Genomic DNA, 55698 nt, shown 5'->3' with positions numbered 1-55698 from the left:
TTCGGCTTTTAATTCATTGATTTGAATTGCAAACAAGGCTTGAATATTCGTTAGTCGCTGTTCTAAACTAGATGAATCTTCGGTAGTTTCATTTTCACCTAAATGAGGGACTTCGACCAAAGAAACCGGGTTTTTTATGGAATCTGCGGGCGGCGACGAAGTATTTTCGTACAAAAACCCGGTTTCTGGGTTCTCAACTAAATTTTCAGTTTTGGCTGATTTCCTCAGCGCTTGAACTTGCTCTAAAAGCAATTCTTCATTTTCGGGTTCAAGAATAAATGCTCCGATTGTCTCGCCTTTTTGAGGGTGAATTTCCCTGGCTTTCGCAGCAGCGTAGTATTCAAAGTCTCCGTCTACTATCTCGTAGGCATCCATACCGTTGCGGCGGACAATTATGGGGTTGATCAATCCTCCTAATTCTAAAATCAGTTGCGCCAGTTTCTCCAAATCCGGCTCTGCAAAATTGGAACGGGGCACTGCGGATGTAATTTTTTTAACTGCAACCAGTGACGGAGATAATTTTTTCATTAGTTTTTACCTATTTTTTCCAAAACTTCGAGTGCTAGCATTTCAAATTCTTGGGATGCGATAGAATCAGGCTTAAAGTCTAGCACTGAAATCGGATCGGCGATTTCCATATTTCCCACGATTTGAAATTGTTCTGCACACTTTGCTAAATCGTCTCTCTCGTAAATTACGCTGTCCATGATTTCAAAGCCGTAGCGTTTGGGAATTGCCTCCCTCCGCTTGGGCAAACTGTACTGTACAAATTTAGCATTAGTTGAAATTTTGCAAGGGAGGACGCCTAAAACTTCTAGTGGTTTCTTGCCAATTTGTTTTTTGAATCCGTTAACTTTTTTGATAAAGTCCTTGACATTAATCAGTCCTTGATTGGCAAAAGGTTTTAAGTCAGAAGGAATAATTAAATAATCCGCCGCAATTAGGGCAACTCTAGCATAAAAATTCAAAGAGGGCGGCGTATCGATCAGTACAAGATCATATTTCTCCTGTACTTCTGCTAGTTTTTGAATTAAAATCATTCGGCTGTAATCTAGTTGATTTAGTTCCGTTTCATATTGCATTAAATCAATATGGGAAGGAATCACATCTATTTCGGGATGGCAAAAATTAGACTTGCGAGCTACTTCTGCGATGGAGAAAAAGTCTTCTGATTGCAAAACTTGAAGAATATTATTATCTTTCAAATCGTCTTGTTCTTCATCCTCAAATTTAACTAAACCTGTCGCAAAGGTTGTATTCGCTTGACTATCTAAGTCAATCACCAAGACTCTCTTACCTTTCTTGCTCAGCGCCGCAGCTAAATTGACTACTGTTGTAGTTTTGCCAACGCCGCCTTTGTTATGGTAAACTGCAATGATTTTCATAATATTTTGAGTTTTTTGGGGAACGGTTACATCGGATTTAACTTGAGGCTTAACTGGATTATTTTCAGGTATTTGTTCCGGTTCAGAGATTTGACTTGGCTGAGCTTTTGCGGTGGCGGGATTGTGGGGCTGTACTGGGACTTCGCTAATTAACTCAGGACTAACCAAATTAATTTTATTATCTTCCAGTTCTAGATGAACGGGAGTTTTTATAGGTTTTAAAGTATTTCTGCCAATTAAAGCGATAATTTCATCAATTCTATTTTCAAGGTCTTGTCCAGCACACTTAAAGACTAGCTGAATATCATCGGCGACTCTTTGGTAAATTCTAATTTCTTTACCGTTAGTTATGAGTCCGTAGCGGATGCTCAAACTTGTTAAATAGCGATTGAGTTTTCGCAGGTGGCGGTCTAAATTTTCCTTGGGATGTTTAGCCTCCATGACTACACTCATCGGTGAGTCTGTCTCGACAACTATGGGGATAACTTGGGTGGCAAATGAGAGGAAGTCTAGACGAATATTCCCAAATGCTATTTCTTGGTGCCAAGTGTCGGGGGTATAGCCTAGTTTTGGTAGCAGATAGCTGACAATGAGTTTGCTTTCTACTTCGCTTTCGTTGCGACAGTTATTGGGATTGAAAGTCATTCGATTTTAGATTTTAGATTTTAGATTTTAGATTGGGAATGACTGATTTAATAATGGTAGGGATTGTGAGATTGACAGTAGGGCGCGCATTCCGCACCTTACAAAGGCTACGGATTGTAATATCGAAAAACCCGGTTGTGTTTGACAAACCGGGTTTTTCAGGCATTTATCGCGTTTCAAACTTACTTTGTTTGAGCGTTAAATTCTTGCAATGTCTGATAGCCACCAGCGGGATCGTATAGGTGACAGTTGTCGGCAATCCGCTTCATTAAAGACCAAGAAAATTCTGTTTCGTAGAGATGATCTTGCCAGTTTTCCTTTAAGCTGCTGTGGGCGAGGCGCAAATTGTACCAGGGAATAGCAGTTGAAAGGTGGTGGGGAACGTGGACGTTAATGTCGTGGCACAGAAACTCTACCCAGCGGGGATAATCGCAGTGAACTGTTCCCGATAGTTGCGCTTGGGCTTCGTTCCATTCTTCGGGTTCTTTAAATGAAATGTCTGGTGCTGTGTGGTGGACGATCGTAAAAGTGCTCATCCAGAAATGGTAAACCAGCCAGGGCATCAACCAAAATTTGACAAATCCCCAAATGCCTGTGGTTGCAATTAAAATCGGAAATCCGATCGCAGCACCGATTAAAACGACAAAAACTGAAAACCGCACTTGTTCTTGTTTCTGTTGACCTTTGAACCGCCACCACATAAAGTGTACTTTTGCCCAGTGGGCGATCGAACCGATCCACCACATCCGACCGAAAATTAAACTATAAGCTATTTGTAAAGCCTTGGGAGCAGCAGCGTAGTCTTCTGCTGTCATCGGCTGCCAAGCATTATCCTCACCAAGTTTATTGGTGTGCTTGTGGTGGTAATTGTGGCCGTGCCGCCATGCGTGAAACGGATAAATTAACGGCAGAAAAGCAATATGTCCGACTAAATCGTTTACCCAGCGGCGGTTAGCAAATGACCGGTGCCCGCAGTCATGGCCGATCACAAAAAAACCGGTTAATCCGGTGCCTGTGAAAATCCACATTAGGGGCAGTAGATACCAAGGCGATACTGCTAAGCCCCAATAACCAACAGCAACGAGTAAAACGTTGACGATTACTTTTGTCCAAGCTTTGCGGGGGTTTTTGACGAATACTTCCCGCGGCAGGGTTTTGAGAATATCTTTGAGGCGCAGGTTGGAGGTGTCACTTGCGGATGTCAAATTTAGTGGTTTTTCGATCGATGCTGTCATAAATTGATTTCGATTCTCCGTATGCCATGAGCATGGCTTAACAAAATTAGCGCATAAAAAAGCGCAGTAAAAGGTCAGCTCGTTGCCAGCAAGCAGCAGACGAGTTGAGCTGTAGGCAAGCGCGTTTTAGCAAATGCTAGCGATCGCTATCCGCAGTTAGGAATTTCTAGCACTTTTGGCAAAAAACACTGCGGGTAGCAAAACATTCGTTTTTATAACACAGGGGCAGGACAATTAGCATTAGGCGCTATTGTCTGCTAATTGCTCTTGCTGCCAGAAATCGGGCCCTGAGCCGGCAAGCCAGCGATCGACCGTTGCTGTTTGAGGCTTTGCACTTCCAGCAGCAAGGATTCGATTTCTGCTTGCAAGTGCAGGAACTTAACTTGCTGATCTGCTTGGTAGGGGCACTTTACCAAATCTACTTTGCGGGCAAAAGTGGTCGATAGGGTAGAAGAACTAGCCATTTCGGGATTGCTCGCGGTGACTTGAGGCCGGGAAAGAGTGGATGAATTATTTGACATTAGTAATTGAGTAGACATATCTACACATTCACACCATTAAGTTACTTTAACCTGAACCGATCGTATTAAACATCAAATTAACCGATCGAGCTAAAATTAGTGTAAATTCCTTAGCCATTGCCTAAAACCATTGACATCGTGACCCTGATTCTACCTGCTACTGACTCTGCTCCTAACTCTGCAGCCCGCGCCGCCGAGCCCAAACGCTACGGCTGGCCCGGCTTGATCGAAGCTTATCGCCCCTACCTGCCGGTGACTGAAACCACGCCGGTAGTCACTCTCCAAGAAGGCAATACTCCTCTGATTCCAGCACCTGCGATCGCCTCTCTCATCGGTAGAGACGTGCGCGTCTTGGTCAAATACGACGGCCTCAACCCCACTGGTAGTTTCAAAGACCGGGGGATGACAATGGCGATTTCCAAGGCAAAGGAAGCTGGTGCCGAAGCTGTAATTTGCGCCAGTACCGGCAATACTTCGGCCGCCGCCGCCGCCTACGCCAGACGCGGGGGAATGCGAGCTTTCGTGTTGATTCCCGAAGGTTACGTGGCTTTGGGCAAGCTGGCGCAAGCTTTGCTTTACGGTGCGGAAGTAATTTCGATTGGCGGAAATTTCGATCGCGCCTTAGAAATTGTCCGCGAAATGGCTGTCAATTATCCGGTGACATTGGTCAACTCCGTCAATCCTTACCGCTTGGAAGGTCAGAAAACCGGCGCTTTTGAAGTGGTGGACGCTTTAGGCGACGCCCCCGACTGGCTGTGCATTCCCGTGGGAAATGCGGGAAACATCACAGCATACTGGATGGGTTTTTGTCAATACCACCAAGCCAAAAAATGTTCGCGCTTGCCGCAGATGATGGGATTTCAAGCCGCCGGGGCTGCACCGTTGGTAACGGGCTCACCGGTATCGCACCCAGAAACCCTGGCGACAGCAATTCGGATCGGCAACCCTGCTAGCTGGAAACAGGCGATCGCAGCTTCCGAAGCCAGCCGCGGCAGTTTTGCTGCAGTCACCGACGCCGAAATTCTCGACGCTTACCGTTTGTTAGCATCGCAGGAAGGAATTTTCTGCGAACCGGCGAGTGCAGCTTCTGTGGCCGGTTTGCTGAAGGTAAAAGACCAAGTTCCGACTGGGGCGACAGTAGTTTGCGTGCTAACTGGTAACGGTTTGAAAGACCCGGATACCGCAATTAATCACAGCAACAATCAATTTAAAAGTGGCATTGCTCCGACTTTGGATGCAGTAGCTGGGGCGATGGGATTTTAAGAAATTAGTTGACAGTTGTCAGTTGTCAGTTGTGTTCTTTGTGTCCTCTGTGGTTCCTTTAAACTAAGATATTGCACCGGCGGTCAACAACCTGTAGGGGCGGGTTCACCAGCAATATCTAACAATTACCAACAATCTGAATAAACCCGCCCCCACCCAACAGTAAATCGCAATCTACCTCTTTTAACATACAAGGGGCGGGTTCACCAACAATATCTAACAAGTACCAACAATCTGAATAAACCCGCCCCCACCCAACAGTAAATCGCAATCTACCTCTTTTAACATACAAGGGACTGCTTACTCAATAGCTTTCAAGGATACCAAAAGACTAAAAAACCCGCCCCCACCCCGCGCGAAAGTCCTCGATTGATATTGTTGTAAGATATCAGTTTAAATTCACATCTTGCACCAATAAAAGAAACAGGCTTTCCGGCCTGTTCCACAAAATATAAATTGTCTTGTGGAACAGGCCGGAAAGCCTGTTCATAAAAGGCTAATTGAGAATGGTGCAACATCTCAGTATCAATAAACTCCTGTGATATCACTTTTTTATCCATAAACTCAGCGAAACAATTTTGTCATTATCTTATGACTAGCCCTACTGCAACCCTGTTAATTGCCTGTCCCGATCGCAAAGGACTTGTCGCCTTACTTGCCAATTTTATCGCATCCCACAACGGCAATATCATCCACGCAGATCACCATACAGATTTTACCGCCGGATTATTTCTGAGCCGGCTAGAATGGCAATTAGATGATTTTGACTTAACCACCGAACAAATAACACCTGCTTTTAGTGAAATTGCCAAGGACTTACAAGCCAATTGGCAATTGCATTTCTCTCATAAAATTCGACGCATCGCAATCTGGGTCAGCCGTCAAGATCACTGTTTATTAGACTTGATTTGGCGACAGCGATCGCAAGAAATTAGGGCTGAAATCCCGCTGATAATCAGCAACCATGAAAATTTAAAGCCCATTGCCGCACAATACGGTATCGACTTTGAGTATATTCCCATTACTAAAGACAATAAAGCTATTCAAGAAGCACAACAGTTAGAAATTCTTAATAAATATAAGATTGATTTAGTAGTTTTAGCTAAATATATGCAAATTTTGAGTCAAGACTTTATCATAAATTTTCCCAATGTGATTAATATTCACCATTCATTTTTACCCGCGTTTGTGGGTGCAAATCCCTACGAAAGGGCTTATGAAAGAGGGGTAAAAATTATCGGTGCAACAGCCCACTATGTTACACCGGATTTAGATGCTGGCCCGATTATCGAACAAGATGTTGTGCGCGTCAGTCACCGCGATGAAGTGTCTGATTTGATTCGCAAAGGTAAAGATTTAGAAAGGGTTGTGTTAGCAAGAGCGGTGCGATATCATTTACAAAATCGTGTTTTAGTTTATGGCAATCGGACTGTGGTTTTTGCTTGAAAGTTAGGTATCATATCAATCCTGGTTTGTTACTCCTTCGATCGCTCGGCGAGTGAGATTAATTCCGGTGTGCGATCGCAGTGCAGCGAATCCCAAAGTTTGCTCAGCTTGATATTTTGCATGAGTTGTGATGCTGTTAAGATTTTCCGTTGTCGTCTTGTTGCGATCGCCTTTCGACCAGTTTTCGCAAAGAGCGGCGCATACGACGAGGTTTCGGAACTTTACCTTCACGCTGCTGGGAGCGATCGCCATCTGTCTCTTCGGTTCGATCGTGGAACAAAATGTTCCGCGTGGGATAAGGCAAATCGAGGTCGTTTTCCACATATAGCTTTTTTTTAATAGCACAAATTACCTTGTCGCGCGATCGCAAATCGTCAATTCGGCGCGGCGGAGCAATCCACCACCGAACGCGGATATTGACGGTACTTTCTGTTAACTCCATCGCCAGCACATCGGGTGCAGGAGCTTTCAAAACCTCCTTCAGGCTGTACACTGCTTCCAGGATTAACTGCTTGGCGTGGTCAATATCGTCGCCGTAACCAATACTAATATCGTATTCCATGCGGCGTTTATCGAAAGCAGTATTCACAGTCACCGTATTCGTAAACAATTCGGCATTAGGAATGACAATCCGCCGACCATCATAGGTTTCGATTGTTGTAGCGCGCGTCTCAATATTTTCTACCGTTCCCTCAAAGTTTTTAAACACAATTTGGTCATCGATTCGGAACGGTTCCGTCAACAGAATTAGGATACCTGCTAAGAAGTTTTGCAATATCTCGCGAAAGGCAAAACCAATCGCCACCCCGCTAATTCCCAGCAGTTGCACCAAATCGCCAGCTTTCAATGTGGGAATTATAATCGAAAGAGAAATAAACAGACCAACTAGAACGATCAGACTCTGGGCTAACCGTCCTAACACCAGCCCCAAATTTCGAGCTTGGTGGTGCTTGCGGGTAACTCGCCTGACCACTCTCTTAATTTGCCTACCCACAAAGTAAAAAATTGCAAAGACAATTAACGCCAGCACAATATTAGGCAGCATGATCAGAAAGCCGTCGATCATGCTCTGAATCTTTTTCCAGACTATGGATATCTCTGCCTTCATGAAGTTTCCTCGCGCATCAGTCGTTGTCGATAGTAGTAGAATTTAGCTGGATTAAGTTCTATCTAAAGACTGTAGGTTGGTACGACGCGAGGAAGATTTTTTGGCAGTCCTCAAAATTTTGAATGCGGATTATAGGTTGGGATATACAGCGGATTCCAGGTTTATAAAGTACACCCCAGAAACCGGGTTTCTTCTGGATTTCTCGCCAGAAACCGGTTTTATTCAAGAAACCCGGTTTCTCTGTACTTCACTTACCTGGAAAGTGCTGTAGTACATTTACATCGATTAGTAGACCATCCGTAAATGCGGAATAATATCAACTCAGCCCTTCATCGGAATGATTCATCTCTCTTCCCTTCCTCTGTATCCTCTGCGTCCTCTGTGGTTTAATCATTCCAATAGAACCGGAATTGAATATCATCAAGAAGCTGAGGAATTAATGCCGGTTAATTGCAGGAAAAGCAAAAACAACACATCGGTAACTAAATCCCATCTGCTAAGGAATGAGAATTAAATAACTTCCACAAGTTTGTGGGATGGGCGTCCCGCCCGTCCACTCATGACGGGCTATAAGAGCCCATCCCACAATAACAATTAAAATTGTAAGTTATTTAATTCGCGATCGTAAGGGGACTCGCCATGACGACAATTCCTGAATTTGTAACTCCTAATTCCCAAAGGGCGGTAAATCAAGTAACTGATTTTTAGAAGGTGGAAGTTGGGCGGGATTTTTGCCTGGGGCGGAAGTTTGGCGGATTTCCAGAGCAGTTTCGCCGGGATTTGCAGTGCGAGTAGGTACTATCTCTAAAGAATATACTGTCTCGGTTTTTGCAGGGGCAGGATTTTGGGCTTTCGTGAGCAAGTCAACGGCATCTCCGAGGGCGCTAGTTAAATTTTTGCTAGTTTCGGCGTGACGGGCTTCTTCTTGTTTGAGGGCTTGAGTGAGTTGTTTAACTTGTTCGATCGCCCGATCGCGCTCTTCGAGAACTTCTGCTAACTTAGCTTTAAGTTCGCCAACTGTTTGCAGTTGTTCGACTTCCTGCTGGCGAGCAACTCCAGCATCGTCGCCTTCGGGCACAATGGGGGAAAAATTTTGTAATTGCTGTATTTGTGCTTCCAGAGAAGCGATGCTTTGCTGAGTTAATTTAGCATCATTCCGCCGCTGCTCGGCTTCAGTATTGTAGAGTTGGCGCCACTGAGCGGCACTTTCACCAGCCTCATCGCGATCGCGCGAAACTTCTGTTAACTGCTGTTGCAGCCGCTTGATTTCATCTAACCACTGTCTGACATCCTGAGCCATAATATTGATTTTAGATTTTAGATTTTAGATTTTAGATTGGGGAATTGGGAATTGGCAATTGCGAGTTGATAATGGCTTATATCGTTTCCGGTTGCATCGGAATGATTTAACCGCAGAGGGCGCAGAGAACGCAGAGGGAGAGAATACAGAGAGGAATAATTCCGATGCAACCGGATTTGATATTAATTAATTAACGACTTGTGTACCTCATCTTTCGCCCCATTGCCTGTGCGCTATGAACATTTTTTACTGGTTGCGCTACCTGATTTTAGCTTTGTTTAAGGCGCTTTTAAGGCTGCTGAGAGCTCTCAAACGGAAATTTGGTGGTTTTTGGCTGTTTTGTCGGTGTTTGACTTGGGGGACACTCAAGGAAGTCGCCGCGAAGGCGGGAGAACAGCGCTTGCCGGGGCTGTCAGCGGAAATGGCCTACAATTCTATGCTGGCGCTGTTTCCGGGGCTGTTGGCTATCTTATCTGCGATCGCCCTCTTTGAACCTTTGCAGTCAACACTGTATCAAATCGCCCGTCTTTTGGGCGAAGTTATACCCGATGACGTGCGGAAGTTGATTGGCGGCTTAATCAAAGAAATTCTGTTAACTCGCAGTAAAGGGCTGTTTTCGGTGAGCTTTCTTGGGGCGATTTGGGCATTTTCTGGAGTAATGAGCGCGGCGATGGCTGCACTCGATCGCATCCATGACATCCCCAGCGATCGAACTCGACCCTTTTGGAAAGCAAAACTTATTTCTCTGGCGCTGAGTATCGGTACAATTGTGCTGTTAATTCTAGCATCGGGAGTAGTATTTGTCAGCGACTTAATTGTACAAGCTATTGCCCGCCAGAGTTGCCTGCTGGAGTCCGTCGCCAATTGCAATTTAAAAAATGTCCAAAATTGCCTGCTACTCGCCGACAATTGCCCTTTGGAGTCGCAACTGTTAGGTGTTTGGCGGTTGTGGCGGTGGCCGATTTCTTTGGGAATTGTATCACTGGCTTTTGCTTTTGTTTACCGCTACGGGCCTAGCCGTCGTCAACCAGATATTCCTATTTTGTCGGGAGCAGTTTTTGCTGCTATTTTGTGGGCGCTATTTTCAGCTTTATTTCGGTTTTATGTTTTGCACTTGGGCAATTACAGTTGGACTTATGGCACGATCGGAACTTTTATTGTGTTGCTGCTGTGGCTCGATCTTTCTTCTTTGGTGATGCTGATCGGCGCTCAGTTAAATGTAACAGTGGGAAAGGCTATCAAACAATCAAAATTAAAATAATTTGTTAAGTTTTAATTGTTAATTCTTATTTGTTATTTGCCGGATGCTGGCTTACCGACGGAGTAAAGTGCTGAGAATACCCGCAACAAAAGACAACAAAATCAGTATCCAAATTACACCACCGGGAATGAATGTCAAGAGGCCAACACCTCTGAGAATCCAAACTAGGAGGGTGAGGCCCAGGATAGTCAAAAAGATACGGGTAGATAGTCGCATTTGAAATCTAGGAGAATTAGTCATGTTGAATGTTAAAGTTTTGTCTGGATCAATGATAGCTGTTTTATTGGCGATCGGCAGTTACCTCACCTTAATTTCAGTTCCGGGTTCCGCTGTTGCGCCTGGGGGTGCAAATAAGCTAGGCGAAACGGCAAAAACTGCTCAAAAAACACCTTCTGCAAGTTTAACAATTTCCGATCGCACAATTGGAGCGGCGAAGGTGGGGATGACTTTCGGACAATTGAAAAAGGCTCTGGGTTCCACGGCGCAGTTTAAGGTAGAGTCTCCTTTTATGGTAGACTTTGATTCTGTGGCTGTCAGTCGATCGGGAAAAGTGCAATATCGGATTATCTACGCTGCGGGTACAAAGCTAAAAGATACCGATGTCATTGAACTTTTGATGACTGAGAATTCTAATTATAAAACAGTTCAGGGCGTCGGGCCAGGAATGACTCTGAAACAAGCTGAGGCAATTTACGGCAAGGCTACTTTATCTTATAACGTGGATAATGAAATGAGAGAAAATGTGGTTTTTGCCAAGCAACCCACTAGAAATATTATGTTTGTTCCCAAGGCTGAAGGGAAACAATTTGGGGGGGTTTACGGGGCTGGTAAAGGGGGATTCTATCAGACTAATAAGTATCACCCGAATGCTGTAATTAAGTCTGTGATGGTGCGGAAGTAGCCTTCACATCATTCCCAGAAACCGGGTTTCTTCTGAGATATCTCGCCACCCTACCTAAATCATCCGAGAAACCCGGTTTCTTAGCCTAAAATTAAGGATTACCTGTAGTTAGTTCCAAATACTCTTCATTGTCAAGATAATCTCTGATATTTTCCAGTATTTGCGTCAAATACTCTACGACTTCTTCCTTCATATCAAATCCGGTAGCATCGGAATTATTCCTCTCTGTATTCTCTCCCTCTGCGTTCTCTGCGCCCTCTGCGGTTAAATCATTCCGATACAACCGGAAACGATATCATTTCTAATAGTTGCTTAATTGTCTTATCTCGTCCAACTTCCTCAAAAGACTTAATGCCGTGCGCTAAGTCATTTCTATTACTTTTAATCACTACAAGATTTTGCCCGTTTTTTGTCTTAGCAAAGTCTGTTTGATATGAAAAACCGTATTTGTCTGCTATTTCTTTAATTAACCTAGCATCCACATTCCCCGAAAACAGTTCTTCACGTTCAAATGTAGCTGTGATGATATCAGTAGAGAGTTGATTAATTGTTAAATAAATTTTCTTAGGAGAACGATTTTTAAGATTTTGGAGGACGATCAGTTTAATTTCAGGTTGGAGTTGGTCAAAGGAGATGGATTTATTTTTAAACTCCTCAAATATGGCTTCAATCGCATTTCGCATAGTGGATTCAACTAAATTATACAGCAACAAAAAAGCATTAGCTTTGAGAGTTTTTGCTAACTCTGGATCGAGGCTTTGAATTTGGTATTTGCCACGAGTATCGAATAAAGCTAACTTCGTTGTCTGTTTTTCCAAGCTTTCCAAAAAAATGAAGTAATCGTTCACCTCTTTGGCGCGTGTATTAAAGTCTAAAAATACAGTATTCATGAGTGTGACATGGCAGTTAATTGCGGAAATATTCAATACGCGCCACTACATTTATTAAACTGGTTGCCTCGGGTTTTGTACAGTAGGTAAAATGAATTTACATTGCCATTAAAAGGATTGTATCCGTTCAAATAAATCTCTTCGGACTTCCTCATTCGCAGCTTCAGTTAATTGGATAGTCCGAACTGTCTTTCGGTTGAAGTTCCTCTGGCGAGGCATGAGTAAATCACTAAACTTAAATCCATTTAACTGCTCTATTTTTTGGAGTCCAATTAAGGTTAATTCGTTGTTAACAAATCTAGTTAGGGTAAGAATGCGTTGTGCACCGTATACGATCTCTAAACGTGGTTCATCATTTTCATCATGGCCGATATCAACAACGAATATAGAAGGTATTGGCAGCCCCCAAATTACCGATTCGATAAACTTTGATTGCCTTGCTTAATCCCAAACAAGTTCGCGTTGGTAGTCGGGAATAAACAACTTATTAGTATCATCGTTAATTCCTTCCATATATTTTTGAACAAGTATTTCGAGGGGATAGTCTCTCGTATCGTAATTAATTTGCTTCTGCTTGTCGCGAATTTCCATTTCAGCAGCATTTCTGTCTTGAAGCGTAATTTCTTCGAGTTTCGATCGCATATTTTTAAGTAACGAGAAAGTGTTGTGGATACGATAATTTTACCACAGCCCAAGGTTGATAAATTCCTGTTCGGAGAATTTTAGTCTTGAGGCCACCCCAGTGTAAATTCTGATTTGGCTGAGAGGGTACGGACGATCGCACTTATCAAAAAAAGTGCGATCGCCAATGTTTAATTAACTGAAACCGCCGCGAAAATTACCATTTATAACGCGCTGGTGACGGAATTGGAAGGGCGGCCCAAGGCCGATAAACGGTGACTGTCCCCACTGGAATCGAACACAACCTCGAACTTAACGTGGGGTATAGTTTGACGCAGAAACTGAAAATGCCCGTCTGCATCTGAACGACTGCGGAAGCGGGCAACAATTATCCATTGCTCAGAGGGTAACAAACGGGCGATCGCCCAACAACACAAGCGTTCTTTGTATGTCATCATAGAATTTGTCTCCATTGAATGTTGGAGCCAGAGCCAGCCCGGAACCTTGGACAGTAAGGGGCTGGCTTTTGACTGTTTACAGGTGGTATTATAACACACAATGACGTACAATAAGTTAAAACAACTTAAAATGAAATATTTTTATCGGTCTTAACTCAAAACAGCGTAAGATGGACTGTATTGAGATTTTTTGTAGTGCAACGAATGGCTTCACGGGGAAGAGTTACCGCATACCTACCAGAGGAAATTCAAAAAGCTCTGGAAGAATGGGCAGAAGAAGAAAGCAGATCCGTTAGCAGTTTGACAACTTACCTGCTGACGAAATCTGTTAGAGAGCGCCAAGAGCAGAAAAAGGACCAATCCCGGAGCGATCGCCCGAGTTGAAGACGGCGCCATACTGAAAGGGTTTGCAGTGTAAAATTTAAGACAATTGAAGTAAAACCGTGCCCACCTATGCCTTCACGAATGCGAGTTACAGTTACACTGCCAGAAGACGTTCATCAAGCCTTGTCCGAATGGGCCGAAGAAGAAGATAGAACCCTCGCAAACCTTCTCTCCCATGTCGCAGCTAAAGCAGTCAGAGATCGCCAAGAGCTCAAAAAAGATAAATCAGAAAACGATCGCCCTTAAGAACGATCGCCCGCAATCCCATCCGCGTCCACCCGCCTACATCTGCGGTCAAAAAAAGAACCACCGCCTCAAAAAAATAAGGTGGGCCGCAGCCCACCCTACTCAAATTATTTCGCAGTCACCAACTGTGCCGGCAGCCGCTTAAACGCCAACCTTTCATTCTCGATATCCACAAAAATGGTATCGCCGTCAGCAAAATCTCCCCGCAAAATACCCTTCGCCATTTGCGTTTCCAACTCGCGTTGAATTCCCCGCTTCAAAGGCCGCGCACCGTAAACCGGATCGTAACCAATTTCTGCTAAGAAGTCGATCGCAGATTCCGACAATTTCAGAGACATTTTGCGATCGGCTAACCGTTTTTCCAAGCGCTTAACTTGCAACAGCACAATCTGCCGCAGTTCCGTCTTACTCAAACCGTGGAAGATAATCATCTCATCAATCCGGTTCAAGAATTCCGGGCGGAAAGTTCCCCGCATCGCTTCCATCACCCGACTCCGCATTTGTTCGTTATCTCCCGCCACATCTAAGATGTATTGAGAGCCGACATTCGATGTCATAATAATCACAGAATTCTTAAAGTCTACCGTGTGACCTTGAGCATCGGTAACGCGGCCGTCATCCAGAATTTGCAGCATGATGTTGAATACATCCGGGTGCGCTTTCTCGATTTCATCGAATAGAATCACTGAGTAAGGACGGCGGCGCACAGCCTCAGTTAATTGTCCGCCTTCATCGTAGCCAACGTATCCCGGAGGCGCACCAATTAACCGCGAAACCGCGTGTTTCTCCATGTATTCCGACATATCAATTCGCACGATCGCCTCTTCAGTATCGAACAGATAAGACGCTAAGGCTTTAGCTAACTCAGTTTTACCAACACCCGTGGGGCCGAGGAAGATAAAACTCGCAACCGGACGATTTGGGTCGGCTAAACCTGCGCGCGATCGCTGAATTGCATCTGCAACCGCAGTCACCGCTTCATCCTGTCCAATTACCCGCTTGTGCAGTTCATCTTCCAAGTGCAGAAGTTTCTGCATTTCCGATTCAACCAACTTGCTGATCGGAATTCCCGTCCACTTGGAAATAATCTCCGCAATGTCACCTTCTGTAACTTCTTCCCGCAGCAAAGTTTTACCTGTGGTTTGAGTTGCTGAAAGTTGAGATTCAGCTTCTTGCAGTTGTTTTTGTAATTCGGTTAACTTGCTATATTTCAACTCAGCAGCACGGTTCAGGTCATATTTTAATTCAGCTTGCTGAATTTCAATATTCACCTTATCAATCTGTTCTTTAATCTTTTGAATGTTGCCGATGACACCTTTTTCCGATTGCCACTGGGCATTCAAAGCGCTTTGCTGTTCCTTGAGGTTTGCTAAGTCTTTTTCCAGTCTTTCCAAACGTTCGATAGACGCAGCATTACTTTCTTTTTGCAGCGACAGTCTTTCCATTTCTAGCTGCAAAATCCTGCGGTCGATTTCGTCTAGTTCTTCCGGTTTGGAGGTAATTTCCATTTTGAGTTTAGCGGCTGCTTCGTCCACTAAGTCAATGGCTTTGTCTGGAAGGAAGCGATCGCTAATATATCGAGTAGACAAAGTAGCCGCCGCCACTAAGGCGCTGTCGGAAATTTTAACGCCGTGGTGAACTTCGTAGCGTTCTTTCAAGCCCCGCAAAATCGAGACAGTATCTTCAACTGTCGGTTGGTCAACATAAACTTGTTGAAAACGGCGTTCTAGTGCTGCATCTTTTTCGAGGTACTTGCGGTATTCGTCGAGAGTTGTAGCGCCGATACAGCGCAATTCTCCCCTCGCTAACATGGGTTTAAGTAAGTTACCGGCATCCATCGAGCCTTGAGTTGCGCCGGCACCGACAACGGTGTGAATTTCATCGATAAATAAGATGACTTTGCCGTTACTATCCATCACTTCTTTGAGTACCGCTTTCAAGCGTTCTTCAAATTCTCCCCGGAATTTTGCCCCGGCAATTAAAGCGCCCATATCTAGGCTAATTAATTGTCGGTCTTTGAGAGATTGGGGGACATCTCCGGTGATAATTCGCTGGGCGAGTCCTTCGGCGATCGCAGTTTTTCCGACTCCCGGTTCCCCAATTAGTACGGGGTTGTTTTTGGTGCGACGGCTCAAAATTTGAATCGTGCGGCGGATTTCGTCATCCCGTCCGATTACCGGATCGAGTTTGCCTTGACGCGCGGCTTCAGTCAAATCTCGGCCGTATTTTTCCAGCGCTTCGTATTTGCCTTCTGGATTTTGATCTGTCACTTTGTTGTTCCCCCGGACTTGGGCAATAATATCTTTGAGCTTGGCTTCATCTAGTTTAAATTCTTGTAGTAAATTTTTGCCAAAGCGATCGTCCTTAACGTAACCTAGTATCAAATGCTCGATCGAAATAAATTCATCGCCGTACTCTTTGCGATAAGTTTCGGCGCGATCGAGTAAAGTGTCGAGAGAACGACCGAGATAAACGTTGCCGCCGCTGCCAGTGATTCGGGGCTGACGACTGATAAACTCATCAGTGCGATCGCGCAATTTTGCTACAGAAACTCCAGCTTTGTTAAATAAGCTGCTAGCAAGTCCCGATTCTTGTTCCAGCAAAGCTTTCATCAAATGTTCGCTTTCTAGCTGCTGCTGCTGACCTGCTTTGACGATTTCGGGGGTGCGGGCGAGGGCTTCCCAGGCTTTTTCGGTAAATTGGTTTGGATTATTTGGTTGCATAAATTTTAATTCCCTGCATTAAAAATGATGATTGCTGTAGAGGCAATTGCTCGATCGCCCGTACAATTGTCATTGTAGGGAGTTGCGGAGGGGGGGCGGATCGGTGTTCCCCTATCTTGAGATAGGTATTTCCGTCCTGTGTAGCAGTCCCTCGCAAGGAAAAGCAAACTTTCGCGCCTAAAAGTTGGACTCTTGGATAAGACTGAGATGTTGCACCATTGTCAATAAGCTTTTTATGAACAGGCTTTTCGGCCTGTTCCACAAGAATAAAATTCACTTTTTGTGGAACAGGCCGAAAAGCCTGTTCTTGAGAATAGTGCAAGATGTGAGATAAGGCCAAATATCACATTAAAAATGCTTTTTAGTGCCACTTGAAAAAACGGCACATTCTTAAACAGTCTCCTGCTGCGGAAAATGCAGAAACACTCATGTAAATAGGAGAGAGGACTTGAGAACCGTCACAGTCCTATAGCGAAACCCGAAGCGTTATTGTTTTACTCATCAATAACAGCCGCTATAACTCTCACACATGGAAAAGATAGCTATGAAAATTTTACCTTTAATTTCGTTAGGAATTATAGCAAGTGCCGCGATCGCACTAGCCCCTGAAGCTTTGGCAAGTACCTGGCGTGCCGCACACCGGATGTCTGGTTTTTCCGCCGACAGCAATTACTACTTGTACCTAGAAAGTTCCAGAGATACAGGAGCGGGAATTCCCAAAGCAGAATTGCAAATTGTCCAAGTTGCTGCAAATTCCTGCATCAGAAATGGGTGTATCGAAACTAAATATGGCGAACCAGACTCCAATAAAAGCACTAAAATGGCAGAAGATGACTTGCTTAAAAAAACTTGGAATAGCAGGCAAACTTTGAAGTTAACTCCTCCTCACGCTGGAACTAAACTCAACATTATTTCTCGTACTCCCGGAGCTAATGGAAGCGAGACAGTCGCCGTCAGAGTCAATACAGCAAAGCCTTTACAAATTCGCCTAGAACAGCGGCAAAAAAATGCTTCTGCTGGCAGAGAAAGCGCCGCCATGCGTCTTGTAATTAATCATAACGGTCGGCAGCGTGTCCTCGGATCGCTAAACAATTTTCAAGATTGGGTGTTCTCTTATTCAATCCGAGAAGTTCGTTTGTCTCCGAACCGGCGCAATGTCGTTGTGCTGGTGGACAAGACAGAACGCACTTTTGAAGGAGTCTTGAAAACTACTGTTGTACAAGGCTTTCTTCTTTAGGCTTGCTATATTCCCAGGTTTTGACCTGGGAATTATCAAAAATTACGCAGAACCCCTATCTGTAAGGTGCACAACGCGCACCTACAGATAGAGCCTGTGCGTAAGTCCGGGTTGTTAATTATTCTTTATTGTGATAATTGATATATCAATACATTTTAAAATTTTCCTCTTCCTTCCTCCCTCTTTCTTTTTCCTGGAATATCTGCCTCCTGACTATTGATATCATGTCCGATGATTGAGCGCGATTAAATGCCGGGGCGGGTTTACAGATTTTCCCGTTTCTATTCAATATCTTGGCGAACCCGCCCCTACAGGAATTATGGTTAATTGACCGGACATGATATGACAAATGCTCAATCATTAATCCGTGTATCCGCGTCCAAATCCATATCTTGCCTGACAATCAAGCATCCAGGATACAAGCCCCCGGATTCATTCGTCCAGAAATAAAAAACCTGTATCCGAGAAACTTGCCCCCCGAATCGATCCGTAGGGTCAATGCTTCAATTCTTTAATCTAAAATCTAAAATCTAAAATCTAAAATCGATTGACTTCATGCCTGCATCACAACCCGTTCCGGGAGACTGACAATAAAAGTAGAACCTTTCCCGTCTTCGCTTTCAACGCTAATTTCGCCGCCGAGAATTTGACACAAACGCTGGCTAATTGTCAATCCCAAACCCGTCCCTCCGTATTTGCGGGTAGTCGAAGCATCAGCTTGGGTAAAAGGTTTAAATATCTGCTCTAATTGCTCGTTTGTCATGCCGATGCCGGTGTCGCTGACTCGAAACATTAAAACTTGAGAAGTGTAGCTTGAACCAGAGTGAATATCATTATTTTTATTTTGTTTGGTCGGTCTTGATTTTTCTATTTTCATTCTTTCGACGCCGATAGTAATGACGCCTTTTTCGGTAAACTTGGCAGCATTGCTGAGCAAATTAAGGAGAATTTGCCGCACTTTCGGTTGGTCGGCGTACATTGTACCGAGTTCGCCTTTGGTTTTCAGTGCTAAAGAATTGCCTTTTTTTTCTACTAGCGGTTGAGCCGTAGTCATCACTTCTTCAATCATGGTCGCCACGTCGAAGTTTTCCAAATAAAGGGTGACGTGACCGGCTTCTATTTTGGAAATGTCGAGGATGTCGCTAATCATATCCAGCAGGTGTTTGCCGGCGGTTTGAATTTTTTCTAAGTCTGGCAGAAAGTCTTCTGAACCCGAATCTTGAGCATCTTCTTGCAGCATTTCGCTGTAGTTAATGATGGCGTTGAGGGGGGTGCGTAGTTCGTGGCTCATGTTGGCGAGAAATGCACTTTTCGAGCGGTTGGCAGCTTCGGCTGCTACTTTTGCTTCGTGCAATTCTTCTGTGTATTCCGCTACTCTTTGGATTAGTTCGTTGAGGGAAATTGCTAGCATTCCCACTTCGTCGGAAGTAGTGACGGGTACTTGCAAGTCAAAGTTAGATTCTTCTGTCACTCGCTGAGCGATGAGGGTTGTGGCTTCTAAGGAGCGAGCGATCGCCCCGCTGGTGTATGCTGCTAGAATTGCTGCGATCGCACCTGATATCAAGAGAGAGCCTACGAGAATGAGAGTTCCGAGTTTTTCGGCATTTTCGTAGGTTCTCAATGCCTCGTCTGCTTTCTCGCGAAAGTTGACGGCCAGTTGGGCTGAATCCTCGGAAAACTGTTTGAGTTTCAAAGCAGTTTCGCCGGCCACAAAATTGTTCAAGTTCCGCCCGAAAGCCTGCTGCTGTTGCGGATTCAAAGCAGATAATTTGGCAGCAGCCAACAATTTTTGTACTTGTTGAAAGTATGATTCTACGGTTTTGCCGTTGGCTTGAGCGAACTGTTGAAGCTGTTGGTAGTCTTTGGCAACATCGGGATTCTTCGTCGGCGGTAGAGTTTGCAGTTGTTCGAGGATGCCGCTCATCTGAGCAACGCGAGTCAGGAATTCCGATCGTTCGCGATCGAAAATTTGCGGTTTGGCCGTCAGACTCGCGAGCTCTTGCTGCTGAATTCTGACTTCCTGCACCGTGTGATTGAGGTTTGTTAAGATTTCCGCTTTGTCTCGGTCGATCGCTAGTTTTTCTCTAACTTGCTGTTTGTGATAGGATTCTACTCCCCGTCCCGCCACAGCACCCAAAACGGCAATACCAATGACCAATGCGTATCCGCAGCCGATTTTCTGCCTGATACCCAAGCGGCCCAACAGACTTTTCAACCCTATTTGAGGACGGTTCTGCAGTTGATTTTTCAAAGCTAAGGTTAAAGACATGGGCAATGTACTCGTCACCTTTGAGAGGCACCATCTATATTCTAATTGATGCCTGTCTGAGGGTAAATAAAGTTCTGGCTTCAAGCCAGCTTTCGGCAGTTATTGGGCCTTTGCAGGGTTCCACAGCTCGATCGGCTTGACAGTTTGGATGAGTTATGCGTAACAAATTATAGCAGAAGGAAGAAGAAAGAAGGAAGAAACAGTCAAAGGGAGGGTTTGAGTGATTAAGAACCTACTCACCGTCGGGCGTGGTTGCGAGATAAGTTGCGAGTTATAAGTTGCAAGTTATGAGTTAGATTTCTGATTAAAAACTCTACTCTCCTGGCAACCTACAACTCTATCCTTGTTCCCCTACTGGCAAAGTCGAAATTGTGCTATCTCAGCAGGAATTCTTGAAGCATTAGGTACGCTAGCACTTGCTGGAACGAAGATTCCCAGGCCGTAACTGCAACCCTCTGCCGTCGTGCATTCCCCAGGCTTAGCACTGATTTGATATTCGCCTTGGGATGGGGGAGTAAAAGAGATTGACGCCAGTTCGCCTGTTTTTTGACTCACAGCGACTTCCTGACCGCTTGCATCCTTGAGAGATAAGTTTAAATCCTGGCAATTTCCATCGCAAGTGGCAACAAAAACATACTCCACATTAGGATGCAGCGTGGCTCTAAAAGGAGATGAAACTTGCTTGCGAACTTGGCCCAGCAACGGCACAAATACTAATTTTTGACCGTTGCCTTTCCGCTGATCAAATTCAGTTTTCAAGCGACAAACAACCGTTTTTTGGTCGTCCGTCAGTCCTTGAGCAATAGCATTTCCTACGATTGTAGTACCGAGGAGCAGGGCCATGCCGGAAATAACCAGATGTTTGATATTCATTGATGTCCGGTAAAGTTAATTTTGGGTGATTGCAATAGACCGCTTTTGTCAGCAGTCTATTAGTTTATCTGGAGCCTATCACATTTGTTGGGGAATTGGGAATTGGGCATAGGGCATAGGGCATGGAGAATTGGGCGTGGGGCATGGGGCATGGAGAACTGGTAACAGTTAACAGTCAACTGTCAACCACCAATAACCAATAACCAATGACTAAATCATTTCTTGCGAAAATCCCACGCGGGAACAAATTTAGAATCTCCCCAAACGCCGCGGCGATTTTTCTTAGCTTCTGCTTCCGCTTGTTCCAGAATACTTGCACTCGGACAATTTTTCAAGTAAGGACGGTAAACCATTGCTAATCCTTCGCGGGTCAAAACTTCTTGGGCAAATGTGCCGTTTGGCAAGCGAACTTCGCTCACTTTGCGGCCGTAGCGGTCAGTATCGGTGACGGTCAAAACAACGCGGCCGCCCCCTTGATTGACAAGCTGCTGCATTCTTTGGTGCGCTAGATTTCCCCACTTAAATTGATTTTTTTTTGCTGCTGCTTTGCTATTTTTTTCAGCATTTGTGTGGGCGACTTCCGGTGCATCTATGCAGGCAAAACGCACTTTTATATCTTTCCCGGCGGCATCGCTGGCGACAAGGGTGTCGCCGTCGCTGACTCGCTTGACAGCATAGTTGTTGGGCGCTAACTTTTGTGGACACCCGAATAGTAGCAATAGCAGAGCAACTGCACTTAAGGTTTTTATTTTTGGGAAAATGGCGATTTTAAGTTGGCTCATATTTCTGTGTTTTATTTAGTTTCCATCCAATTTTGCCCAGCGTGGATGTCAACTATCAGCGGTACCATACCGGGCGCATTTTCCATTGCACTTGTATTTTTCGGCAGAGCATTTTCCATCGCACTTATAATTGTCGGAGCACTTTCCATCGCACTTCTAATTTTTGGTTGCAATTCTTCCCATTCATCGGGAGGGACTTCAAAGATTAATTCATCGTGAACTTGCAGCAGCAGCCGCGCCTGATAGTTTTGCAAAATTTTGTGTACCTCAATCATGGCAAGTTTAATGATATCAGCACTGGAACCTTGAATGGGAGCGTTGGCTGCGGCCCGCAAAGATTGGGCGTCATCTCTGCTGAGAGATTTAAGTCGATCGGAGTGAATGTCTTGGGGATTGCGGCCTATTAAGTCGCGGAGGCTTTCGCTCTCGAAGTTTAAGTAACGGCGGCGGCCTAAAATTGTGGTAACGTATCCGAGGGCGATCGCCTCTTTTTTTACTTTCTCCAAATATTCAAAAACTTTACTATAGCGAGCGTTAAATTTAGCAATAAACTCCTTGCCATCTTTGGAAGTCTTGCCCATCGAACGACCAAACTTAATCGCCCCCATACCGTAAACTACCCCAAAATTAATCGTTTTGCCAAACCTGCGCTCGTCGGGAGTTATTTCTTCCTTTTCAAACAAAAGTTGAGCCGTCACGGTATGCACATCTCGGTTATTTTGATAAGCTTCAATTAACACAGGTTCTTGACTCAAATGAGCCAAAATTCGCAGTTCAATTTGAGAATAGTCAGCCGACACCATCAGCCAACCTGCTTCCGGTAAAAAAGCCTTGCGAATTTGCCGCGAAAACTCGGTGCGGATGGGAATATTTTGTAAATTTGGATTGGAAGAAGAAAGCCTTCCCGTACCAGTTGCAGCTTGGTTGAAATCTGTATGCACTCGCCCGGTATCCGCACGCACTAACTGCGGCAAAGCATCGACATAAGTTGATTTCAACTTGGATAATGTTCGGTGTTCTAATAAATCGTCTACAATCGGGTGGTCTCCTTGCAATTTATCCAAAACAGCGGCGTCTGTAGAGTATCCAGTCTTAGTTTTGCGAGACTTTTTCTGAAACTCATCCGGGATTTTTTCTAACAAGATTTCGCTGAGTTGTTTCGGGGAACCTAAATTAAACTTTCTTCCCGCTGCTTGATAAGTCTTTTCTTCTATTTCTTTTAAGCTCTTTTCTAGCTGTACTGACAGTTCTTGCAGGTAAGCTGAATCAATGCGAATTCCGCAGTATTCCATTTCAGCTAAAACTGGTTCTAGGGGCTGTTCTACTTCCAGCAGCAACTTCTGCAAAGACTTATCTGGAAAGCTAGATTCATCAGCTTCCTTCAATTTGGCTTTAAGTGCCCCAACCAAGTGAAATGTAGTGTAAACATCCATGCCGCAGTAGTCGGCTACTTCTCGAATGCTGATGTCAGCAATTGTTTGGTTTTTCGATACTAATTTATTATAACTTTTGGGATTATTGCGTAAGTATTCCCTTAACGATTCGCTGACACTGTGATTGTCTTCTGACTCGACTAAGTATTTCTTTGACAATTCGCTGAGACTGTGGCTGGTTTCGGGATTGAGTACGTAACTGGCTAGCATGGTGTCGAAGACGACTCCTGCTAGTTTAATTCCTTGACAGCGCAGGATCGATCGATCGAACTTAGCATTTTGCAGCGCCTTGGGATAATTCTCGCTTTCCAAAATCGGACGCAAAGCAGTTAAAACTGTGGCTTTGTCCAAGTTTTTGCCCGTTTTGTGTCCGGTGGGAATGTAAGCTACATCTTGTTCACCGGTTCCCCAACAGCAGCCAATTCCGACTAATTCAGCGTCTCGCGGTTCGATGGCGGTGGTTTCGGTATCCCACGCCACGGGTGTAGTTTTGTCGGTGAAGGTTTGTAGCCGTTGGACTAATTCGTTTAACTGTTCGGTTGTTTGAATTATTCGGGGTTTAATTGGTAATTTTTTTGCTTCCTGAGCGGCTAGGGTATCAGCATAAGTCCAAAACCATAAGGCATTTTCTTCTGAAATTTCAGAAGTTGGAGGTGACTTATCTATTGTGGGGTGGGCATCTTGCCCGCCCTGTTCCAAGGGCTTTTCTACACCCTCCAATGGCTGTTCTAGGGTGTTTTCCGACGAGGCAGAGCCTCTGGATATGTGTTCCCGGGCAGAGCCTGGGAACGAGGATTCTTCGGGTTTTTCCTTCTCTTCAACGCCACCAAAACGCTTTTGAATTTGTTTTACTTTGCTTAAAAATGTTTTAAATTCCAACTTTTCCAGCATGGGAATCAAGGCTGATTCGTCAAAACCTATAAGCTGGCAATCTTCTAAGTTGATTTCTAATGGCACGTCTTGGACAATTGTCGCCATGCGTTGAGAATGATAAGCAGCTTCTTTGCCTTCTTCTAGCTTTTTCTTAGTTGCTCCTTTAATCTCATCAATGGCTGCATAAATTCCATCAAGGGAATTGTAAGCTTCCAGCAATTGCAGGGCGGTTTTGTCGCCGATGCCTTTGACTCCGGGGATGTTGTCGGATTTGTCGCCGCAGAGGGATTTGTAATCTATTACTTGTTCGGGCAAAATACCGAGTTTGGCTTTGACTTCTTCCGGGCCGTATTCTTGGGATTTGCCTTTGCCCGATCGCCTGAGCTCATCCGTACTCAAATACAATACGCTGATTTGTTTTTCGGTTTCTACTAATTGAAACAAATCTCGATCGCCCGTGAGGATTTTGACCTGATAACCCGCCGCGCTGGCTTTGTTTGCCAAAGTTCCCAAAACATCGTCCGCCTCAAAGCCGGGAGCAGTTATTGCTGGTAAATTCAAATAGGTGAGGAGTTCTTGCAGGTTTTTGATATCGGGAATAAAATCTTCGGGAGTTTCCGCACGACCGGCTTTGTAAGTTTCGTCTGCTTCGTGGCGAAATGTGGGTGTGGCGAGGTCAAAGGCGATCGCCATGTACTGGGGGTCGTGGGCCGCCATTACTTCCAGCAGCGACTTGAGAAAGCCAAAACAGACGCTGGTGGGAATGCCTGTCGTAGTTCGCAAGCCTCCGTCTCGACTTTTGGCGAAGGCGAAGTAGGAGCGAAAGGCCAGAGAGTGACCGTCAACTAAGATGAAGATGGGAGCTTGATTTGCCGACACAGACACAAATACCGATCGCACGAAAGGATTTTCTCATTGTACTCAGTTGTCCGCCTGCATTGATCGACCGGAAGGATGACCGACAGACTTGAGAACGCTTGACCAAGAATTTCTTCATGTGGTACCCGCCACGTGATTGCTCCGTGGAATCAATCCAGAATCGAAAATCGAAAATCCTTGCGTCCCCCGCATTTATCTCGCGCAAGTCAATCTAAAATCTAAAATCTAAAATCTAAAATCGATTGACACTCGATCGGATCTCAGCTTACTGTGCAGCTTGGCTGAGAATAGTAGAAGATGTTAAGTATGATTCCCTAGGGGATAGCTTCGCTTCACGCGAATTTACCAACACCTGCCCCAAGCCTATGGCTGACATTAATCGATGCTACGAAATCCTCGAAATTGAGCCGGGAACTTCCCTAGAAGAAATTAAGCGCGCTTACAGGGATTTAGCGTTTGTGTGGCATCCCGATCGATTTGCCCACAACGATCGCCTGCAACAAAAAGCTCACCAAAGATTAACAGAAATTAATGAAGCTTACCAGGAGTTGGTGTTGTTTCTGAGTCAGCCTGAATCGAGGTCGATCGAACAACAGTTTCAGCAGCCACCACCGCCTGCGCCGGAAAAACCCCTGAGAAGGCGTTCTGCAAAATCAGCCGCCAGGCCTGGTCAAGAGCGCCGTCAAACCCGCCCAAAAGCCGCCTCCAAAAAATTTCTCACTCAAAAAAACTCTTCAAGAAAGAAACGATTTACCACTCACAGTCGCCCAGGGTGGCGGGGCACAAAGCAACCAGGGCGAAGCGTTGCGAGGAAAGCAGGGCGATCTCAAAACTATCGAAAGCTTACTTCGAGAAGGAAAACAGAATTTTCAACTCAATACTCAAAACCACGAATCCCGCCGAGGGAAGTGCGCCCATCTCAACAGTATTCAAGCTTCCCTTGGTGGCCGCTGGCAATCGCCGTGGTGAGTTACGCTTTGACCGGTTGGATTTTGACGAAATCAGCCGCCCCGCTGTGGATGTGGGCTTTAATCTGCGGTGCAGATTGGCTGTGGGCCGCGATTTTGCTGGCGGAGGGTTCGGCAACGCCTAGAGTGTGGCTGGCGGCGTTAGTTTTGGCTGGGGCGGTGGGGGGGTCGATCGCTGGTTTTCAGGCGGGAGGAATGGTCACAGGGGCTGCTTGGGCCGCAGTTGGGGCTGGTTTGGGGGCGATCGCCAGTTCCGAGGCCGAGTCGCGGGCTGTGGCTGTTGTCTTGGCTGTAGGGGGAGTGGTGGCAGTGGTGGGATTGATGGCGGGAACGGTTTCTGGGAATTGGGTTAAGGCGTTGGTGACTGCCGCGTGTTGGGCGATTGTCGGCTTGACGTGCGGGCTGGTGGCGGAAGTAGGTGTGCATTCTGGCGGCCCCGTCGGGCTCCGAGGTGCGATCGGGCTGGGGATTGGGGCGTGGGCGGGGGTTTTTGCTGGGGCGGGTTCGGGGGAGATCGTCGAAGCCTTGGCTATCGCCGGATCTAAGACTGTTTATGGGGCTTGGGCTGCGATCGGCATTATTGCTGGAGTTGTGGCGCGGATGGTAGCTGCTGAAAGGTTGATCCACAACGGCAACGGGCTTTATACGGTTATCCTGTTGGTGGCTACTTCCGGTTTTGGGCTGTGGCTGGGAAGCTGGTTGGGCGATCGTATCTTTTAAATCAGTTAACAGTCAACAGTTAACAGTCAACAGTTAACAGTTAACTGTCATGAGGATTGCAACCGGAATTGATGTAAATCCCAGCACTTATCGCTTTTCAGCAGCGCTTCAAACTCAGCGCTTGGCAAAGCTGGGCTGAAAAGATGGCCTTGAATTTCGTCGCATTCGTACTCGCACAAAAAATCAAGTTCTTGCTTATTTTCTACCCCCTCAGCCACCACCGTCATGTTCATGCAGTGTGCCATTTGAATAATCGCTATTGTGATCGCTGCATTTTGGCGATCGTCTGCAATATCGCGAATAAAACTCTTGTCAATTTTGATCGCATCAAATGGAAAGCGTTTTGGATAACTCAAAGAAGAATATCCCATTCCAAAATCATCAATTGCTATCCTAATCCCCTGCTCTTTCCACACCGTAAAAGCTTTAGCTGCTGCAATTTCGTCTTGCAAAACCAGACTTTCCGTCAGTTCTAATTCCAAACACTTGGGATCGAGAGCGGTTTCTGTTAATATCTCCCTGACTCTTTCCGTGAAATTTTTGCGCTCGAATTGACGGGCTGACACGTTAACTGCGACTCGCAGGGGCGGTAAACCTGCTATTTGCCATGTTTTAGTTTGCCTGCAAGCAGTCTCTAATACCCATTCACCCAACGGCGCAATCAAGCCCATCTCTTCAGCCATTGGAATAAATTCCCCCGGAGAAACTCGCCCCCGTTCAGGATGATTCCAGCGCACCAAAGCTTCAGCACCAATGATTTTACCTGTTTTAATTGCTATTTTAGGCTGATAGTAAATTTCAAATTCTGAGCTTTTTAACGCATGGCGCAGGGAAGTTTCTTGAAGAATTGTATTGATGAAATAATTAGCATTTGTGGGATTATAAAAATGATAATTATTGCCGCCTTTCTGCTGAGATTCATACATTGCTATATAAGCATTTTTCAGCATTTCATCTCCGTCGGTGCCGTCTCCGGGATACAAGCAGATCCCGATACTAGCAGTGACATAGACTTCGCAATCTTTGACAATCATAGATTGGGATACAATATCTAAAATGTTTTGAGCAATTTTAGCCACATCCTGTTTTTCGGCCACTGGTTTAAGAATCAGCGCGAATTCTGCCGCTTCCAAACGAGCAACAATATTAATGTTTTCCATGCAGTTAGTTAGCCGCTGGGCGATGGTGCAAAGCACTGAGTCGCCGATATCGTGTCCCCAGGTAGTGTTAATGCGGTTGATTTTATCTAAGCTAAGCGTGATAACTGGAACGACTCCTGACAATTCTTTTTGACCCTCTAATACTCGACTTAACTTTTCTCGCAAAAATGAACGATTCGGCAGGTTTGTCAAGCTGTCATACTGATGTCGGTAGAGTGCCAGTTGAATAGTTGTATGCAAGTTTTTTTCTTCAAATGGCTTGACAATATAGCCAAACGGTTTTGTACTATTGACTCGTCGCAAAGTAGTTTCATCGGCATAGGCTGTCAGATAAACTACCGGGATTTGAAATCGCAAGCGAATTTCTTCCGCTGCTGTAATGCCGTCGATTTCTCCTTGGAGGTTAACATCCATTAAAACTAAATCCGGGCGCAACTTGGCGGCCGATTCAATCGCTTCTTCTCCCGAATATACCATCCCAGTTATTCTATATCCTAGAGATATCAAACTGTCGGAAATGTCTTCCGCAATGATGCTCTCGTCTTCAACTATCAGAATTTTTTTGTTGGACACTAAATTTTCTCCTTAGAGTGCAATTTGGGCTGATAAAAGGTTATTCTAAAAGTCGTGCCAGCAGTTTCCAACAGTTCTATTCCCCCCCGGATTTGCTTGACTAAAGACCCCACAAGTCGCAAACCCAATGTTCGGGCTGTGCGATAATCTAAGTCTTGAGGAAAACCAATTCCGTTGTCACTCACGGTTAGCACGCAAAATCTGTTATTATCTAAAGTGAAATCTATGTTAATTTTACCTTTAAGTTGTCCTTTAAAGGCATATTTGAGGGCGTTTGTCACAAGCTCGTTGATAATTAACCCGCAAGGAACTGCCGTATCAATATTGAGAGAACACGGCGCAATATTTGTTTGCAAGTTGACGCCTTCTGCATGATTTTCATAAGCTTGGAATAAATTGTGGGCGAGATTTTGGATGTATTCAGCAAAGTCAATGTTTGACAAGTCTTTGGATTGATACAATTGTTCGTGAACCAGGGCCATTGATCTGACTCGGTTTTGACTTTCTTTTAACATTTCACTAACGCGGCTGTCTTGAATGTAGCGAGACTGAAGTTTCAGCAGGCTAGAAATAACTTGGAGGTTGTTTTTGACGCGGTGGTGAATTTCTTGGAGAAGGACTTCTTTTTCGGCGAGGGAGGCTTTGATTTGATCCTCATCCCGTTTGCGGTCTGTAATGTCGCGTACTACAGCTTGGAGAAATTTTTGTCCGTTAATTTCCATTGCGTTTAACAGAACTTCGGCAGAAAATTCTGAACCGTCGAGTCGTTGGTGTACCCAGTCAAATCGACAGCTACCTATGAGCATTGCTATGTTCATTTTCTGTGCAGCTAAACTGGCTGAATCTTGTCCGTTAGGCTGAAATGGCGGGGAAAATTCCCTCGGATGCTTGCCGTAAAATTCTTGTTTGTTGCTACAGCCAAATATTTTTAAGGTGGCGGGGTTGCAGTCAAAAAACTCATGTTCGTCAAGCAACATTACTGCGTCGCTGGTGGCTTCATAAAGGCTGCGAAATTTGTGTTCTGATTCTTGCAACGAGCAGATCAATTGGTTTTTGAGAGCTTCCGCACGCTTGCGATCGGTAATGTCTATTCCTACAGAAACTGCTGCGGTTCCCTGATGATATTTCTGAGCTACTATCAAATAGTTGCGGACGAAACCGTTAATTTCTATTTCTATTTCTTGGCAGGTTTGCTGAGATGAACTGTTAAAAAAAATTCGGATCAGTTCTCCGAAAGTCGAGCCTTTGTCGAGAAAGTTGATTTCTTGACCGACAAAGCTTTCAGGAGACAGGTTGAATGAGGTTGCTAAGTGCTGGTTGACTCCGATATACCGCAAATCGGAACTGATCCAAGAAATCAGTCCGGGTACGGCATCCAAAACGGCGCGAAGTTGGTCTGTAGCTTCTTTGAGTGCTTCTTCCGATCGCTTGCGATCGCTAATATCTGTCGCCGTTCCGCACAACCCTAAAATAGCGCCGTTTTCAGCTTGGTTGACGATGCTGTTGACGCGCAGGTGGACGGGAGTACCGTCTTTGCGAAGGTGCACTGTTTCGTAAGGAGAATTAGCGCTTTGTGGCTGAATTTTGGTTCTCGCTAAAAGTTGGGCAAATATTTCTCTTGGTCTATTTTCTTGACCGGGAACTAAAAAATCGGTGAAGCGCCGTCCGATCATTTCTGGCGGTTCGTAACCGTAGATGCGTTTGGCGGCGGAATTGACAAAAGTCAAGAGGCCTTCAATATCGATCGACCAAATCAATTCTTGGGAGGTTTCTACGAGGTTGCGGTACTTTTTTTCGCTTTCGGCAAGTGCTGCATTGAAGACTGCCGTTTGCTGCTGAAGTCTGTCTTCTAATTCTTGATTTGCCGTTTTCAGACTGGCGATGGACTGCTCGCGCTCGGTAATTTCAGTAGAAACACCGACGGCGCCGACAACTTCGCCGTTTCCATCTCGCAGGGCTGCCGATCGAATTTCGTGAATACAATGCCCCTGTCGGGCATTCCAATTGCGATCGTTTCCTGCTAATACCTCGGCAATATTTTCTAAGATATCTGGCTGGCTGCTGTAAACTTCAAAAATCGATCGCCCGACAGTTGCACCTGGTTTGAGTCCCAAATTTTCTAATCCTTTCCCCGCTGCCAGAGTTAACTTGCCTTCTCTGTCTGTTGCCCACAGGAAAATTGGGGCACAACTGACAGCGGCGTGAAGGGTTTCGTTGGCAAGTTTTAGCCGATCGATTTCTGCGTGAAGCCGATCGCGCGTGCTGTTTAATTCTACCGTTAGTCGATCGGCTTTTTGCTGCCAACTGGCAGCCGTATCGCACATTTCTACGAGATTGCGGGAACGACAGATGGATTGGTTGCAGTGTGACATGGTTACTCTAGGGCGCACTGTATATTTAACCCCAGCCTATCTTTTAAGCATAAACTTTTTAAGTCAAATATTACAATTAGCAGGAATACTCATCCAACCAAGATGCGATATATTAAAGCTAGTTTAAAGGATTCAGAAAATGCTCCTTGCTCAGGCTTTCTGGCAACAGTTCACAAATTGATAATAAGCTGAATAATGCCTGTAACTCAGTATTCTTACGGTAACTATTTGTAGTATTGCAAAAATAAATTCCGCAATTCTCGGCTTGCACAATAACTGGGATTGTAAATTTATTATATTTGTTTGCGTAGATTCACGCACCGAGGAATCTGGAATCTGGAATTTAGAAATATAGCCAGCGCGCCCGACCGTTAGGACGCGCTTAGGATCGCGAATTAAATAACTTACAATTTTAATTGTTATTGTGGGATGGGCGGGACGCCCATCCCACAAACTTGTGGAAGTTATTTAATTCTCATTCCTTAATTGCACTTGTCCCATGCGTATCGCCTCTGCCTTCTTCCTTCTTCTTTCTGCCTTCTTCCTTTTTCCCTCTTCCCTCTTTCTTCCATGCGCTACATAATCCGTTGCCGAACTTCCTTCAATTAATTCCCCAAATTTTGACAGTTTTGTCGATACTGCCACTGATAATAGTTTCACCATCGCTGCTAAAAGTAAGACAAGTAACAGAGTTTTGATGTCCGCTGAGAGTATGAATATGTTCGCCGGTACTGGCATTCCAAAATTTGATATTACCATCGGCACTAGCACTGACAACAGTGAGTCCGTCGGGACTAAAGGCGATCGCATTTATCGAGTTAAAATGCCCGGCCAAAGTGATTGAAGTATCTGGATTCGATAGCTGCCGCAGTTGAATGTTTCTGTCCCAGCCGCCAGTAGCCAAAGTCTGCCCGTCTGGGCTGAAAGCCAGACAATTCGCGTAACCTTTAATTGTTTGAAAGCATTCTCTGCTGCGGAGGTTCCACAGTTTAATTGTACCGTCAGAACTGCTGCTAGCGAGAGTTTGTGCGATCGGGCTAAAAGCAAGACTAACAATTCCTGCTTTATGAGCTCCCCAAGTTAAAAGATTGCCAAAAGTACAGATTAACTTTCCCGTCTCTAAATTCCAAATTTTGATTGTAGTATCTGCCGAACCGCTGGCGATAACTTGACTGTCGGGACTGATGACAATTGCGCTAATTTCCGCTTCATGTCCGAGGGAAGTATGCCGCAATTCTCCTCCTTGCCAAATTTCAATCGCACGATGTTTCGGAGTATTTCTGCTTCTCACAAAAACTTCGCTTTCTTGGCAAAGGACAAAAGTTTCTTGAGCGCGGGGATACTTGTCAACAGTATAGAGTATTTCTCCTGTATCTACATCGCAAATTCTAATTATTTTGCCGTGCAAACTCGCCGTGCGATCACCTCCGGGACTAATCGCAACATTTGTCCCAGTTTTGACAGTGCGGATACAGTCAAAAAGCTTGTAAGGCACGAAGTCTTTTAAAGCTTGGCGGACTAGAGGTTCTGTCCTCGATCGCAAAATTAAATAAGCAACTCGCTGCACTTCTGCTGCGGGGTCAAGCAGCGCCTCAATTGCTAAATCTAAACCAGCGCCTCCGTATTTAGGAGCATCTTTAACAGCGGCAATCCGCGACTCAATACTAGGACTGGTGAAGCGCTGCTTGACCCCGGCGATGCCTCCCAAAACAGCGGCGGCGATCGGGATTTGACTTTGGCCGCCGAGGACGGCATCATATTCTCTGGGTTGATTAGAATTGTCGGGCATCATAGGATTTTAGATTTTAGATTTTGGATTTTAGATTTGAAGAATTGGAGGATTGAAGAAAGCGAACTCACGGATCAATCGGGGGAATTGTTGTCGGATATATCGTATTGTTTAGGTTGCTTACAATTATCGGCTATCATACGATTTTAGATTTTAGATTGAAGAATTGGAGGATTGAAAAAAGCGAACTCACGGATAAATCGGGGGAATTGTTATCGGCTACTATGTTTTTAATTTCTGCACAGATGAATCCGGGGGCTTGTAACCGGGCTGCTTTCGCTGACGCTAAAACCCGGTTTAAGCTCGCAACTTATAACTTATTGACTGTTGCAGTTTATAGTATTATAATCAAATTAGCGTTTCACACAAAAATCCGAAAGTGATATGTCACACTTCACAACTATCAAGGTTCAGATCAAGAACGGCGAACTGCTGCATCAAGTGTTGGAAGAGTTGGGTTATCAAGTAGAGTCCAATGTGCAGGTACGGGGTTATCGGGGTGACAAAACTAATGGCGAGTACGTGATTCGGCAATCTAATGGTTACGATTTGGGTTTTCGTCGCAGCGGAGAGGATTACGAATTGGTGGCGGATTTTTGGGGCGCTCGAATTAATCAGCAGGAATTTGTCAATTCAATCAGTCAAAAATACGCGCGGAAAAGTTTGATGGCGGCGGTGCAGTCAGAGGGTTTTCATGTTGAAGAAGAGGAAACTTTGGCAGATGGAACGCTGAGAGTTGTAGTGGGTAGATGGGTTTAATAATTGGGCTTGTTGAACTCGTTTTTATGGACTCAGGACTTACGCAGAATCGGGTTAAAATTAGATTTTTTCGTAAGTCCTAGTACCAATAGGAGAATCACTATGAAATTCGATCGCCCTGAACAACAAATTCAACAAAGTTGGGAGGCTAATGCTGACGCATGGATACAGGCGATCCAATACAACACAATCGAAAGTCGCCGCGCAGCAACCGACGAGGCTATTCTGCAAGCTGTGCTGCGCTATAAGCCTCGGCGAGTTTTGGATGTCGGATGCGGTGAAGGTTGGCTGACGCGCGCCCTAGCAAAGCGCGGTGTTGAGGTTGTCGGAGTTGATGGTTGCGCTGTTTTGGTCGATCGAGCTTGTGAGAAAGGAGGCGGTTGCTTTCGGGCGATCGGCTACGATGAGATTATTGCCGATCCAGCGATACTCGGTCAACCATACGATGGAATTGTCTGTAATTTCTCGCTACTGGGTGAGGAAATTGGAGATTTATTGCGATCGTTACGCAAAGCAATAGTCTCAGACGGACATCTGTTTATCCAGACAGTTCATCCATTCACAGCGTGTCAGGAACAGCCCTATGTTGATGGATGGAAAACCGAGACTTTCGACAACTTCGGCGGAGCTTTTCGAGAGCCGATGCCGTGGTATTTTCGCACAGTTAGTTCGTGGTTTCAACAAGTGTCGGAATCTGGCTGGAGGGTATGTGAATTCAAGGAGCCGACACATCCACAGACGCAGATTCCTCTTTCCATGCTGCTGATTTGTCAGTCACTCGGCGATTGAAATCTTGTCAAACGGACTCCGAGAACAGGGGTAATGAAGAGGGAATTTTGTATAATGCGATCGACGCGATCTAATTATACCAAACTGGTAAACTAATTTTAGGAAAAAAAGATAGTTACCCATGAACATTACAGAACTCAAGACTGCTGTAACGGAACTTTCACAAAATGAGCTCGCAGAGTTTCTCGAAGGGCTTGATGAGTTCCAAGAAGCACTTTGGGATAAGCAAATTGAAGAGGATATGAAAGCAGGCAAATTTGACGCCTTGATTCGACAAGCCGAACAAGCATTTAGTGAAGGAAAGTGTAAGGAAATTTAAAGCATTCTGCATGGAACCTAGTCAGTTACTACCCCCCCAAATCATTACGATTTACAAAGCACCTCAAAAAGGCAAAGGTCAGAAATTACTGAAAGAGGGATTTCAAACCGTCGATTTTCCCTACAATCCTCCTTATGTCGATGGAAATTGCTATTTTGCCGGCCCCCAAGATCGAAGTATTGCAGAAGAGTATAATCAAAGCTATAAAGAAGGGATACTGGAGGTTTCAATTGATAAGTCAAGTTATGAGCAGTATTTCAAGTCGCTGGAATATCGCTATGATGAGAAAGACGGTTACGAGCGAATTGAGGTAATTGTACCTCAACGCTTGTTTGCCATACTCAACCAATTTCCACGAGTCCTCAAACCACATTGAATATTATGGATAGTCAAAGCTGGGAACAAATTAAGTTAAAGTACAGATTGGGGCAATTTTTGCTTGGTAAAGTTGAATATCATGCTCCATTTGGAGTGTTTGTTAATATTGGTGAAGATGCTGTCAAAGGTTTGATTAAAATTCCAGACTTTTTGGATAACGGAGAGATGAGTGAAGAGATGTATCCTGAAATCGGTAGTGCGATCGGTGCAATTGTTGTCGGATATAATGATGCTAATTGTCGTGAAGTGTATCTGAATGCGAAGCCTAGTGTTTTGCATGAAATTCTCGTGCCACTGAGAAGTCGTCCGGTGATGGTGTGAAATAATTAGGTATGCTAAGATCGCAAAATCCCAATTTTCCCGATCGCTGGTTTCAAAGATCGATCGACGCGATATAATTGAAGCAAACGAGTAAATCAATACTATGAGCATTACTCTGACGAAAACCCAAGAACTATTCATCCAAACTAAACTGCAAACTGGTAAATATGGCTCTGCTGAAGAAGTGCTGGAAGTTGCCTTGCGATTGTTAGATGAATACGATCGCGCCGATCGCCAGTGGCTCGATGCTGTACGAGTTAAGATAGATGCTGCTGTTGCCATGTCCGAACATACTCCACCGATTGATGGCGAAACTTTTATTGCAGGGATTTGCGATCGTTTCCGGCAAGTACGCGAGAGTAAACAAGGCTATACTAATTGAAATGCTTGTATGATAGTTGCATTCAATTCCTGCATTTGCTGACTTCCTAACTCGCCCAATCGTCTCAGTATTAATCTCTGTTCAAGACTGACAATCCGAGTCACTCTAACTTTAGAAGATACTTTTAATCCCGTGCTGGGAAATTCGGGATCTGAAGCATTTAAAGCAAATTCATCTAAACTTAGGCTAGTGACATTTTGCGAAGAAATGAAGCAGATCGTAATTTCATCTATGGTTGAACTTGCCCACAGCACTAAAGCCGGACGTAACTTTTTCTGACTCAAATCTGTAAAGGGAAATTCAGCTAAAACAATATCTCCTTTTTTTAGCTTCACTAAATTGGCTCTCCATCTTCAAGGGTGTAAATATCAGGTTCGTCGTGCAGGAATTGAAATGCTCGTCCGCTTTGGGCTAACTGGGCTATTTCCGCAGTAGAAGGATAGGGGATGTTACTAAATAGTTTTGCTTTGATTAGCAATTGCTCTTCTTCTGAGAGTGTCTGGATGATTTGTACCAACGATTCAATGAGTTTTGTGTTCATAGCTGAAAAAATCTGGGGATATTTTATCTTACTTCAACAAGGCAACCTTCGATCGCGACCTAGAGATTTTGCAGCAATTCCTCAAAAGTTTCTCCCTCTGTTGCACAGCCAGGAATAGCAGGAACTTCTGCCCAGTATCCGCCTTATTCTGCTTCGTGAATAATAATTTTGATTTTCAATTGATTCTCCTAATTTCTTTTCAAAACTTACCTTTTCATTACTGTAGGAGACTTTACTCCTCCAAGTCCACCTGTTTAACCTGCTCTAAAGGTATATCTAGCGCTTCTGCAATTTGTTCGTCGCTCAAGCCAAACTGCCGTAATTTATCAATTGTTTCAATCTTAGTTTGATTTTTGGTTTTCTGCTGCGAGTCGGGATTTTTAGGCTGACTTTTATCGGGCGTAGGAGTAGAGGGTTCAGGGCAATTATTTATGCAGCCAATACCAATAAGATTTTTATTAATAGTGTTTTTATTGCCAAAACTTATATTCAGATTTATATGCCTTTCTAACACGGATTCAAGATTACTTTTTTTTACTTGTTCGCCAAACACTTCAGATAACATTTGTAAAAGTTCGTGACTAGCCTTTTTAACGTGCTGGGAGCTATAACCATAAGTTTCTGCAACGTCAGCATATTTTTGACGATTCAGTATTCCCGAAATAATTTTTCGCTGCAAGTTATTTAGACGTTTACCTGTGTTGGTATAGACAGCTTCATCGACAAATTGCAATATCTGAGGACTGTCCATAGGTGGGATGGTGGGATAATTTTAGTTACTATAGCAAACTTTTTCCAACTTTTTCCAACTTTTTTGCTTTGTATACCAGTTGTCGAGCGCCCTTCTAGGAATATCCAACTTTTCCCCACTTTTTTGGCTGTTCAGTTTGATTATTTCGATCTAGCATAGAAAAAAATAAACCTAAGCTTGAATTTGCAAAGCTCAAAAGCTTTGTGAGGTAATTTAAATCCAAAAAAGGTGATTGGTTATCATTATGGCAGCATCCAACAAAAGACAAGCGAGAGAACAAGCACGCTCGGCTATCAATAAATGGGCTTTGGGATTTGCAAGTGTGGCTTGGATTCCAGGTTCTCATTATCTAATGACTGGAGGCGATGTAACAATGGTTATTCAAGTCGGGTCAATTTTTGATGTTGATATGGATAAAACTCAAGCTGGGGCAGTGTTTGCTACAATTGCGGCTCCACTCATTGGCAGTAAACTTGCACACTCAGTCCTTGATTTTGTTCCAGTCTTCGGATGGGCAGCAAAATCAGTGGTAGCTGGTGGAGTTACAAAAGCTGTTGGTGAAGCACTCATTGCGTACTTTAATGATTGCTCAAATCTTTCCGAATAAAACACTACTGAACATCATACCGCCTGCATCGCTACCTTGAGTCGGCAGTATTTTTATGAGACTCCCTTAGAAGTTGCAATTACTACGTTAACCTGCTACCGTTAACATAGACGCATCGTAGGAAAACAACCGATCGCACTAACAGAATTACTCTCTATCATTAGACAACTTTCTGCGATCGAGAAACGAGAGTTAATCCGCATTCTAATGGCCCAAGAGGATATCAGTGATGAACAGGTGTGGAATGCTAAATTTGAAGCTACAACACACGCTCAGTGGGATAGTCTAGCTGAGATAGTACGTCAGGAAATCGCTGCTGGCGATATTACCCCTCTAACTGAAATTTTCCCTCAAAGTCATATCGACCTTCTGATACAATTAAGACAGCGAACGTTGAGGTTGCCATGACATTAGTAGTTGTAGCTGAACCTGCACCCCTGCAAACTAATGCTGACGGCGTAGTGCGAGTCGGTAACACTCGCGTGACTTTAGATACCGTGATTGCAGTGTTTAAGCAGGGAACAACCGCGGAGGAAATCGTTTATCGTTATCCGTCGTTGAGATTAGCTGACGTGTATGCCACCATCGCTTTTTACCTCAATCACCAGCAGGAAGTCGAAACGTATTTGCAGCAAAGACAGCAACAAGCACAAGAGATTCGCAAAATGAATGAGGCAAGGTTTGATCCGCAGGGATTGCGTGACAGATTGCTGGCCCGCAAGGCAGAGAAATCGGCATGAAATTCCTAGCTGATGAAAACTTTGACAATACAATTGTTAGAGGTTTGATGCGTCGCAAATCAGACATTGACATTGTTCGCGTCCAAGACGTTGGCTTATCCGGTGAAGATGACCCAACAGTGCTGGAATGGGCGGCGGAAGAAGATCGGATATTACTAACCCATGATGTTGCTACGATTACCCGCTATGCCTATGAACGTATGGCGGCAGGTAAGTCAATGCCAGGAGTTTTTGAAATTACCTTCGATGCACCCATTGGTCGAGTTATTGAGGATATTCTAATCCTTCTGGAGTGCAGTCTTGAGGGAGAATTGGCAGGACAAATTCAGTATCTTCCTTTATGATGAGTTGCAACCGTTTAATTTAGCTTTGCCGCACTAAAAGCCCGATCGCCCTTTCTCAAAAAACCCTACCTCAAAAACAACTTATAAGCCGGATTTTGACTCTCATCCCCATACTGATAGCCCAGCGTATCCAAAAAAGCCTGCCATTCCTGCATCTCATCGGGCGGCACCTGAATTCCCACCACAATTCGCCCGTAATCTGCGCCGTTATTTCGATAGTGAAAAACACTGATATTCCAGTTAGGACTCATCGAACCGACAAACTTCATCAACGCACCCGGACGTTCGGGAAATTCAAAGCGATAAAACAATTCATGATTGGCCAGCATCGAACGCCCGCCCACCATATGCCGCACGTGCAATTTCGTTAATTCATCATCAGTTAAATCCAAAGTCTTGAAGCCACAATCTTCAAAACTTGCGGCTATCTTCACCGCATCGGCACGGTTTTCAATTTGCACGCCGATAAAAATATGTGCTTCTTTTTCATCCGCAATTCGATAGCTAAATTCAGTTAAATTGCGTTTGCCCAGACATTCGCAAAACCTGCGGAGACTGCCAGCTTGTTCGGGAATTGTGACTGCAAAAATGGCTTCGCGGTGTTCGCCAAACTCGGCTCTTTCTGCTACAAAACGCAGGCGATCGAAATTCATGTTCGCGCCGCAAGCAACAGCAATTAATGTTTCTCCTGCGATTTGTTCGCGTTCGACGTAAGCTTTCGCACCTGCGATCGCCAAAGCGCCTGCAGGTTCTAAGATCGATCGCGTATCTTCAAAAACATCCTTAATCGCCGCGCAAACATCATCCGTATGCACCAAAATAATCTCATCCACATACTCCTGACACAACCGAAAAGTTTCCTCCCCCACTTCCCGCACAGCAACGCCGTCAGCAAATAAACCCACCTGCGACAAACGCACCCGTTTACCCGCTTTCAGCGATTGATTCATTGCATCGGAATCCACTGGTTCGACGCCAATAATCTTAATTTCCGGCCGCAACCGCTTGACATAAGCCCCAATTCCCGAAATCAATCCACCGCCCCCAATTGCCACAAAAATCGCGTGAATTGGTTTTTGATGTTGCCGCAGAATTTCCATGCCGATCGTACCCTGTCCAGCAATTACGTAGGGATCATCAAAAGGGTGAATAAAAGTCATACCTTTTTCGCCCTCTAATTGACGCGCAAAAGCGTAAGCATCATCGTAGGTATCCCCATGCAAGACTACCTCTCCACCACGGGCTATCACCGCATTTACCTTCACCTGCGGCGTCGTTACGGGCATGACTATGATCGCGCGAGTTCCTAGGTGGCGGGCGGCGAGGGCGACTCCTTGGGCGTGGTTGCCGGCGGAAGCTGCAATGACACCTTGTGCTAGCAAATCCGGCGACAGTTGCGCCATTTTGTTGTACGCACCTCGCAGTTTGAAGGAAAACACCGACTGCATATCCTCTCGCTTCAGCAAAAGTTTATTGTTGAGCCGTGCTGATAGATTGGGGGCTACTTCGAGGGGTGTTTCTTGAGCAACATCGTAGACGCGGGCGGTGAGGATTTGTACTAGGTAATCGCAAAGCATGGGGTTAGCAGGTTGGTTGATGCCGGATGGTGGGATAATTGTAGGGCACTTGTGTTAGTATTTTGCGGGGAATTGGCGATCGAATAGCTGCAAGCTTCACTAACGGGCGATTCCCTGCGGGATAGCTTCGCTTCACGGAAGTTATCAATGATAACTTTTCCGTTTGGGAAAATACTGAAAACGCGCGATCGAACTTATTTCGTCGAGTCAGCGGGGAAGTTGAGTCGCACTCAGGTGGAGTACGATTACAATAAAAGCAGCGTTAGATAGCAAAAGCGCGAAAATATATAAAACATACAATCAGGGTATGGAATTTGAATGGGACGAAATCAAAGCAGCTATCAATCTCAACAAACACGGTGTAAATTTTGAAGAAGCAAAGACAGTTTTCTACAATCCGCTTGCCGTAATTTTTGATGATGAAAAACATTCACAAAATGAGCGCCGTGAAATTATCATCGGTCACTCTCAAAACAATCAGTTGCTGCTAGTCAGCTATACTGAACGTGCAAATACAATCCGTATCATTAGTGCCCGTATAGCCACTAGAAAGGAGCGTGAAGACTATGAAGAAAACGCCTTTTAATGAATCTTCAAACTCGGAAGATGACCTTTTGTCAGAGTACCGCTTCGACTACAAAAAAGCCAAACCCAACCGTTTTGCAAATCGTAGTGGAAAGCAACAAATGACAGTCGTTGTTTTGGATGAGGATATTGCCCGGATTTTCTCAACACCAGAGGCAGTCAACAAGGTGCTTCGGGCACTGATTGAAGCGATGCCTCAAGCAAGTAGTGGGGATACAGTTTAAAGTCCTAAAATACGGTAATGTTTGGGAACTGCACCCGCTGGTAGTGAGAACAGAATTTCGGGGACAAGGAATTGGTCGATCGCTCGTAGCTGATTTAGCAACAGAAGCTAAAAACCGGGGAGGGATCGTGCTGTGGGTAGGTACAGACGACGAAGACAATCAAACAACTCTTTCAGGCATCGATCTTTATCCTAACGTTTGGGAACACATCGCCAAAATTAGAAATTTGCGCGGTCATCCCTACGAATTTTATCAAAAAATGGGTTTTGCGATCGTGGGAGTGATGCCCGACGCGAACGGAATTGGCAAGCCAGATATTTTCATGGCAAAGCGGTTGTAAAGTTTAATGTTGGTTCTAAATTTACTGACAGGTGGCTTGCCAATTCAACACTTAGCAAAATTAGTTGTTGAAAGTTTTCCAGAAAATCGGTCTAATCGGGACGTGCGAACCCCGTTCGAGGGTCGCTAATAAACAAACCCAGAACTAACGAATCCATCACCGTATCCCAGACAGGAGTCAAACGTTCAGCATCGTCAACCCAGTAATCAAAAGTAATCAAACACTGAACATTAGAACCCAACCCAATACAGATTCGCGAATAAGCTTCCCGCTGTTCTGGAGGGTCGATAAACTTAAATTCCGTCCAAACAACGCGGGCAGTTTGCCGCTTCAATTGGATAATTTCCCCAAAAGCGATCGGATTTCGCGTCTCATCTTCAACCACCTTCTGTAATAGCGGCACCAGCGGAAAATCTGCCCAGTTACCAGGTGGTAGCAAATTAAACGAAACCTCCAAACGACAATCATCATCCGGCGGCTTTTTATCCGTAAATCGGAACGACTTAGTATCCGGTTCAAAATGCCAATCTTCCGGCACATCAAAGCGGACTGCACCTCTTCCTGCTACAAAAATTCGAGTTCCAGGCTTTGACTTCCAATTGTGGTCTTCTTTGAGTTCTAGGGTTTCCTTGAGCCATTCTTGCTTTTTGCGCTTAGACATAAACAGAACACCAAATTACTGCTAATGTGTAGTTTTAGACCTTGCAAACACATTTTAACTCTATTTTGCTCGCCGTTTGCTCAAATATAACAATCATTACAAAAATTATGAATCCCTCTCTTCTCTATTCCTCTGTGTTCTCTGCGCCTCTGCGGTAAAAAAGAATTCCTTTCACAATTGGCTAACTTTTATTTTTCACTCTTCGGAATCACATACCTAATTCCCCCTTTATTCCCAGCCGCATCGCCCTTGTAACGCGGGATAACATGAATAGCAGCGTGACTGCGACTTTGACCAGCCTGTTTATTAATATTGATTCCCACATTAAAACCGTCTGGCTGAAACTCTTTACTTAACATCTCTTGTACCTTGTTAGCCATAAACCAGCAAGCCGATTGCTCTCGAAACGGCAGTTCAAAATAATTGGCGACATGACGTTTTGGGATGATTAAAACATGACCTTTGCTGGCTGGATAACCGTCAAACATCGCATAAGCTGTTGCTGATTCAGTTAGCAAAATTAGGTTTTTGTAAGGATTGCAAAATATGCAGTTATTAGTAGAATTTCTTTGGTGATTGTAATGCACGTATTTGTAAATTTCGCAATACTCATCTAGGTGAACTGGCTTAAATGGAAGTTTGACAATGCACTGATATGTAGGTTTTTTGTGAACATAATGTTCTCGAAAGCCTTCTTTTTTGATATCCCTTCTCACCGCAAAATACGCATTCCCTCCCGGTTTCAACAGGTGCGACACTTCCATCAGGACATTAGCTTGTTCTTCAGGAAACAAAACATTCAAAACATAAAAGCAAATGATTGTGTCGAATTTATCTTTGGGTAATTCCGGGAAATAATAAGGGTCATAACCCGCAATATCTAAGCCTTTTTGCTGCAACAATCTCACATCGCTGCCGAAGCCGCACCCAAAATCTAAGATTTTCCCTTGCAGCAAGTTTTTATCTAATAAAAATCTGGCTGGAAATGACAGATAAATTCTTTCGATTGCCGTCAGGTGGCTGAATTTATTTTGTTGCTTTTTCATGGCGGCATAAATTTGATTTTAATCGATATTTTTCAGTCCGCGCACCATCCGGACGAGAGTTTGTGTAGTACCGATTTCAAGATCCGAATGTTATCTAAAATTTTATCATTATTGCAGTTTGGCGATCGCCCCTTTTTCCACCAACACCTTACCAGTCACCAAATCCCGCACCGTCGCCAACAAAACCCGCCTCTCATCCACCTCAAAACTCACCGAAACCCTGTCAATTCCCAATACCCCAGGCGGATCCAAATGCGCCACACAAACCTGCTGGTGGTGGCTTTCCAGAGAGCGAAAATCCGTCTGTTTGTTGAGCCAACTGCTCGTCATTTGCCCTTTTTCGTTAAAAATAACCTCCGCTTGCGATACCTCCGCAACTTCGCCAATATCTAACCGAATTTCCCTTTGTCCTTCAATAGCCACTTGCAGCGTCAACTCTTCATAACTTTGACAGGGATACTTCATTTCCTTGCTAAATATCGGCGAATAAGCATAAGCTTTAGCATAAGGTTCCCAGAGGCGAATTGCATAGCTGTGGCGCAAATAATCGTCAACACTCGCTAATTGTGTCAAGGCTAAAGCACCGTGCGCCACAGCTTCAAAAGGCTTGTCTCTTTGGACTTTTTGCCGCCCAAAATACGAAACCACTAAATTAGATACAGCCGGGATTAAAGAAGTTCCTCCTACCAGCAAAACCTGTTCGATATCTGCTTTGCCGATACCTTTTCCCAGTGCAATACTCAGCACTTCATCTAAAGCTTCCCGCAACTGTTCTAACAACTGCCTAGATTCCAGAATTTCCTCAAGCTTGTCTCGGTTTAGCTGCAAGTCGTAAGACATAAAATTTTCATCGTCAAACCAGCTTTCCTTCGCCTCATTAACTTGAGAAACTTGAATTTTTAATTTTTCCGCTATTTCTAATAAATTTTGCCAGCCAACGGGGCCGACTTCTGCCCGCGACGAACCAATTTGCCGCAAATAATCTTCGACAATCCAGATGTCAATATCTTCGCCGCCGACATAAGCATCGGATTTTGCCAATACTTCGGCACGTACCCCCCCCAGCCCCCCCTTGGTAAGGGGGGGAGCAAGATTTGTCCCCGCGTTGCTAAGGGGGGAAGCGAGATTTGTCCCCGCGTTGCTAAGGGGGGAAGCGAGATTTCTCTCCCCCTTAGTAAGGGGGGGTAAGGGGGGGGTTAGAGCAGTGCGAACTAAACTTAAATCTAAAGTTCCGCCGCCAAAATCAACTACTAAAACTAGAGAACCGGGGCGTTGTACTGCATATCCCAGGGCGGCGGCTGTGGATTCATCTATTACCTGAACTTCCGCAACTCCCAAACTTTCTCCTAAGTCGCGAAACCAATCTAGATATCGCTCAAATGCTCCGACTGGTACTGTAAAGATTACTTTTTCTGCCTGTATATTTTGTAAATATAATTGTTTCCAAATACTTGTGATAAACTGTTCGGCTACTGATTCGGATGTGTAGGTTTCGCCGTCGATATTACGGGGTGGGGGCTGAAAGTCAGCGGCTAAATTGCGTTTAAAAGCTTTGAAAAAACGGTCTGGTTGGGATTGCCCCAAACGCTGCGATCGCACTTTTTCTCCCAGCACCAACTCTTCGGCATTTTTCACAAATACTAAAGTCGGCACTACAGAGATTTCTCGAACATCTCCGCCCGAATTATTCGTTTTAAAAATGCGGGACATCTCGCCCAATCTCAAAGTTTCTGGTGTTTGCGTATCCGGGTTAAGAATGCAGACAACCGTGTTGCTGGTACCGAAGTCAATGGCAACTGTAGTCATGGTGATTTTAGATTTTAGATTTTAGATTTTAGATTTTAGATTTTAGATTTTAGATTTTAGATTTTATTTTTCATTGGCAAGTGTAGTCATAGTGATTTTAGATTTTAGATTTAATTTTTCATTCCCGCTGGAAGGGTACGACTAACTTTAGCAGGAGTAAGAATTTGCTCTCCCTCCCGATAGCCGACAAACCGAATATAAACTAATTCTCCTTCGGTTATATCCTCAACATCCGGCTGGTGCAACTGCGGATTGTAAGCAGTTTGTTCCCAAGCAGAACCGATTGTTTGAAAATCCCAGCTTGATAACAGGTTTTCTAAGGGAGTAAACAAAGCTGAGAGATTTTTGGCTGGCATATCCGGCTTGGCTTCAGCCATTTTGCGGGCGGCGGGATAGTTGGTTAACAAAGTTTGCAACTGTTCAAAGGTAGCGCGGCGGAAATCGGCAGTTAGTTGAGCTTTTTGCTGCTGCAATTCTTCTCGCAGCCGGAAACACTGCTGCCTCAATTCTTCAATTTCGCTGGGATTATTTGTGATTGTAGCCGACATTGGCAGCGCGCTCAAAGTGCGATCGAACTCTTGAAAATTCAAATTCAGCACTGTTGCCAACCGTCTCAGTTGGTCTAGCGTGAGTTTTCCTACGTCTCCCTGCCGCACTAAGCGCACCCCAAAGCGACTTAAGCCTGCTTTTTCGCCTAAGTCTTGCCAATCGAGAATGTCTAGCTGATTCATGCGTTCCCGCAGAATTGTATCGTACTTAAACTCGATCGTATCTCCCGCCTCAGATGCAGCATAAACGTAGACTAAAATTAGAAAAATGCCCCCGATAGCTAGCGCGAAGCTGAAGGCAGGCACTGTTGTTACATCAACTGTGGCACCGAGGATCTCAAACATCTTTAACTCTTCTAAACTTGTTTTAAAGTCTGGGTTTGTTCAACGACCAAATTTTCTTCGCCTTCGTAGTATTCTGGCAGCAAGTCTTGAGATTCTACTTTTCCGAGGGCTTTTTCAATTCCGGCGGTGGTTTCGGTGCAACTCGAACCGGTGGCGTTGAGGACGGTTTCGGTAATTTTGCCGTCTTTGCCGATGCGGTATTCTATTTGGCGGTATTCTGCCATAATTCTGCCTCTTGGTTTAATGCTTGAGTGTTGACTGCTTAGTGTTGAGTTATATTATAGATTCTATTTACCAATTATTCTAATGAATTTTTGTAGCGACAATGCAACCGGGGTTTCGCCGGAGATTATGGCTGCGATTGCAGCGGCTAATTGCGGTGCTGTGATGTCTTACGGAGATGATGAATATACACAGCGTTTGCAAGTTAAATTTTCGGATTTGTTCGAGACATCGGTGACTGTTTTTCCTGTAGCAACCGGTTCTGCTGCTAATGCTCTAGCCCTGGCGGTTGTTACTCCTCCTTACGGCGCTGTTTACTGTCACGGGGCATCTCATATTAATGTAGATGAATGCGGCGCGCCGGAGTTTTTTACAGGCGGTGCCAAGTTAGTTACAGTAACAGGAAATCATGGTAAAATAGAGGCAGAGACTTTAGGAAAAATGCTCGATCGCGCTGGTGCAGGTGTCGTCCATCACGTACAGCCCGCAGCCGTCAGCATCACTCAAGCAACGGAGGCCGGCACAGTCTACCATCCAGCAGAAATTTCCCACATTTCGGAAGTAGTTCGCGATCGCAATTTGCACCTGCACATGGATGGATCTCGCTTTGCCAATGCTGTCGCCAGTCTTGGCTGTTCTCCTGCTGATGTCACTTGGCGCGCCGGTGTGGATATTCTCTCGTTTGGAGCGACAAAAAACGGCGCAATGGCTGCGGAAGCTGTGGTTTTTTTTAATCGAGAATTAGCAAAGACTTTCCCTTTTTACCGCAAGCGCAGCGGGCATCTTTTCTCGAAAATGCGGTTTTTGTCTGCACAGTTGGAAGCGTATATAACGGATGATTTGTGGCTGAAGAATGCGGCTCATGCAAATAATATGGCCGCCAAATTAGCCCAAGGTTTGGCGGGAGTTGAGGGAGCGAATTTTTGCCATCGGGTTGAAGCAAACGAGATTTTTATTCAACTTCCCGAATCGGTAATTACAGCGGTTTTAGCTGAGGGTTTTCTGTTTTATCGGTGGGATGAATGTACTGTTAGACTGGTAACGGCTTTTAATACTTTGGAAGCGGATGTTATTGCTTTCGTGGAAGCGGTTAAACGACATCAATGATTAAAATGTAGGGGCGGGTTTTACGAATAATATCGGCCAGCTATGAACAATCTAAGAAACCCGCCCCCACCTAACAAATAATCCACATCAACCTTGATTTATATTAAATGCAAAAATAGGCGCGGGGATTTCTCGTTGGGTGGGGGCGGGTTTGAGAGATTGTTTGTTATTTACAATTATTGTTGGTGAACCCGCCCCTACATTTTTAATGCGAAAAATAGGCGCGGCATTTCTCGTTGGGTGGGGGCGGGTTTGAGAGATTTTTGGTTATTTACAATTATTGTTTGTGAAACCCGCCCTACAATTTAATAGGTTCAGGAATAGGTTCTGCAACTGCGGCTAGTTCTGGTTCAGATTCTTCGAGGTGTGCTTCTAAAAGCGCCAGATTTCTCATGTTTGATTTATAAAAAGCATCGAAGATATCTCCGACTAAAGGTACGGAACCAACTACGGCTTCTAGACCGATATTGTAAACCATTTTCCCTAGAGTTTTTTGGGGAATATTGAATCGAGTTGCTAAATAAATTAGGTAGGCGGAAAACGCGGTATCTACGATATCCCCAGCACCCGGAACTAAACCGATAATGGGGTCTAAACCAATGCGAAATTTAGTGCCGGGGATGCCAATGGCGGTATCCATCAAGCGGCTGAGTTTGCGGATGCGGTTGAGGGTGGCGAGACGCTCTATGTTGTTCATATTATTATTCTTGAACTAGCTGGAAAATTTGAAATCTGTCGGAAGACGGAAAAAACCATCTAGAAACCGCTCATTTTCCATCTTCGCTAATATGCTGAATTCCCCATTCGTGCATGGCATTAATAATCGGTTTGAGACTTTCGCCCAAAGGCGTTAGCGAATATTCAACTTTTGGCGGCACTTGCAGGTAAATTTCCCGGTGCACGATCCCGTCTGATTCCATTTCCCGCAGTTGCTGCGTCAGCATCTTCTGAGTAATGCCGTTGACAGCTCGTTGCAGCTCGTTAAAGCGCTTCACTCCTGGAAACAACTCCCGCAGAATCAAGACTTTCCAGCGCCCGCCTATCACCTCTAGAGTGCGTTCTACAGGGCAATTTGCTCGATCGACTTTTACTTCTTGGACTTGCATAGTATCCTTTTGGTAACTACCCTACTTTTAAGTGCGTACTTCCCATAATAGCTTGACTCGGTTTAAAGTAGAAACATCGCAGAAATCAAACAAACTAAACCAATAAATATATTCCTGCATCTGGCATCAATCAAAAAGGAGAACACGATGAGCCAACCTGTGATTGCTGATAACAAACCCGCCGTTATGGAACTTGAACCCGGTACTTACTACTGGTGCACCTGCGGTCAAGCTAAGAATCAGCCTTTTTGTGACGGTTCCCATAAAGGTAGCGAATTTGTGCCGCTAGCTTTTGAAGTAACTGAGAAAAAAACTGTGGCGATGTGCAACTGCAAGTCTACCGCAAATTCTCCATTTTGCGACGGCGCTCATAGCAAACTTTAAAGGCAGCAATAATCAAGGAGAAACCAATCGTGCATCAACTGCTTTTGGTTTCATTTTACAACTAAATAGGACTTAGGCATCAATACCAAAGAAACCCGGTTTTTCACCGATATTAAAGCTGCGATGCACTACTATCCTAAAAGAAACCGGTTTCTACGTCCAGGGCTGCTAAACAAACACCACAATTTTCATGATTTTTAAATTAGGAGGAGAAGATGATTACCGTTAGAAAAAGTGAAGCAAGAGGACACGCTAATCATGGTTGGCTGGACAGTTACCACACATTTTCTTTTGCCGGCTATTACGATCCAAATTATATGAATTTTCGCTCTTTGCGGGTAATTAATGAGGATGTCGTTAGCCCCGGCAGAGGTTTCGGCACTCACGGACACAGCGACATGGAAATCATTACTTATGTATTAGAAGGAGCCTTAGAACACAAGGATAGTTTGGGTACTGGTGCAGTGATTAAACCCGGTGAAGTGCAGCGGATGAGTGCAGGTACGGGTATCCAGCACAGCGAGTTCAATAACTCGCAAACAGACCCGGTTCATTTGCTGCAAATCTGGCTGTTACCCGATACAAAAGGCTTGCAGCCGAGTTACGAGCAGCGCGAATTTCCCCTAGCAGAAAGGCACGGAAAACTGCGGTTAGTGGCGGCGCGAGATGCCAGAGATGGTGCTGTGAAAGTGCATCAAGATGTGGATTTGTATGCGGCTGTTTTGGATAAAGATTCGCGGGTTTCTCATGCTTTGCAGCCGAATCGCCATGCTTGGGTGCAAGTTGCTCGCGGCTCGGTTTTGCTGAACGGTTTGACTTTGGAAAATGGCGACGCTGCGGCGGTTAGTGGCGAGTCTGAGTTGGCGATTGAAGCGGCGGAAGATGCGGAATTTTTGCTGTTTGATTTAGCATAAAATTGAATGCGAAATCCCCGAATTATCCAAGAATTCGGGGATTTAATTCGCTGGTATCTGACAGCTCAAAAGGATTTCAAGAATTAACAGAAATATTCTTTTTAGGTCGTCCGCCTTTCTTGCCATTTTGCCGTGCTGCTGCTGATTTAGAGCTTGAAGTTGCCTGTCCTCCCTTTCTACCTAATTCAGCCATCCAAGATTTTGTCCCAAAAATACCTGCGATAAGTTCGGGAATACCAAAATCAACATCTAAGCTTTCCCAGTGGACGCTGCTACCGGAAGGAGGTAGCCAAACATCAGCAAGTTGTTCTGGTGAAGCACCTTCTAAGCCTTGTGCCAGCTTTGGCGGAAAAGAAAAAATAGCACCGTTTTTTAGTTTGATCGCAATTAAATCTTCCGACTGATTGTAATGCACGGATTCGGCGCGGGGTTCTGTCGCCTCGGCTTGTTTCCATGCTTCTTTGGCTTTGGCTATTTGCTCTCGGAGATTTTCCTCGGTTAATTCTTTGTCCCAGTTTTTAAATGCCATGTATTTCCTCCCATTTACTTAACAGCATTTCTTGATTGGTCGCTATAAGTTTAAGTGCATTCACGATGTCTTTATTCTTTATTAGATCGTGAGCATAAACTAAAGTAGGAGGTGCTTCCTCACTGCCAATATTAATCTTGAGTTCCATCTGGTTAGCGTCATTTTTTCTACCTTTAAAGACGTGGACATGAGCGGGGATATGGTCGTTAGTATATATGTAAACAAATAAATTGTTCTTGATGTCTTCTATAACTTTGGGCATAATTTTATCGTTAATTTTAAAAAATTTTATATATATTACATATAATAACCCAAGCGTTTGGTTTTGTCAAGTGCAGATGCCTTAGTATTGATATTTTGCACCTGCGGTTACAGTCCGCAAGGGACTTAAGTCCCTTGCTCAAAGCTGAAGTCCTCTCAAGAGGACTGAAGAAGTTTATGTTAAGTTGAAAAAAAAAATGAATTACAGCAGAACAATTCCGGCTATTTTGAGTGCTACGATCGCCCTGAGTTCGATCGCCCTCATCCCACTGACATCACCTCAAATCGCCCTCGCATTAACCGCCGACAAAGTTAAAACCGTTGCCCAACAAATTACTGTTCGCATCCAGGGGCCAAAAGGCGGTTCAGGAGTAATTTTAGAGAAGCAGGGCAGCACATACTATATTCTCACAAACTGGCACGTTGTCGATAAAGCTGGCGATTACGAGGTCGTAACTCCCGACGGCAAAGCTCACTCTGTATCATACAGCCTCGTGCGGCGAATGCCCGGTGCGGATTTGGCGATCGTCCCCTTCAGCAGCACTCAAAGCTACCCCCTGGCTCAATTAGCTAATTCCGCAGCAACTAAGGGAAACAAGGCTTATGTGGCGGGCTGGCCGATATCCGGCGGTTCTCTGAGACAGCCGATTTTCCTCGCCACGGAAGGCCAGCTTACCGGCCGCCAAACTCCCTGGAACGGCTATACTTTGGTCTACAACAACTTAGTGAGAGCGGGCATGAGTGGGGGGCCGGTGCTCGATGACGCGGGGCGAGTTGTCGCAATTAACGGCATTGTTAGGTTAGAGGAAAACTCCGATAAAATCGTGGCGGCGGGGATAGAAATTAATACTTTCATGAAATGGCGATCGACTATTTCCCTGCCAGTAGTTCCCCAATCTCCTACTGCCGGAAACCCGAAAACTCCGGCGAATAATGCGCCCCGCACGCCCGCAAGTGCGATCGCCTTTGCTGCCACAAATACCCTCAAAGGGCCTTCGGAAGTTGTCAGTTCCCTTGCCCTAGCTTCAGCTTATTTTACTACAGGAAATAGCAACGGCACAATCTCTGTTTGGAATTTTCCCAGCGGGCAATTAAAAACTACCCTGCAAGGACACACGGAAGCCGTAAACGCACTGGCTGCGAGTGCGGATGGCAAGGTGTTAGCTAGCGGCAGTGACGACAAAACTGTGAAAATTTGGAATTTAGAAACGGGCGCGGTTGTACGCACTTTAAGCGGACATTCCAATGCTGTTTCGAGCGTTGCCGTTAGTCCTGATGGTCAATTTGTAGCCAGCGGTAGTTGGGACAAAACGATTAAGATTTGGAATGGGAAAACGGGGGAGTTGCTGCGGACTTTGAGTGGGCATTCTGGGTTGGTGAATGCTGTTGCAATCAGTCCTGACAACAAAACTTTAGCTAGTGGCGGTAAAGACGGTTCAATTAGGTTGTGGAATTTAGTTACAGGTCAAGCAATTCGCACGATTAGCGGCAAAAACTTGGCTGTTTTGTCGCTAGCTTTTACTCCCGACGGCAAAAGTTTAGCTGCGGGAAACAGCAATGGCACTGTTGGGTTGTGGAATGCGGTCAACGGGCTGTTAATTCGGCGTTTGAGCGGGCATACTGACGGGGTTTGGTCGGTGGCTTTTAGTCGGGATGGCACTACGCTGGTTACTGGGAGTTGGGATAAGAGTGTGAGACTTTGGGATGTGCGATCGGGGGATTTGAGAGGTAATTTGAGCGGGCATTCTGGCTATGTTAGTGCTGTGGCTATTAGCAGCGATGGGAAGACTATTGTTAGTGCGGGTTGGTTGGGGGAAATTAAGATTTGGAAAAGGAGTTGAGATTTTTTTTATTTAACCGCAGAGGGCGCAGAGGGCGCAGAGAAAGAGTAGAGAGAACAGGGTTTGCATTTGATTGAGTGGTGTTATACGATCGAGATATTTGGGATAAAAAAATGAGTGGACTAAAGACTAAATTGCCAACTGATATCTGGGTGGTAGCGACATGGGAAGAATTCATCGCGATGGCAGATGACCCAGCTTACAGTAAAGCCAAATGCTATTACCGCAACGGACAAATGAGGATTGAAACTATGTCTGTAGGGCCTGATCATTCACGAGATAATGCGATCGCACTTTTCGCAATTAACCTATTTTGTACTATCAAAGGTATTTCTCTTAACGGATTGGATAACTGTAGCTACCGGAAAACAGGAGTGCGAGAGTGTCAACCGGATGTATCATACTATATTGGAGAAAGAGCGCAATTAGCACCGAGGGGAAGTTCGATCGCAAGTCTTGACGTTACCCCACCGCCAGATTTGGTCATAGAAGTTGCTGACTCAACTTTGGCTGATGATATTGGTGAAAAACGGTTGCTTTACGAAGAGTTAAAAGTTGCTGAATATTGGGTAGTAGACGTGCAGAAATCTCAAATTATTGCCTTTGCTATTATTGCTGATAATGGCAGTCGGCGGCTTGTGCGATCGGAAGTTTTGCCGGGATTAACTATTGCTGTGTTGGAAGAGGCTTTGCGGCGGAGTCGCACTGAAGATCAAGCACAGGTAGGGGCTTGGTTGTTGGCTCAATTTCAGCAGCAGTAATCCAAATAGAAAGCGATCGCCCTCTCTGCAAAAAAGCGCGATTGTCCAACCTACTCGATCTTAACTCCCCAAGCTACACTACTAAATCTTCGATCGAGAATTTCAATAAGTCGCACAGGGCTTTCATCTGTGCTGGGTATAGCTTGGGGACGTGTCTGTCGGTTTCCCAGTTGATTACTGTGGATTCCACCACATTACACGCTCTTGCCACTTGTATTCGAGTCAAACCTAGACTTTCACGTCTTTCTCTTAGCTTTTGCCCCAGCGTCATTATCTATCCCGTACTTAGTTCAGTTGATTCTATTTATTCAGTTGACTATATGTAGTTGGTGTCCTAACCTAGAGATAGACACAAAGTCTAACAAAAGTCAAAAGCCAGTCCCCGCCCTAGACAAGCATTGAACTGGCTTTGGCTCCAACACTGAATGGAGACAAACTTAATTATGCCCTACAAACAGCGCCTTAACAGGTGGTTGGTTGTTCGCCTGCTTCCCAATATGCAGCGAATCACTGTGGCCCACTTTTTCAGGCATTCCGATGCTGACGGCTATCTGCGGATCGTCCGGCAGTTAATCCCCAAGGCTCAATTTGTGATTGTTTTTAATGCCGATATCAACCTAGAAACAGCGCCTAACAACATCGAAGGCAGCTAGTTGAGGGTTTGGTTAGGCACAGAACCTACTGGTAGGGTGCGTCGGTTGGTAGGGATTCGATGTACATCGGCTAATCATTTCCCCGCGCCGCACCCTACTACCTAGCATTTTGCTTCAACTAGACAGCAGGAGTCCCGCGCTCTACCGCAGGGCGTGAGCGTCGGAAGGAATGCGCGTGAGTGAAGAGATCCACCCCTGACCAAAACCGACAATCTTTAGATGTTGGAAGGGAAGGGGTGGTCGAAGAACGAACAGATTCCTGATCCTGCCCCGTCGCCAACAAAACCCGCCTATTGGAGCGAGGTAGTCACTCGGTCGGGTATGATAGTGCGCGGTTTTACTGCCTACCAGCTCGATAAAATGCACTACGGCGATTCCCTACGGGATAGGTACGGTAGGACATGGTGGAAAGAAGTGATCGATAAGGGTAACGAGAATTTACGGCCACTAGGTTCCCGTGCAAACACAGTGTGGTGTCGGTAAGGACAAAACTTGAAAATGAATTATTTTACTCAACCCGTTAGCGCTGCTAGAGGTAACGGGTTTTTTGCTTAAATCCAAAATCCAAAATCTAAAATAGCAATTAACATAAAACCCAGTTTTGTTCTGAGGCACGCTTGCTTAATCGCAAATACCGCTAACGGGTCGGTAGAAGATTGATAGAAGAGCTCGCTTGTAAGTGACTACTGGATAAGGGACACTGGGACAGGTGAACAGGCAAAAACAAGGCCCAAAAAGCCTCTAAAATGGCTGTTTTGCTAGAGTGTTGATAGAAATCAGGTACTTAGAGGCTGAAAGTATTGGAAAATGATTGAAGTAGATGAGTTAAGCAAAACTTACGGTTCGACCGCAGCGATCGCGGACGTGTCCTTCTCGGTCGAATCAGGAGAAATTCTCGGTTTTTTGGGGCCAAACGGCGCTGGTAAAACCACAACCATGCGGATTTTGTCGGGATATTTGCCGGCATCCAGCGGTACGGCCCGCATCGCCGGCATGGATGTTCACGAAAACTCGATGGCAGTCAGACAGCGCATCGGTTATCTGCCGGAAAACCCGCCACTGTATCCAGAAATGACTGTGGAAGGGTTTCTGTTTTTTGTCGCCCGGATTAAGCAAGTACCTGCGGGCGATCGCGCGCGACGAGTTACCTCCGCGATCGAACGCTGCGGCCTGGTTGATAAACGCAAAGTTTTAATCCGCAAACTTTCTAAAGGATTTCGCCAGCGCGTCGGTATCGCGCAGGCGATCGTCCACGATCCACCGGTCATTATCTTAGACGAACCAACCGTCGGCCTCGACCCCCGACAAATCATCGAAGTCCGCAATTTAATCAAAAGTCTTGGCGGCCAGCACACAATCATCCTTTCCACGCACATTCTGCCGGAAGTCAGCATGACTTGCAACCGCGTCACCATCATCAATCGCGGTAAAATCGTCGCTGCGGGTAGTCCCGAAAATTTGATGGGAGAGTTGGCTGTCGGAGAGGGTTACGAACTCGAAGTGGAAGGGGAGGCGGATTTGGTAAACAGTCTGCTGTTGCCTTCTTTGGAAAATGTGCCGGGAGTTCGATCGGTGGAATTGATTCCAAGCCAGCAATATTTAGTGAATCGCTACCGCCTGCGGGCATTGTGCGAATCGGAAAGAGAACCCGGACGAGAAATTGCTACAGCTATCGTCGCCTCTGGATTTGGACTGTGCGAAATGCGTCGCTCTCGCGCTACTCTCGAAGATGTCTTTTTAAGGCTGACAGCGGCTGAAAAGAAACCAGAAGAAAATCTGGTTCACAGCGAACCGGAGGTCGATCAAAATCTGCAACAAGCAGCAGAAATTCAAAACTCGATCGCCGATTCTCATCAATCTGAATCGCAACCGACGATCATCCCGGACAATCTGCCCGTTTCAAATAAACCAGAGTCTCTCTATGATTCTCATTCAGCATCGGAACCAGTTGCAGAAGCTGAAGAGTTACTTTCTGATTCTCATTCCGCATCGGAACCGGTTGCAGAAACCGTAGAGCCGATAGAACTTTCTCCACCAGAATTAGAATCAGTTGCAGAAACCGTAGAGCCGATAGAACTTTCTCCACCAGAATTAGAATCAGTTGCAGAAACCGTAGAGCTGATAGAACTTTCTCCACCAGAATTAGAATCAGTTGCAGAAACCGCAGAGTTGATTGAACATCCTCAACCAGAATCTGAACCAGTTGCAGAAACCGTAGATTTGAGTGAAGCGAAGCATCACCGTTTGGGTGTCACAGAAACCCGAGGATCTTACTCGCTACAGATATCTAAACAAGCAAGCAGGATGCTCACTTTTGTAAAAAATGTTTTTTATAAAAGTGAGAAACTCCCGATAGAACCTTCTCCACCAGCACCAGTTGTCGAAAATCTAGAAGTTTCAGAAACCGTAGAGTCGATCGAGCATCATGAACCAGAACCGATAGTCGAAAATCTGCCCGTTGTTTCAGAAACAGTAGAGTCGATCGAGCATCATGAACCAGAATCCGAACCAGTTGTCGAAACCGTAGAGTTGATCGAGCATC

Annotated in this window: 60 protein-coding genes and 1 pseudogene (1 of these 61 only partly in view); 28 read left to right on the top strand and 33 right to left on the bottom strand. The window is 45.0% G+C overall.

Annotated features, from left to right (window positions below):
* From QT984_RS08785 to QT984_RS08770, 4 genes are all read right to left on the bottom strand, one after another.
* Nucleotides 1-528: the 5' portion of a ParB N-terminal domain-containing protein gene (locus QT984_RS08785; protein ID WP_333373804.1), read on the bottom strand. The gene continues 399 nt to the left of window position 1, outside the view; 528 of the gene's 927 nt are visible here — the first part of the coding sequence; its start codon is at nucleotides 526-528; the stop codon falls past the left edge of the window.
* Complete coding sequence (locus QT984_RS08780; RefSeq protein WP_333052798.1) at nucleotides 528-2030, bottom strand: AAA family ATPase; 1503 nt, start codon at nucleotides 2028-2030, stop codon at nucleotides 528-530. Before QT984_RS08780 ends, QT984_RS08785 begins: the two co-directional genes overlap by 1 nt.
* Before the next feature lie 182 nt (nucleotides 2031-2212).
* Nucleotides 2213-3265, bottom strand: a complete 1053-nt coding sequence (locus QT984_RS08775; RefSeq protein ID WP_333233589.1) for a fatty acid desaturase — start codon at nucleotides 3263-3265, stop codon at nucleotides 2213-2215.
* A gap of 257 nt (nucleotides 3266-3522) precedes the next feature.
* The gene (locus QT984_RS08770; protein WP_333212380.1) at nucleotides 3523-3786 is read right to left on the bottom strand and encodes a hypothetical protein; all 264 of its coding nucleotides are present in this window, start codon (nucleotides 3784-3786) and stop codon (nucleotides 3523-3525) included.
* Nucleotides 3787-3924: 138 nt separating this feature from the next.
* Here QT984_RS08770 and thrC point away from each other — a divergent pair, with 138 nt between their 5' ends.
* Complete coding sequence (gene thrC, locus QT984_RS08765) at nucleotides 3925-5049, top strand: threonine synthase (RefSeq protein ID WP_333272999.1); 1125 nt, start codon at nucleotides 3925-3927, stop codon at nucleotides 5047-5049.
* Nucleotides 5050-5363: 314 nt separating this feature from the next.
* Here the strand turns inward: thrC and QT984_RS08760 are convergent, their stop codons facing one another.
* Nucleotides 5364-5609, bottom strand: coding sequence for a hypothetical protein (locus QT984_RS08760; RefSeq protein ID WP_333052793.1), 246 nt, complete (start codon nucleotides 5607-5609; stop codon nucleotides 5364-5366).
* Between the two features lie 31 nt (nucleotides 5610-5640).
* Here QT984_RS08760 and purU point away from each other — a divergent pair, with 31 nt between their 5' ends.
* Nucleotides 5641-6495 (top strand): formyltetrahydrofolate deformylase, encoded by an 855-nt coding sequence (gene purU, locus QT984_RS08755; RefSeq protein ID WP_333052792.1) that lies wholly within the window; start codon nucleotides 5641-5643, stop codon nucleotides 6493-6495.
* Nucleotides 6496-6631: 136 nt separating this feature from the next.
* Here purU and QT984_RS08750 read toward each other — a convergent pair whose 3' ends face one another.
* Nucleotides 6632-7603 (bottom strand): mechanosensitive ion channel family protein, encoded by a 972-nt coding sequence (locus QT984_RS08750; protein ID WP_333052791.1) that lies wholly within the window; start codon nucleotides 7601-7603, stop codon nucleotides 6632-6634.
* A 667-nt stretch (nucleotides 7604-8270) separates the two neighbouring features.
* Nucleotides 8271-8903 carry a hypothetical protein gene (locus tag QT984_RS08745; RefSeq protein ID WP_333052789.1) on the bottom strand — a complete coding sequence of 211 codons (633 nt, stop codon included), beginning with the start codon at nucleotides 8901-8903 and terminating at the stop codon, nucleotides 8271-8273.
* Between the two features lie 235 nt (nucleotides 8904-9138).
* Here QT984_RS08745 and QT984_RS08740 point away from each other — a divergent pair, with 235 nt between their 5' ends.
* Nucleotides 9139-10164 carry a YihY/virulence factor BrkB family protein gene (locus QT984_RS08740; protein ID WP_333272995.1) on the top strand — a complete coding sequence of 342 codons (1026 nt, stop codon included), beginning with the start codon at nucleotides 9139-9141 and terminating at the stop codon, nucleotides 10162-10164.
* Between the two features lie 238 nt (nucleotides 10165-10402).
* Complete coding sequence (locus QT984_RS08735) at nucleotides 10403-11065, top strand: hypothetical protein (RefSeq protein ID WP_333052786.1); 663 nt, start codon at nucleotides 10403-10405, stop codon at nucleotides 11063-11065.
* Between the two features lie 269 nt (nucleotides 11066-11334).
* Here QT984_RS08735 and QT984_RS08730 read toward each other — a convergent pair whose 3' ends face one another.
* The 4 genes from QT984_RS08730 to QT984_RS08715 form a co-directional block, all read right to left on the bottom strand.
* Nucleotides 11335-11955 carry an MAE_28990/MAE_18760 family HEPN-like nuclease gene (locus tag QT984_RS08730; RefSeq protein WP_333052785.1) on the bottom strand — a complete coding sequence of 207 codons (621 nt, stop codon included), beginning with the start codon at nucleotides 11953-11955 and terminating at the stop codon, nucleotides 11335-11337.
* Between the two features lie 108 nt (nucleotides 11956-12063).
* Complete coding sequence (locus QT984_RS08725; RefSeq protein WP_333052925.1) at nucleotides 12064-12378, bottom strand: GmrSD restriction endonuclease domain-containing protein; 315 nt, start codon at nucleotides 12376-12378, stop codon at nucleotides 12064-12066.
* Nucleotides 12379-12396: 18 nt separating this feature from the next.
* Complete coding sequence (locus tag QT984_RS08720) at nucleotides 12397-12597, bottom strand: hypothetical protein (RefSeq protein WP_333052783.1); 201 nt, start codon at nucleotides 12595-12597, stop codon at nucleotides 12397-12399.
* A 203-nt stretch (nucleotides 12598-12800) separates the two neighbouring features.
* Nucleotides 12801-13034 (bottom strand): hypothetical protein, encoded by a 234-nt coding sequence (locus QT984_RS08715; RefSeq protein ID WP_333052782.1) that lies wholly within the window; start codon nucleotides 13032-13034, stop codon nucleotides 12801-12803.
* A gap of 204 nt (nucleotides 13035-13238) precedes the next feature.
* On the opposite strand from QT984_RS08715, the gene QT984_RS08710 reads away from it, so the two are divergent.
* On the top strand, nucleotides 13239-13418 hold the full coding sequence (locus tag QT984_RS08710) for a ribbon-helix-helix domain-containing protein (protein ID WP_332960054.1): 180 nt from the start codon (nucleotides 13239-13241) through the stop codon (nucleotides 13416-13418).
* A 69-nt stretch (nucleotides 13419-13487) separates the two neighbouring features.
* Nucleotides 13488-13664, top strand: coding sequence for a ribbon-helix-helix domain-containing protein (locus QT984_RS08705; RefSeq protein ID WP_333052781.1), 177 nt, complete (start codon nucleotides 13488-13490; stop codon nucleotides 13662-13664).
* A 107-nt stretch (nucleotides 13665-13771) separates the two neighbouring features.
* Here the strand turns inward: QT984_RS08705 and clpB are convergent, their stop codons facing one another.
* Nucleotides 13772-16387 (bottom strand): ATP-dependent chaperone ClpB, encoded by a 2616-nt coding sequence (clpB, locus tag QT984_RS08700; protein ID WP_333052780.1) that lies wholly within the window; start codon nucleotides 16385-16387, stop codon nucleotides 13772-13774.
* Between the two features lie 544 nt (nucleotides 16388-16931).
* Here clpB and QT984_RS08695 point away from each other — a divergent pair.
* On the top strand, nucleotides 16932-17624 hold the full coding sequence (locus QT984_RS08695; RefSeq protein ID WP_333052778.1) for a DUF2259 domain-containing protein: 693 nt from the start codon (nucleotides 16932-16934) through the stop codon (nucleotides 17622-17624).
* 553 nt (nucleotides 17625-18177) lie between these two features.
* Here QT984_RS08695 and QT984_RS08690 read toward each other — a convergent pair.
* The 4 genes from QT984_RS08690 to polA all read right to left on the bottom strand — a co-directional run bounded on the left by QT984_RS08690 (nucleotide 18178) and on the right by polA (nucleotide 24754).
* Nucleotides 18178-19893, bottom strand: coding sequence for an ATP-binding protein (locus QT984_RS08690; RefSeq protein WP_333052777.1), 1716 nt, complete (start codon nucleotides 19891-19893; stop codon nucleotides 18178-18180).
* Nucleotides 19894-20244: 351 nt separating this feature from the next.
* The gene (locus QT984_RS08685; RefSeq protein ID WP_333052775.1) at nucleotides 20245-20766 is read right to left on the bottom strand and encodes a hypothetical protein; all 522 of its coding nucleotides are present in this window, start codon (nucleotides 20764-20766) and stop codon (nucleotides 20245-20247) included.
* Between the two features lie 215 nt (nucleotides 20767-20981).
* Nucleotides 20982-21548 (bottom strand): thermonuclease family protein, encoded by a 567-nt coding sequence (locus QT984_RS08680; protein WP_333052774.1) that lies wholly within the window; start codon nucleotides 21546-21548, stop codon nucleotides 20982-20984.
* Nucleotides 21549-21559: 11 nt separating this feature from the next.
* Nucleotides 21560-24754 (bottom strand): DNA polymerase I, encoded by a 3195-nt coding sequence (polA, locus tag QT984_RS08675; protein WP_333262631.1) that lies wholly within the window; start codon nucleotides 24752-24754, stop codon nucleotides 21560-21562.
* Nucleotides 24755-24975: 221 nt separating this feature from the next.
* On the opposite strand from polA, the gene QT984_RS08670 reads away from it, so the two are divergent.
* Complete coding sequence (locus QT984_RS08670) at nucleotides 24976-26421, top strand: J domain-containing protein (protein WP_333233827.1); 1446 nt, start codon at nucleotides 24976-24978, stop codon at nucleotides 26419-26421.
* A gap of 47 nt (nucleotides 26422-26468) precedes the next feature.
* On the opposite strand, the gene QT984_RS08665 is transcribed toward QT984_RS08670, so the two are convergent.
* The 3 genes from QT984_RS08665 to QT984_RS08655 all read right to left on the bottom strand — a co-directional run bounded on the left by QT984_RS08665 (nucleotide 26469) and on the right by QT984_RS08655 (nucleotide 32318).
* Nucleotides 26469-28154, bottom strand: a complete 1686-nt coding sequence (locus QT984_RS08665) for an EAL domain-containing protein (protein ID WP_333052771.1) — start codon at nucleotides 28152-28154, stop codon at nucleotides 26469-26471.
* Nucleotides 28154-30526 carry a PAS domain S-box protein gene (locus tag QT984_RS08660; RefSeq protein ID WP_333052770.1) on the bottom strand — a complete coding sequence of 791 codons (2373 nt, stop codon included), beginning with the start codon at nucleotides 30524-30526 and terminating at the stop codon, nucleotides 28154-28156. Before QT984_RS08660 ends, QT984_RS08665 begins: the two co-directional genes overlap by 1 nt.
* A 601-nt stretch (nucleotides 30527-31127) precedes the next feature.
* Nucleotides 31128-32318 carry a WD40 repeat domain-containing protein gene (locus QT984_RS08655; protein WP_333052769.1) on the bottom strand — a complete coding sequence of 397 codons (1191 nt, stop codon included), beginning with the start codon at nucleotides 32316-32318 and terminating at the stop codon, nucleotides 31128-31130.
* Between the two features lie 381 nt (nucleotides 32319-32699).
* On the opposite strand from QT984_RS08655, the gene QT984_RS08650 reads away from it, so the two are divergent.
* The 6 genes from QT984_RS08650 (at nucleotide 32700) to QT984_RS08625 (ending at nucleotide 35263) form a co-directional block, all read left to right on the top strand.
* On the top strand, nucleotides 32700-33074 hold the full coding sequence (locus QT984_RS08650; protein WP_333052768.1) for a DUF1257 domain-containing protein: 375 nt from the start codon (nucleotides 32700-32702) through the stop codon (nucleotides 33072-33074).
* Nucleotides 33075-33176: 102 nt separating this feature from the next.
* Nucleotides 33177-33863 (top strand): class I SAM-dependent methyltransferase, encoded by a 687-nt coding sequence (locus QT984_RS08645; protein ID WP_333052767.1) that lies wholly within the window; start codon nucleotides 33177-33179, stop codon nucleotides 33861-33863.
* Between the two features lie 121 nt (nucleotides 33864-33984).
* On the top strand, nucleotides 33985-34182 hold the full coding sequence (locus tag QT984_RS08640) for a hypothetical protein (protein ID WP_333052766.1): 198 nt from the start codon (nucleotides 33985-33987) through the stop codon (nucleotides 34180-34182).
* 10 nt (nucleotides 34183-34192) lie between these two features.
* A complete protein-coding gene (locus QT984_RS08635; protein WP_333052765.1) occupies nucleotides 34193-34558 on the top strand; it encodes a hypothetical protein in 366 nt (121 codons plus the stop codon).
* A 5-nt stretch (nucleotides 34559-34563) separates the two neighbouring features.
* Nucleotides 34564-34881, top strand: a complete 318-nt coding sequence (locus QT984_RS08630) for an RNA-binding protein (RefSeq protein ID WP_333052764.1) — start codon at nucleotides 34564-34566, stop codon at nucleotides 34879-34881.
* A gap of 103 nt (nucleotides 34882-34984) precedes the next feature.
* The gene (locus QT984_RS08625) at nucleotides 34985-35263 is read left to right on the top strand and encodes a type II toxin-antitoxin system ParD family antitoxin (protein ID WP_333052763.1); all 279 of its coding nucleotides are present in this window, start codon (nucleotides 34985-34987) and stop codon (nucleotides 35261-35263) included.
* On the opposite strand, the gene QT984_RS08620 is transcribed toward QT984_RS08625, so the two are convergent.
* The 3 genes from QT984_RS08620 to QT984_RS08605 all read right to left on the bottom strand — a co-directional run bounded on the left by QT984_RS08620 (nucleotide 35251) and on the right by QT984_RS08605 (nucleotide 36555).
* Nucleotides 35251-35598, bottom strand: a complete 348-nt coding sequence (locus QT984_RS08620; protein WP_333052762.1) for a type II toxin-antitoxin system PemK/MazF family toxin — start codon at nucleotides 35596-35598, stop codon at nucleotides 35251-35253. The two genes, QT984_RS08625 and QT984_RS08620, sit on opposite strands and share 13 nt — an antisense overlap.
* Entirely contained in the window at nucleotides 35598-35804 is a 207-nt protein-coding gene (locus QT984_RS08615) for a hypothetical protein (protein WP_333052761.1), read from the bottom strand. The genes QT984_RS08620 and QT984_RS08615 overlap by 1 nt, the downstream gene beginning before the upstream one ends.
* A gap of 232 nt (nucleotides 35805-36036) precedes the next feature.
* Nucleotides 36037-36555 (bottom strand): hypothetical protein, encoded by a 519-nt coding sequence (locus QT984_RS08605; RefSeq protein ID WP_333233836.1) that lies wholly within the window; start codon nucleotides 36553-36555, stop codon nucleotides 36037-36039.
* Between the two features lie 244 nt (nucleotides 36556-36799).
* Here QT984_RS08605 and QT984_RS08600 point away from each other — a divergent pair, with 244 nt between their 5' ends.
* The 3 genes from QT984_RS08600 to QT984_RS08590 all read left to right on the top strand — a co-directional run bounded on the left by QT984_RS08600 (nucleotide 36800) and on the right by QT984_RS08590 (nucleotide 38246).
* A complete protein-coding gene (locus QT984_RS08600) occupies nucleotides 36800-37162 on the top strand; it encodes a hypothetical protein (RefSeq protein ID WP_333052759.1) in 363 nt (120 codons plus the stop codon).
* A 404-nt stretch (nucleotides 37163-37566) separates the two neighbouring features.
* Nucleotides 37567-37902: a DUF433 domain-containing protein gene (locus QT984_RS08595; RefSeq protein WP_333262643.1), complete on the top strand. Its 336-nt coding sequence runs from the start codon at nucleotides 37567-37569 to the stop codon at nucleotides 37900-37902.
* Complete coding sequence (locus QT984_RS08590; RefSeq protein WP_333052757.1) at nucleotides 37899-38246, top strand: DUF5615 family PIN-like protein; 348 nt, start codon at nucleotides 37899-37901, stop codon at nucleotides 38244-38246. The genes QT984_RS08595 and QT984_RS08590 overlap by 4 nt, the downstream gene beginning before the upstream one ends.
* Nucleotides 38247-38311: 65 nt before the next feature.
* Here QT984_RS08590 and ilvA read toward each other — a convergent pair whose 3' ends face one another.
* Nucleotides 38312-39844: a threonine ammonia-lyase, biosynthetic gene (gene ilvA, locus QT984_RS08585; RefSeq protein ID WP_333210570.1), complete on the bottom strand. Its 1533-nt coding sequence runs from the start codon at nucleotides 39842-39844 to the stop codon at nucleotides 38312-38314.
* A gap of 126 nt (nucleotides 39845-39970) precedes the next feature.
* Here ilvA and QT984_RS08580 point away from each other — a divergent pair, with 126 nt between their 5' ends.
* From QT984_RS08580 to QT984_RS08565, 4 genes are read left to right on the top strand one after another with little or no spacing between them, the layout of a single operon-like run.
* Nucleotides 39971-40093 (top strand): hypothetical protein, encoded by a 123-nt coding sequence (locus QT984_RS08580; RefSeq protein WP_333052756.1) that lies wholly within the window; start codon nucleotides 39971-39973, stop codon nucleotides 40091-40093.
* A 37-nt stretch (nucleotides 40094-40130) separates the two neighbouring features.
* A complete protein-coding gene (locus tag QT984_RS08575; RefSeq protein ID WP_333052755.1) occupies nucleotides 40131-40409 on the top strand; it encodes a BrnT family toxin in 279 nt (92 codons plus the stop codon).
* Nucleotides 40390-40632 carry a hypothetical protein gene (locus QT984_RS08570; RefSeq protein ID WP_333052754.1) on the top strand — a complete coding sequence of 81 codons (243 nt, stop codon included), beginning with the start codon at nucleotides 40390-40392 and terminating at the stop codon, nucleotides 40630-40632. Before QT984_RS08575 ends, QT984_RS08570 begins: the two co-directional genes overlap by 20 nt.
* Entirely contained in the window at nucleotides 40616-40972 is a 357-nt protein-coding gene (locus QT984_RS08565) for a GNAT family N-acetyltransferase (RefSeq protein WP_333052753.1), read from the top strand. Before QT984_RS08570 ends, QT984_RS08565 begins: the two co-directional genes overlap by 17 nt.
* A gap of 91 nt (nucleotides 40973-41063) precedes the next feature.
* Here QT984_RS08565 and QT984_RS08560 read toward each other — a convergent pair whose 3' ends face one another.
* The 5 genes from QT984_RS08560 to QT984_RS08540 all read right to left on the bottom strand — a co-directional run bounded on the left by QT984_RS08560 (nucleotide 41064) and on the right by QT984_RS08540 (nucleotide 45602).
* Complete coding sequence (locus QT984_RS08560; RefSeq protein WP_333052751.1) at nucleotides 41064-41633, bottom strand: hypothetical protein; 570 nt, start codon at nucleotides 41631-41633, stop codon at nucleotides 41064-41066.
* Nucleotides 41634-41821: 188 nt separating this feature from the next.
* Nucleotides 41822-42679, bottom strand: coding sequence for a bifunctional class I SAM-dependent methyltransferase/HIT family protein (locus QT984_RS08555; protein WP_333052749.1), 858 nt, complete (start codon nucleotides 42677-42679; stop codon nucleotides 41822-41824).
* Nucleotides 42680-42787: 108 nt separating this feature from the next.
* Nucleotides 42788-44485 (bottom strand): Hsp70 family protein, encoded by a 1698-nt coding sequence (locus QT984_RS08550; RefSeq protein ID WP_333337718.1) that lies wholly within the window; start codon nucleotides 44483-44485, stop codon nucleotides 42788-42790.
* Nucleotides 44486-44595: 110 nt separating this feature from the next.
* Nucleotides 44596-45378: an XRE family transcriptional regulator gene (locus QT984_RS08545; protein WP_333052744.1), complete on the bottom strand. Its 783-nt coding sequence runs from the start codon at nucleotides 45376-45378 to the stop codon at nucleotides 44596-44598.
* An 11-nt stretch (nucleotides 45379-45389) separates the two neighbouring features.
* Nucleotides 45390-45602: a DUF2997 domain-containing protein gene (locus tag QT984_RS08540; protein ID WP_333129970.1), complete on the bottom strand. Its 213-nt coding sequence runs from the start codon at nucleotides 45600-45602 to the stop codon at nucleotides 45390-45392.
* Nucleotides 45603-45684: 82 nt separating this feature from the next.
* Here QT984_RS08540 and QT984_RS08535 point away from each other — a divergent pair, with 82 nt between their 5' ends.
* Entirely contained in the window at nucleotides 45685-46707 is a 1023-nt protein-coding gene (locus QT984_RS08535; protein WP_333373797.1) for a beta-eliminating lyase-related protein, read from the top strand.
* A gap of 298 nt (nucleotides 46708-47005) precedes the next feature.
* Here QT984_RS08535 and QT984_RS08530 read toward each other — a convergent pair whose 3' ends face one another.
* Both QT984_RS08530 and QT984_RS08525 read right to left on the bottom strand, forming a co-directional pair.
* Entirely contained in the window at nucleotides 47006-47404 is a 399-nt protein-coding gene (locus QT984_RS08530) for a DUF4112 domain-containing protein (RefSeq protein WP_333052741.1), read from the bottom strand.
* Between the two features lie 70 nt (nucleotides 47405-47474).
* Nucleotides 47475-47813, bottom strand: coding sequence for a winged helix-turn-helix transcriptional regulator (locus QT984_RS08525; RefSeq protein WP_015177415.1), 339 nt, complete (start codon nucleotides 47811-47813; stop codon nucleotides 47475-47477).
* A 147-nt stretch (nucleotides 47814-47960) separates the two neighbouring features.
* Here QT984_RS08525 and QT984_RS08520 point away from each other — a divergent pair, with 147 nt between their 5' ends.
* Nucleotides 47961-48197, top strand: a complete 237-nt coding sequence (locus tag QT984_RS08520) for a CDGSH iron-sulfur domain-containing protein (RefSeq protein WP_333052739.1) — start codon at nucleotides 47961-47963, stop codon at nucleotides 48195-48197.
* Between the two features lie 215 nt (nucleotides 48198-48412).
* On the top strand, nucleotides 48413-49111 hold the full coding sequence (locus QT984_RS08515; protein WP_333052738.1) for a pirin family protein: 699 nt from the start codon (nucleotides 48413-48415) through the stop codon (nucleotides 49109-49111).
* Between the two features lie 76 nt (nucleotides 49112-49187).
* Here the strand turns inward: QT984_RS08515 and QT984_RS08510 are convergent, their stop codons facing one another.
* A complete protein-coding gene (locus QT984_RS08510; RefSeq protein ID WP_333052737.1) occupies nucleotides 49188-49640 on the bottom strand; it encodes a DUF2442 domain-containing protein in 453 nt (150 codons plus the stop codon).
* Nucleotides 49630-49902 carry a DUF4160 domain-containing protein gene (locus QT984_RS08505; RefSeq protein ID WP_333052736.1) on the bottom strand — a complete coding sequence of 91 codons (273 nt, stop codon included), beginning with the start codon at nucleotides 49900-49902 and terminating at the stop codon, nucleotides 49630-49632. Before QT984_RS08505 ends, QT984_RS08510 begins: the two co-directional genes overlap by 11 nt.
* A 196-nt stretch (nucleotides 49903-50098) precedes the next feature.
* On the opposite strand from QT984_RS08505, the gene QT984_RS08500 reads away from it, so the two are divergent.
* Both QT984_RS08500 and QT984_RS08495 read left to right on the top strand, forming a co-directional pair.
* Complete coding sequence (locus QT984_RS08500; protein ID WP_333233835.1) at nucleotides 50099-51742, top strand: WD40 domain-containing protein; 1644 nt, start codon at nucleotides 50099-50101, stop codon at nucleotides 51740-51742.
* 113 nt (nucleotides 51743-51855) lie between these two features.
* A complete protein-coding gene (locus QT984_RS08495; RefSeq protein WP_333210529.1) occupies nucleotides 51856-52503 on the top strand; it encodes a Uma2 family endonuclease in 648 nt (215 codons plus the stop codon).
* Nucleotides 52504-52576: 73 nt separating this feature from the next.
* Here QT984_RS08495 and QT984_RS08490 read toward each other — a convergent pair whose 3' ends face one another.
* A complete protein-coding gene (locus QT984_RS08490) occupies nucleotides 52577-52774 on the bottom strand; it encodes a helix-turn-helix transcriptional regulator (RefSeq protein ID WP_332970604.1) in 198 nt (65 codons plus the stop codon).
* A gap of 154 nt (nucleotides 52775-52928) precedes the next feature.
* Between QT984_RS08490 and QT984_RS08485 the strand changes: the two genes are divergently transcribed.
* Complete coding sequence (locus tag QT984_RS08485) at nucleotides 52929-53156, top strand: hypothetical protein (protein WP_332970605.1); 228 nt, start codon at nucleotides 52929-52931, stop codon at nucleotides 53154-53156.
* 807 nt (nucleotides 53157-53963) lie between these two features.
* A pseudogene (locus QT984_RS08480) lies at nucleotides 53964-55019 on the top strand (ABC transporter ATP-binding protein); the annotation flags it as partial.
* Nucleotides 55020-55698 lie beyond the last annotated feature (679 nt).

It is taken from the genome of Microcoleus sp. Z1_B2, from assembly GCF_036700325.1.
Classification (GTDB): Bacteria; Cyanobacteriota; Cyanobacteriia; order Cyanobacteriales; family Microcoleaceae; genus Microcoleus.
This window is presented reverse-complemented; position numbering and strand designations above follow the sequence as displayed.

What these genes read in the sequence shown, in the direction of transcription:
- QT984_RS08780 (WP_333052798.1), bottom strand. Translation starts at nt 2,030, where the DNA reads ATGACTTTCAATCCCAATAACTGTCGCAACGAAAGCGAAGTAGAAAGC.
- QT984_RS08775 (WP_333233589.1), bottom strand. Translation starts at nt 3,265, where the DNA reads ATGACAGCATCGATCGAAAAACCACTAAATTTGACATCCGCAAGTGAC.
- QT984_RS08770 (WP_333212380.1), bottom strand. Translation starts at nt 3,786, where the DNA reads ATGTCAAATAATTCATCCACTCTTTCCCGGCCTCAAGTCACCGCGAGC.
- QT984_RS08760 (WP_333052793.1), bottom strand. Translation starts at nt 5,609, where the DNA reads ATGGATAAAAAAGTGATATCACAGGAGTTTATTGATACTGAGATGTTG.
- purU (WP_333052792.1), top strand. Translation starts at nt 5,641, where the DNA reads ATGACTAGCCCTACTGCAACCCTGTTAATTGCCTGTCCCGATCGCAAA.
- QT984_RS08750 (WP_333052791.1), bottom strand. Translation starts at nt 7,603, where the DNA reads ATGAAGGCAGAGATATCCATAGTCTGGAAAAAGATTCAGAGCATGATC.
- QT984_RS08745 (WP_333052789.1), bottom strand. Translation starts at nt 8,903, where the DNA reads ATGGCTCAGGATGTCAGACAGTGGTTAGATGAAATCAAGCGGCTGCAA.
- QT984_RS08740 (WP_333272995.1), top strand. Translation starts at nt 9,139, where the DNA reads ATGAACATTTTTTACTGGTTGCGCTACCTGATTTTAGCTTTGTTTAAG.
- QT984_RS08735 (WP_333052786.1), top strand. Translation starts at nt 10,403, where the DNA reads ATGTTGAATGTTAAAGTTTTGTCTGGATCAATGATAGCTGTTTTATTG.
- QT984_RS08730 (WP_333052785.1), bottom strand. Translation starts at nt 11,955, where the DNA reads ATGAATACTGTATTTTTAGACTTTAATACACGCGCCAAAGAGGTGAAC.
- QT984_RS08720 (WP_333052783.1), bottom strand. Translation starts at nt 12,597, where the DNA reads ATGCGATCGAAACTCGAAGAAATTACGCTTCAAGACAGAAATGCTGCT.
- QT984_RS08715 (WP_333052782.1), bottom strand. Translation starts at nt 13,034, where the DNA reads ATGATGACATACAAAGAACGCTTGTGTTGTTGGGCGATCGCCCGTTTG.
- QT984_RS08710 (WP_332960054.1), top strand. Translation starts at nt 13,239, where the DNA reads ATGGCTTCACGGGGAAGAGTTACCGCATACCTACCAGAGGAAATTCAA.
- QT984_RS08705 (WP_333052781.1), top strand. Translation starts at nt 13,488, where the DNA reads ATGCCTTCACGAATGCGAGTTACAGTTACACTGCCAGAAGACGTTCAT.
- clpB (WP_333052780.1), bottom strand. Translation starts at nt 16,387, where the DNA reads ATGCAACCAAATAATCCAAACCAATTTACCGAAAAAGCCTGGGAAGCC.
- QT984_RS08695 (WP_333052778.1), top strand. Translation starts at nt 16,932, where the DNA reads ATGAAAATTTTACCTTTAATTTCGTTAGGAATTATAGCAAGTGCCGCG.
- QT984_RS08690 (WP_333052777.1), bottom strand. Translation starts at nt 19,893, where the DNA reads ATGTCTTTAACCTTAGCTTTGAAAAATCAACTGCAGAACCGTCCTCAA.
- QT984_RS08685 (WP_333052775.1), bottom strand. Translation starts at nt 20,766, where the DNA reads ATGAATATCAAACATCTGGTTATTTCCGGCATGGCCCTGCTCCTCGGT.
- QT984_RS08680 (WP_333052774.1), bottom strand. Translation starts at nt 21,548, where the DNA reads ATGAGCCAACTTAAAATCGCCATTTTCCCAAAAATAAAAACCTTAAGT.
- QT984_RS08660 (WP_333052770.1), bottom strand. Translation starts at nt 30,526, where the DNA reads ATGTCACACTGCAACCAATCCATCTGTCGTTCCCGCAATCTCGTAGAA.
- QT984_RS08655 (WP_333052769.1), bottom strand. Translation starts at nt 32,318, where the DNA reads ATGATGCCCGACAATTCTAATCAACCCAGAGAATATGATGCCGTCCTC.
- QT984_RS08650 (WP_333052768.1), top strand. Translation starts at nt 32,700, where the DNA reads ATGTCACACTTCACAACTATCAAGGTTCAGATCAAGAACGGCGAACTG.
- QT984_RS08645 (WP_333052767.1), top strand. Translation starts at nt 33,177, where the DNA reads ATGAAATTCGATCGCCCTGAACAACAAATTCAACAAAGTTGGGAGGCT.
- QT984_RS08640 (WP_333052766.1), top strand. Translation starts at nt 33,985, where the DNA reads ATGAACATTACAGAACTCAAGACTGCTGTAACGGAACTTTCACAAAAT.
- QT984_RS08635 (WP_333052765.1), top strand. Translation starts at nt 34,193, where the DNA reads ATGGAACCTAGTCAGTTACTACCCCCCCAAATCATTACGATTTACAAA.
- QT984_RS08630 (WP_333052764.1), top strand. Translation starts at nt 34,564, where the DNA reads ATGGATAGTCAAAGCTGGGAACAAATTAAGTTAAAGTACAGATTGGGG.
- QT984_RS08625 (WP_333052763.1), top strand. Translation starts at nt 34,985, where the DNA reads ATGAGCATTACTCTGACGAAAACCCAAGAACTATTCATCCAAACTAAA.
- QT984_RS08615 (WP_333052761.1), bottom strand. Translation starts at nt 35,804, where the DNA reads ATGAACACAAAACTCATTGAATCGTTGGTACAAATCATCCAGACACTC.
- QT984_RS08605 (WP_333233836.1), bottom strand. Translation starts at nt 36,555, where the DNA reads ATGGACAGTCCTCAGATATTGCAATTTGTCGATGAAGCTGTCTATACC.
- QT984_RS08600 (WP_333052759.1), top strand. Translation starts at nt 36,800, where the DNA reads ATGGCAGCATCCAACAAAAGACAAGCGAGAGAACAAGCACGCTCGGCT.
- QT984_RS08595 (WP_333262643.1), top strand. Translation starts at nt 37,567, where the DNA reads ATGACATTAGTAGTTGTAGCTGAACCTGCACCCCTGCAAACTAATGCT.
- QT984_RS08590 (WP_333052757.1), top strand. Translation starts at nt 37,899, where the DNA reads ATGAAATTCCTAGCTGATGAAAACTTTGACAATACAATTGTTAGAGGT.
- QT984_RS08580 (WP_333052756.1), top strand. Translation starts at nt 39,971, where the DNA reads ATGATAACTTTTCCGTTTGGGAAAATACTGAAAACGCGCGATCGAACT.
- QT984_RS08575 (WP_333052755.1), top strand. Translation starts at nt 40,131, where the DNA reads ATGGAATTTGAATGGGACGAAATCAAAGCAGCTATCAATCTCAACAAA.
- QT984_RS08570 (WP_333052754.1), top strand. Translation starts at nt 40,390, where the DNA reads ATGAAGAAAACGCCTTTTAATGAATCTTCAAACTCGGAAGATGACCTT.
- QT984_RS08560 (WP_333052751.1), bottom strand. Translation starts at nt 41,633, where the DNA reads ATGTCTAAGCGCAAAAAGCAAGAATGGCTCAAGGAAACCCTAGAACTC.
- QT984_RS08555 (WP_333052749.1), bottom strand. Translation starts at nt 42,679, where the DNA reads ATGAAAAAGCAACAAAATAAATTCAGCCACCTGACGGCAATCGAAAGA.
- QT984_RS08550 (WP_333337718.1), bottom strand. Translation starts at nt 44,485, where the DNA reads ATGACTACAGTTGCCATTGACTTCGGTACCAGCAACACGGTTGTCTGC.
- QT984_RS08545 (WP_333052744.1), bottom strand. Translation starts at nt 45,378, where the DNA reads ATGTTTGAGATCCTCGGTGCCACAGTTGATGTAACAACAGTGCCTGCC.
- QT984_RS08540 (WP_333129970.1), bottom strand. Translation starts at nt 45,602, where the DNA reads ATGGCAGAATACCGCCAAATAGAATACCGCATCGGCAAAGACGGCAAA.
- QT984_RS08535 (WP_333373797.1), top strand. Translation starts at nt 45,685, where the DNA reads ATGAATTTTTGTAGCGACAATGCAACCGGGGTTTCGCCGGAGATTATG.
- QT984_RS08530 (WP_333052741.1), bottom strand. Translation starts at nt 47,404, where the DNA reads ATGAACAACATAGAGCGTCTCGCCACCCTCAACCGCATCCGCAAACTC.
- QT984_RS08525 (WP_015177415.1), bottom strand. Translation starts at nt 47,813, where the DNA reads ATGCAAGTCCAAGAAGTAAAAGTCGATCGAGCAAATTGCCCTGTAGAA.
- QT984_RS08520 (WP_333052739.1), top strand. Translation starts at nt 47,961, where the DNA reads ATGAGCCAACCTGTGATTGCTGATAACAAACCCGCCGTTATGGAACTT.
- QT984_RS08515 (WP_333052738.1), top strand. Translation starts at nt 48,413, where the DNA reads ATGATTACCGTTAGAAAAAGTGAAGCAAGAGGACACGCTAATCATGGT.
- QT984_RS08510 (WP_333052737.1), bottom strand. Translation starts at nt 49,640, where the DNA reads ATGGCATTTAAAAACTGGGACAAAGAATTAACCGAGGAAAATCTCCGA.
- QT984_RS08505 (WP_333052736.1), bottom strand. Translation starts at nt 49,902, where the DNA reads ATGCCCAAAGTTATAGAAGACATCAAGAACAATTTATTTGTTTACATA.
- QT984_RS08500 (WP_333233835.1), top strand. Translation starts at nt 50,099, where the DNA reads ATGAATTACAGCAGAACAATTCCGGCTATTTTGAGTGCTACGATCGCC.
- QT984_RS08495 (WP_333210529.1), top strand. Translation starts at nt 51,856, where the DNA reads ATGAGTGGACTAAAGACTAAATTGCCAACTGATATCTGGGTGGTAGCG.
- QT984_RS08490 (WP_332970604.1), bottom strand. Translation starts at nt 52,774, where the DNA reads ATGACGCTGGGGCAAAAGCTAAGAGAAAGACGTGAAAGTCTAGGTTTG.
- QT984_RS08485 (WP_332970605.1), top strand. Translation starts at nt 52,929, where the DNA reads ATGGAGACAAACTTAATTATGCCCTACAAACAGCGCCTTAACAGGTGG.